We start from the raw sequence: 43,314 nt of genomic DNA, 5'->3' as shown, positions 1-43,314 counted from the left end.
GGTTACTCTTGATTTCTCTGCCTTCTTCTCGGTATGCTTTCCCATGGGTGGCGTCTCCTTTCTTTTTTGTTTTCTCAGCTAAAAAGATATAAAAGGATTCGCCGCCTGCAAATACTTTTACACACTTTTTGATATTATCCCAATAATTATTAAAAAGAGAATAAAAACAATTTTTCCATTAATCATTACCCAATCCTCTTTTTATAAATATATTATGCTTTGTCGCAAGCATCTGTAGCTGTAGATTAAAGAGAAGTATAACGAAAGTATTTTCCTTATTTCCTTCACATGGATGTTATAAGCTATAGCCATAAGCGATGCAATTCCCTTCTTATTTTTCTCTCCCCTCTTTATTATACATCCCTAAACTTTCTCTTTATCGCTGAAATCATTGTCTCACAAGCTATCTCTTACCATAAATCCCAGACACCATTTGGCCAGTGAAAACACTAAATAAGCTAAGATTCTATCTCAACTCCTGATACTTCTACCCTCTACGAATACGCAGAATAACCCTTAAGCTAAGTCCAACTCTCATATTCTCATTACCATCAAACCTCTGTCCATTACCTCTTTCTGATGATAGTGAAACTTCCTCTAAATCCCTAAAATATGTTCTTCATGCAGATCCTTAATAGTACACATGAGATCGGTTGAGAAGGGCTATAAATGTGCGGACTTTCCTTGTGTGAGCGCTTAGGAAGTATTTGTCTTGTCATAAAGTCAGCCACTTAAAAAAACTATATGTTATGTTGACAAGAGTCTGTGGTTTGTGAAACAATGGCATTATACAATAAATCACGTAAGAAGGAATGCAATATGGCCAGCATGCAGAAAAAAAGTCTAAGCTCTCCAGACACGTGCTTTTCCCAAAGGGAAACTTGAGCTGGTTACAGTTGGAGGTATTATATTTGGTCGAGCTACCCTTGAGCCGGGTCGGAAGTGGTCAGAATCGGTTAAACCTATGGTCAAAACCAAAAGCCGCGAGGCTCCGCACACACAGTATCACGTTTCAGGAAGATTGAGGGTACGAATGGATAACAGTACAGAAGAAGAGTTTGGTCCAGGTGATGTATCGATGCTCCCTCTGGTCATGATGCTTGGGTCGTTGGAAGCGAACCTATAGTGGTAATCGATGTATCGGGAATGGCTCACTACGCTGAAGGGCCTAAGAAGTAGAAAACAGTATATTATGCTTTATGCCAGATTTCCTTATTCATGCTTCTTCACACAGAAAAGCACAGCAATGAACATAGATTTATAAAATTATGGAATTCATCGTAATAAAGATAAAAATAAAAAAGGAAGAAAATGAAAATCACGATTAGCAGCACAGCATTCAAGGAAGGAGGCATGATACCGAAGCGGTATACATGCGATGGTCCGAATATCTCTCCTCCTCTATCGTGGGATTCCGTTCCCGTGGGAACAAAGAGCCTTGCACTTATTTGCGATGACCCGGATGCACCTAGGGGAACGTGGGTACATTGGGTTATCTTTAATTTACGCGCAAACACAAAGGAGTTAACTGAGAATATACCACCTCAACAGACACTCCCAAATGGGGCACAACAAGGAAGAAATGATTTTGGCAAAATTGGTTATGGCGGACCATGCCCGCCAGGTGGCACGCATAGATATTATTTTAAGCTCTATGCTCTGGATAATGAAATTAATCTTGAGGCTGGAGCCACTAAGGCCGAATTACTAAAGGCGATGGAGGGTCATATCCTGGCGAAAGGCCAATTGATGGGGAGGTACAAGAGGTAATCCAATTTCCTAATACTTCTCGCGCCGACGAAAGAAAGAGACCCTGGGGTTAAGGAGTATAACGTATCGGGTATAACGCCCTAGAAGTTGTATACTCCCAGTCTGCTTAAAGAAAAATAGAAACGTCATCTCCCCCAAGGATAGTTTGAGTCTAAGGACATAGTTGACACATCGGTCAATCATTACCCCTTCAACACAAAAAGAAGTTTCGTAGCGGATATTATGGGTAAAAATAAGCACCAGCACCGCCTCTTCACTTATAAGCCTTGGATAGAAGGGTTATACCTCCTTATACTCTGCCAATAATCTCAAGATTTCCTTAGCGTCTTGAATGGCGTATCCCTGGAAATCGTTATTAAAATAGGCATAAACATCAAGCCCTTTGCTCAACCAATTTTTAATTTTTTGAGCTAAAGTCTTCAATTCTTCATCTGTGTATTTGGAGCTAAAAAGGGATTTCGGACCGTGCATCCTTATATAAACAAAATCCGAAGTTACAGCTTCTGCTTTAGGATACCGAGAAGAATCCGAAATTACCCAGGCAATTTTGTGCTTCCTCAAAGTCTCATAAGCCTTTTCATCACACCAGCTTCTATGGCGAAATTCAAAAGCAATCCTCAGGCTTGGCCCGATTATGAATTCGAGAAAGTCTCCTAGTCTCTTCGTGTTTTCCGGCGTTACTTTAAGGCTCGGTGGGAATTGAAAGAGAATCGGGCCTAACTTCTCCCTGAGGTGGAGCGCATTACCCAAAAATCTTTTCCAAGCAGTTTTCACGCCCTTAAGCCGCTTGACATGGGTTATGTACCTGCTGGCCTTTACCGCAAAGACGAAATCTGCGGGGGTTTGGTTATACCAATTCTTGTATGTCTCAGGCTTAGGCAGATGATAAAAGGAATAATTTATCTCCGCTGTCTTAAAATGCTGGGAGAAGTATCTTAGTCTATCTTTTGAGGATAGATTTTCGGGATAGAATATCCCATTCCAATCACCGTAAACCCAACCCGAGGTTCCGACATATAGTTTCCCCATATAAGAAACCGGCTCCTTAAACCCCTTCTCCGTTATTTCCTGTAAAAAGACCGCCCATACCCTCTAGAACTTTTTTTCATAAAAAGCCAGGCACTCAGATTCGCGTCCTCGAATAACCCGCTTGCCGGCCAGTCGGCCCCGCCGTTCAGTAACCACGGTGCACTGGTCTTCCTGACCATCACGCTCGTAGTAGATTATTACCCAGTCCCGGGTCATTCCCAGTTCATGGGCCAAAGCACTGTTAGAGTACATAGCAGTAAAAGACCAGCCGTCGTGTTCAGAATGTAGTACAGGAAGCCATGCCTTTTTTTCTGGATTGAAGCGGCGCGGTGAAATCTTAGGAAGGTCACCTCTCTCCGCACGCCTTCTGTACTCCTCGTCTATCATCAGTATGTTCCCTATAGACGGACGCTCCCCCGGCATGTCTTGGGTTTCTTTCAAACGTAACCTTCGAGCCCGCCGGCGCACCGAACGGCCAAGCATACCGGCAAGAGTGTCTCTAATTCCCCGAACCCGTCGCTCACCAAAACCGGAAAGCGTCTCCAAACGCCCGTCGTGAGCGGCTTGCTCGAGTTCCTCCAGTGTATCGATGTTTAGCTCCCGATGAATTCGCCTGGCCAGTTCCTCACCTATTCCAGGCACCGTAGTGAAGAGGTCCTCCGGAGATACCTGCCCCTCCAGGCGTTCGAGTAGAGAGCTACGTCCAGTATGCACGTATTCTTCTATTACAGATGCTATGCTCTTACCGATTGTCGGGAGAAGCTCCAAACCCTCCGTTCCCTCTGACTCCAGGATATCAGCCACGGACCGGGGGTTTTCACGAACGGTCTTGGCGGAAGCGTTGTAGGCACGCACCCTGAACGGGCTTGCACCTTGCGCTTCGAGCAAGACCGAAATGCGCTCGAGTACATCGGCAATTTCATCGTTAGTTATTCGCAACCCTTAACCCCTCAAAATCGTAATCTTTCTCCTAGATTATTTGAACATATAACTCTAGAGTTTATAATATCTTACGTTAAGTAGTCGGGTTTTTTATTATTTATTTTACAAACTGTATCATAAAAAGGCGATGTTAAGTAAGGCTCACTTTAGAATAAACTCCTTAAGCTAGGGAGAAGAATCTCATGAAAACAAAATGGTATGTAGATGGTGATGTGGGGCGGTACAACACAAATTTCTTCTATAGCTGCCTAAAGGAAGCCTGTAGCGACTTCGGAATTCCCACCCTGCAGAAGACCGGACGGACGGAGGGCGATTCTTATTATCACAAGACGGAATTTTACTTTCCCCATGATGTAAATGAGGAGTTGTTTGATGAAAGACTACAAGAGCTATTAACATCTAGTGAGTATGGATACGAAGAAGATTAGGATGAGTCCCATTGAAGAGCTATTTCCCTAGTTTGGGCGTCATTTTTGCATGAAAAACTCCGGTGCAGATTCCCTTTCCTCTTGTTCGCTCTTAGGATAGGCTATCCCCTTAAGCTCTCTTAAATCGTTCTCAATCATATCCAGTCTCTGTGTTATTTCATCAAGCTTCTCAAAGATAACATCTAGGGTTAATTTCCTCTTCCTGGTACGTCCAGCGGCTGGCTTAGTCTTGACGACTTTTTTCATAACTATCTCCTTTTATTTTATTGACATACACCAGCATATGACTTTCTAAATCATGTTTAATCGAAGGGTCTATTATCAAATATTAGCAAGCCACATACCATTTTAGAAATCGGGCCTGATCCCCCCGAACTATTTGAGATTTGTACAAACCCATTGCCCATAGATAAAAATCTATCTGTCAGAATCTAAGACATCTTACAGTCCAGTACCTGAAATAACTATAGAAGTTATAGTTTTCCCGATGAATTAGGTTATTTAGTGCTGGCATGCCATTTGAAACATTTAAACCCAGGGAGAGCCAAATAATCTTGGGTATGTTCTCCAACCATGAAGAAAAAGCCGGAGCAAAGATATGGCCAGAGGAGAATCTCGAATCCCGATAGAAATACCAGCCGACTCCGTAACCCTCGAGGGGGAAATCAACCTTCCGAAGGAAGCAAAAGGGGTAGTGATATTTGCCCATGGAAGCGGTAGCTCGCGCCTGAGCCCTAGAAACGTATTCGTGGCCCGGGTATTACAATCTGCTGGGCTCGGCACTCTCCTCTTTGACCTCCTTACCAAAGAAGAGGACCTAATTTATGAAAACCGCTTCGATATTCCTCTTCTTGGTCGCCGCCTGAAAGCAGCCACTATATGGGTAAAGGATCAAGTTCGTACCAGCTCCCCTCAAGTCGGTTATTTCGGTGCAAGCACGGGAGCGGCTGCCGCAATCATGGCTGCCGCAGAATTAGGCGAGGAAGTTAAGGCCATAGTCTCGCGGGGAGGACGTCCCGACCTGGCAAAGAAGGCTCTGGGACAGGTTCTGGCACCTACCCTTTTTATCGTGGGAGGAAATGACCGCTTCGTACTCAAGCTAAACCGTGATGCGATGCTGCACATGAAGAATATAACAGAGCTAAAAGTAATCCCCGGGGCAAGTCATCTTTTTGAAGAACCAGGAACACTAGAAGAAGTAGCTCGCTTAGCAGCAGAATGGTTCACTAAATATCTAAATATCGACCTGGCTAGACGCTAAATAATTACATGGACTTAGCATATTATCCTGTGATCTTACAACAATCTTGAGGACTTGCAATTTGGGAAATCCCTATCTTAATTGTAATAGTGGGCTTGGCTTTGATATAATTTCACTATGGCCAACCGGGAACACAGAATAACGGATAATTTGGACTTGCTTATAGAGGTCTTACCGCCTCAGATCAAGGCGGTCATCATTGAACAAGGCAATTCTGAAAATCTCGTGGAGATCGTCCTCGATTTAGGGCGGCAACTAGAAGTGCGGTACGTAGACAAAGCCCTTTATTTTGACCGCATATCCATCAGTCGTGAGGATATTCAATACGTAATAAGCCAGATTGGTATGTTCACCCTGGATAACCGTGCCGGGATTGAACGCACACTACACCGCATATCGGCCATCCGGAACCGTCTGGGCGAGGTTATCGGGCTCACCTGCCGGGTCGGGCGTGCTGTTTTTGGGACGGTGGATATTATCAAGGACGTTATTAAATCGGGTAAGAATATATTACTCCTGGGCAGGCCCGGCGTGGGCAAGACAACCCTGCTAAGAGAGGCGGCTAGGGTTTTGTCTGACGAGTTAGAGAAACGGGTCATTGTGGTTGATACCTCGAATGAGATTGCCGGAGACGGCGATATTCCTCATCCGGCCATCGGCCGTGCCCGGCGAATGCAGGTTCTATCACCGGATAGGCAACATGCGGTGATGATCGAAGCCGTAGAAAACCACATGCCGGAGGTAATCATAATCGACGAAATCGGCACCGAAGCCGAGGCTATCGCTGCCCGAACCATCGCCGAAAGGGGAGTTCAACTTATTGCCACCGCCCATGGGCATTCTCTGGAAAATCTTATCCTCAACCCCACTCTGGTCGATCTAGTAGGTGGTATTCAGCCGGTGACGTTGAGTGATGAGGAGGCCAAGCGCCGGGGGACCCAAAAGACCATCCTTGAGCGCAAGGCACCCCCCACCTTCGATGTAGTAGTGGAGATCCAAAATAAGGACCGTTTTGCCATACATCATGATGTGGTGACCATAGTGGACCAATTCCTACGCGGCGTTTTACCCAGCCCGGAGGTTAGGTTGAGAAAGGAGGACGGGGAGATAGAAATTCTATCTCCCCCGTCAACTCAACCAACAACCGCCCTTACCCCTAGGCAAACCCCGACGGACGAGTATAAGAAAAAAATAATCCGAATCTATCCCTATGGCGTGACCAGGAAACGTCTGGAACGGGCAATCCGCGAATTGCGGGTTCCTGCTTACGTGACTGCCAACCTGGAGCAGGCCGATTTCATTCTGACACTCAGGGGCCGAGAAAAAAACCTCCCACAGAAGCTTCGTCGAGCTACCGACCATGGTACGGCAATCCATACCATTAAAGGCGATACATTAAAATTTATCCTGGATTTTTTGCGAAATGTTTTCGAAGAGACCGATTACATGGATGAGCAGGAAGCCGCTTTACACGAAGTCGAGGAAGCAATTAATAAAGTGATTTCCGAACAGCAGCCCGTAGAACTGCAACCTCATAATAATTATATTCGAGGCCTACAGCATCGACTAGTGGAAAGGTATGGACTCTTCTCCGAGAGTAAGGGGCATGAACCGATGCGCCGGGTGGTAATTTATCCAGTTGGACGGAGCTGACTGGGAAACCTGACCCGGATCGATAAACAGTACCTCAACTAACGCAGAGTGGCCATCAATGACGTCTCCTAGATAACATACCTTTGCTCTCTCAATCGTGTAGAGGCAAATCCTGTATTTGCTTCGGTTCTTTAAACGGAGAACACGAGATTCACCACTACAATAAACAGGCTTTTCCTCGCAGCGTCATTGCAATCTCTTCTAACCTCTCACTTCCTCAAACATATTTTAAAGCCAGAGGTGTTCGCCCTTCGGCTTCGCTCAGGACGAACGAGCTTTTTTCTCATTAGCAGCGGATGCACGCATCCGCTCATACTGAGTTTAATCGAAGTATGAATTTAAAGCATAAAGCCCATTAGTTCTCATTTGACCAAAGTGGGAGAAGGGATAATTACTTTTACTCTGTCATTGCAACCCACCGGCAATACCTCTCACCGGTCATTTCTGTGAATGAATGAAGCAATCTCTTATTTTGGGCAAATTTGGTTTATCCTATCTAATTACCAATAGAAAATCAGGAGTAAAGACGATGGTTTTATCTCAAAACGCACTAAGAGTCTTAGAAGCAAGATACCTGAGGAGAAACAATAAAAGGGAAATCATAGAAACCCCCGAAGAGCTTTTTAAAAGGGTGGCCAACTCTGTTGCCCAGGCCGAATTACAATTAGGAAAGCCAAAAGACGTTGGTTATTGGGAGGAGGAATTCTACAACATGATGACTTCCCTTGACTTTCTTCCTAACTCCCCGACTCTTATGAACGCCGGAACCCCGCTGGGACAGCTTAGCGCTTGTTTTGTTCTTCCTGTCGAAGACACCATTGAAGACATTTTCGAGGCGGTCAAACAGATGGCCTTGGTTCAAAGAACCGGAGGAGGTACAGGCTTTTCGTTCTCCAGACTGCGGCCAAAGGGCTCGGTAGTTGCTTCTACCGGAGGGGAGTCCTCCGGCCCGGTGTCATTCATGAAGGTGTTTGACTGCGCCACCGAAAACATAAAGCAGGGTGGAAAGAGAAGGGGAGCCAACATGGGGGTTTTAAGGGTGGACCATCCGGATATCATGGAGTTCATCCGGGCAAAGCTTGAGGAGGGCGTACTCAGAAACTTTAACATTTCGGTGGGAATAACCGACGCCTTCATGGAAGCGCTTAAAACGGATAAGGAGTATGAACTTGTTCATCCCGGGACAAGGGAGGTTACAGGGAAGCTAAGAGCTAAAGAAGTTTTTTATACTATTGCCGAGTCCGCATGGGCTTCGGGAGACCCGGGCCTATTATTTCTGGACACCATAAACAAAACTCATCCGATCACCGGTCTAGGAGAGATAGAAGCTACGAACCCCTGCGGTGAATTACCCCTGCTACCGCATGAAAGCTGCAATCTAGCCTCCATCAATCTATCCCGCATGGTCGAAGAAAAGAGCGGAAAGACAGAAATTAAATGGGAGAAACTGAGAGAAATAACCCACAACTCAATTCGATTCTTGGATAATGTTATCGAGGTCAATAAATTTCCCCTTCCGGAGACCGCGTCAATCACGAAAAAAAATAGAAAAATAGGTTTGGGCGTTATGGGTTTTGCGGAAATGCTTATCCTCCTGGGCATCCCTTATGACTCTGAGGAGGCCATGGACTGGGCTGAAAGAATCATGTCGTTCATATCTAAAGAAGCAACCATAGCCTCCACAAAACTAGCGGAAGAAAGGGGGGTCTTTCCCAATTGGGAAAAGAGCATTTACTCAAAAACAGGAAAAAGAATGCGGAACGCCACCGTTACATCCATCGCCCCGACCGGGACCATAAGCATAATTGCCGGTACTACATCTGGGATCGAACCGATCTTTTCCGTTGCCTACAGAAGAAGCCATATCCTCGAGGGTGAAAGCTTCATAGAAATAAACCCCATATTCCTCGAATGCAGCAAGAGATGCGGCTTTTACCGAGACGGGTTGGTCGAGGAACTAAAGGAAAAAGGTTCCCTTAAAAAAATCGACGGGATACCGGAAGAGGTGAAGAAGGTCTTTATTACGGCCCTGGAGATACCCTATGAGCAACATATAATGATACAAGCTGCATTCCAAAAGCACGTGGACAACTCCGTTTCAAAAACCATTAACATGCCCGAAGATGCAACGGTAGAGGATGTAAAAAAAGCCTACACGTTAGCTTATGAGTTGGGATGTAAGGGAATTACCATCTTTCGATACGGTTCGAGAAGGGAACAGGTTTTAGAGCTGGGGAGAGATGAAGAGGTCTTCGAGAAAGAGTACTTCTCCAAATGTGACCCGCATGCGTGCAAGTTATGAACCTCATGGATTCCTTTCCAAAAATGCTGGTGTAGCAAAGTTAATTGTAGAGTTTATCCAGTCATTCGTGCAAGTTACCCGATTATAACTTTCGGGTATAAGCCGTCGTTCCCACGAAGCTTGTCCTCGCCGTCCCTTCCAGGTAAACATCTAGTTGGATTTGATAACATTCAGGATAAGCGGAGAAATGTCCAAGACTTTTACCTTACCTTCCTCCATTTGGGGAAGGGAATTGGTAACGTATATTTGTTTGATAGGGCTCTTATCGAGCCTTTTCCTGGCATTACCGCTGAATATTCCGTGAGTAGCGTACACCTCGACTTCCCTAGCGCCTTCGGAAAGGAGTTTTTCAGTCGCTTCGATAATGGTGCCTCCTGTAGCAATCATGTCATCAACGATCAACACCCTCTTTCCTTTAACCTCGCCGCTCACTTCAAAAACCTCGACCTTCTCCTCGGTAATACGTTTTTTCTCTATATGAATAACCGGTAACCCACATTTGTCTCCCACCATTCTGGCAAATGGTATACCACCCTTGTCCGGAGCAACAACCACATCTGCCCGCCGAACAAGCGGATGGATCAAATCTAACGGAAAAAGGTCCTGGTAATCGAGATAGCTTTTAATCATCCTGCTGTGTATGTGCAAGACGAACACCTCCTTTAACCCGAAGTATTCGATAAAATCAGAAACAACCTGGGCACTCAAGCTCTCCCCTCTGTGGGTTATTCTATCCTGGCGGGCGTAAGCAAAATAGGTAATGATTAGACGTATATCAGTGGTCAGGCGTCTCAGCGCATCTAATAGGAAAAAAAGCTCAAGCAGATTGTCAGCCGGGGGGTTGGTACTGGCGATAACCCAGACCGGTCCGCTGACTTCATTCTCGACGCGGATATATTTCTCGCCGTCGCTGAAGGTTTTAGATACATAGGCTCTCTTTGCACCGTCTATGCTTGGTGCGATGTGACTCGCTGAAGGTGTTACGAATATCTCCATTCTCGGCCTGACCAAGTTATTTCCCGAAATGTTTCATAAGGTTGATCTGTCTCAGGCATTCCTTCTTGCAAATAGGGGCACAGCCGAAAATGGAGCAGTAAGCCACATCTACAAAAGGTGTATCATCCCTAGCCGCACTTCTGATAACCTCCACGGTGGCTTTGCTACCGGTGATCGGGCAGGTAATTTTGCCTCTCTGCATGATTTCATCAAAGTACCACTCCATATGTGGACGCGACTGTAGACGCTTCTTTAATTCTTTTTCCTTAACAAGACGTTTTGAAAGCCTTGGCTTAGGAACTTCGTCGAAATACCACTCCATGCGTGGAGCTGGCGTGGTGCGTTTCTCTGCTATATTCCCTCTCATTTTCCCCACCTCCTATTTTCACCCGGGTAAAATAGACAACTTCTACATGACCCAGGCAAAAGTTATTGAGGAAAAGCTTTCTATGTATTAAACAACGACAAGAAGTATGCCAGCAAGCCTACTCGACGTAACTTAGCTGGATTCTTAGGAATTGCATTAAATGATTTCTTTCGCTAGAGGGATGAAGATGTCTTATTCCAATACATAAGACAATCTAATTATTATTCAGCATATAACTTTTCTTAAAACTCAAGGTTTTAGCACCAGCACCGGGCAATGAGCTTCCTGAACGACCTTCTCGGTCACACTTCCCAGGATAAACTTCTTGATTCCTTTTCGTCCGTGGGTATTCATCACGATTAAATCGGTGTTGACCCTCAAAGCATAATCAACTATGGAGATAGCCGTGTTTAATCCTTGAATTACTTCTGTTTTGAACGCTATTTCTCCGGCCTTGTTCCCTAGCCTGAGTTTAATCTCCTCTACTTTCTTAGTAAGCTTTTCAGTAGATATTTTAATGAGGTCATCAAATACCCAATAGGGCACCTCATACTCATAAGCGTACAGGCTAAACACATAGACAACCATGATATTGGCTTTTAATCTTTCCCCGAGCTCCACAGCACAATTAAGGGAAGAATCTAAACCTTCCGAAATGTCCAGGGGAACAAGGATATTCTTGATTTCAATCGGTGTCTCCTCATCCCTCTTCTTGACTGTAAGGATAGGAATACTCGATTCCCTCAAAACACTTAAAGCGGTGCTTCCGGTGAGCATTCTGTCTATTAAGCCCTGTCCTCTCTTGCCCATAACTATGAGGTTGGCTTTTTCACGCTCGGCGAGTTCAAAAATTTCTTTGCTTGGTTCACCTCTTAATACCTGTGACCTGAATCTTAACCCCTGAGAGTCCAGTTGCTCCCCGATCGATACTAAACGAGACTTGATCCTCTCCTCGACCTTTACAGCCCAATTATGGAACTCGGTCTCATAAAGCAGTTTCTCCGGTAAGGGAATTACGTGGATTCCGATTATCTCAGAACCGAGTATTTGCCCCAGGTAAATAGCATAATTCAAGGCCTCTTCCGATTCCTTTGAACCATCAAACGCCCATAGTATCTTTTTTATTTCCATGAGCCCCTCCTTAGAAGCCTATGGTAATTAATCCAGATCCATTCTTAATTCCATATGACAGTCTGCGGTTTTAAGGTTTCATGGTTATTACCGGGCACGGCGATTCTTGAATCACCTTTTCAGCAACGCTACCGATGAAATTATCTTTAAATTTCCCGCCCCCATAAGTCATCATGACTATCAAATCTATATCTCTGTCCTCCACAAATTTAACAATCCCTTTCCATGCATTCTTTGATGTTTCCACGCAAGGCACGATATTTTCCCTTACTTTAGTCTTCCCTATGTTTTCTTCGAGTTCCTTGAGAGAAAATAGCTTCATCTGTTCGGCTATCTCCAGCGGGAAACCACGCTCCCCCACCTCGACAACATTAAGCAGATAAAGAACCGCGTCGAACTCCTCGCATAATCCAACCGCAAATTTAAAGTCTTTAGTTAGGCCGTGAGCCAGGTCTGTGGGGACTAATATCCTTTTTATTTCCAAGTTTTTCTTCGCTTCCCGGGCGGTTAAAACTGGAATCGATGACCCCCTCAAGACCTTGAGTGCAGTCCCCCCTAAAATGTATTTCTCAACAGGCCTCCCCTTCCCCATAACAATCAAATCTACCCTTTCCTCATTTGCCACCCGGAGAATCTCTTCATAAGGGATTCCATTCGTAATTTCTACTTTAAAACCAGTCCCCTTTTCTTTAAAAGTTTTGGCAATATTTTCCAGGGCCTTCCGTTCTTTTAGTTTTGTTTCCTCAATCCACTTTGAGAACTTATCCCTATCCTCGGAAGAAAATTGACTTAACACGCTCTTGGTATAATCGGGTATGACAAATAGACCGACTATCTCTGCTTTAAACTGCTTTGACCAGAGCTGCGCATACTTTAGAGCTTCGGTGGAGTCTTTAGACCCGTCTGAAGCCCACAATATCTTGTCGATCAACATTTAAACCTCCTGAACGGTGCTTAGAATAAGTTCCTAACGTAAACCCCGTGTATTGTTCATGACAGGGAATAGATTATATCATGCTACTGGGGTAATAGTCTTCTTCTTATTTCTTTTCTTTCCCATGATTATCGACTCCGCTTCCAGCCAGTCATCTAAATCTTTCCCGTGCTCCATTCCCCTCTTTTCATAAATCTCGTAAGCCTTTTTTGCGATCATTTCATGAATTGTTTCTTCATCCATCTTGGTTCTTTTTTTGGGGGTCTTAGATTTTAGCACTTCCACCATTTTTATACACCTCCTTGGTAATTTTAAAGCCTTGATCGTTTACTCATCCTTTAATACGCCTGGCCAGCCTCTCTAAAACCATATCGTGTAGCCTTTCTTTATCTTTTTTGGTTTTTAGGGGCGGTCCCGTTGAGCAGGTCTGGACTGCGGTATTATTTTCCAAGACTTCTATTTCCCGCCGGGCAAAAGGCCCATTTCCACACTTTTCAAACCCCATGGCAATAGCGAAACCTCTCTCCTCCTGAACGGATTGGCTTCTGTCGATTTGATCCAGAATTTCTAAAAGAGTATCCTGGTCTCCTTCGATAGTAGCTTCGGTTGGCGAGGCAAGTTGGCAATTAACTCCCCTTTCCTTGAATAGAAGTATTAGAGCAGAGATAAGACCCTTGGCAGTCCTTTTTTCTTTGTCCAAAGGATATATAGTCACCCTCATCCTGGACATAAAACACTCCTCATCAATCCTTTTGATTGTTCAACTGCTCTTAAGCCTTATTGCTTCTCAAGAAAGGGAAGCCTTCTCTCTAAGGCTCCCCTTTCTCTTAATCAGCGTTATTTGATGTCGATTTTTATCTCTTTGGGCTTTGCTTCTTCAGACTTGGGAAGGTGTATCTCCAGTATACCATCCTTAAAGTTCGCCTTGATCTTGTCCGCTTTCACTTTGGCCGGTAAGCTCAACACCCGGGCAAAGCTTCCGTATGACCTTTCCGCGTAGTAATAGTCTTCTTCTTTTACTTCCTCTTCCTTTTTAATCTCGCCTTTTATAGTTAGGGTGTTGTCGGACAAAGAGATTTTCACATTTTCTTTTGGAACTCCAGGAATCTCTGCCTTCACCACAATCTCATCCTTTTTGTCGTACATATCAACGGCAGGAGATATTCCCTCAAGCTCTTTTAATTTTTTTAGCGAAGGGAACCTCCTCCAAGCACGTGGGAGAAAGGGTTCTTCGAAGAACTCTTCAAACCACCTTTCAACTTCTTTTGGCGGCGACCACTTCATTAATGCCATGATCATCTCCTCCTTAACAAAGATTTAATCGTTCAATCGGCAAGCTGTATGCCATGAATACCCAGTTGGTAAAAGCAAGAAAATTAGGACGTTAGAGTCACCGAGTGGGATAAACATATGTCAGTTGTCAGAAATTTTGACAAAATAACGGGTTTAGAACATCGGCGAATGTATTAAGGTTTACACAGTTGTAATTGCTCGGGACCCTGATAATATTCACCCCGCTCCATTATGGGAAGTTATTCATATACTCAAAGATGAGAACTTTATCGGTATCTATCCAAGCTTATATCCGATCTTTCTTAAGAGTAATTTTCTATCCTCAATGTCCTTCTCGGTTTCTATACCCTTAGATTTTAATCCATCAATAACACCGAGGATTCCCCTTCCCTGCTCAGACTCCGCTATAATTACCTCTACGGGATTGGCCGTGGCACAGAATATCCGGCAAACTTCGGGAACGCTTTTAACTACATTCAATACATTAATCGGGTAAGCATTCTGGAGAAATATAATGAAGCTATGGCCTGCAGACAGGCTAAATGCATTCTTTTTTGCCAACTCGATAAGCTCCTGGTCAGTCCCGCTGTACCGTACCAGGCAAGGACCGGAAGACTCACAGAAAGCGAGCCCAAACTTTATGCCGGGGACCTTATTTACCAGAGCCTCGTGTATGTCCTCTACAGTCTTTATAAAATGGGATTGGCCGAGGATGAGGTTTATATTATCGGGTTTCTCTATTCTTGTGGTTTTTATTTCCATTCTATCCTCCTAACCGTATCTGCTTTCAATATACGCTATCATAAAAATATAATAGTCAAAATCCCTTGGTATTCCGAGGGCTGATTACTGTACGACCTTCTTACAATCTGACACTCCTTCCCCAGGTTATTAAAGGATATTAAGGCAGATACATTATATATCCAATCATGGCACAAACATTGCATTTCTTACATTAAGATGATTGTATATCCAAAGGAACTGATACTTAAGGATGCAACACCGATAATACTTAGACCCGCCCAGAAAGAGGATATGGAGGGTTTATTCAGGTTTTTCTCCAAAATACCAAAATCAGACCTTCTTATTTACAAGGACGATGTGACCAAGTGGGAAACCGTAGAGAGTTGGTTTACCAACCCTAAATACAATAAGATTCTTCAACTCGTCGCCCTGAAGGACGAGGATATAATAGCAAAAGGGACCCTTCACCAAGAGGGGTTATACTGGCATCATGCAGTAGAGATTAAGCTGGTCGTAGAACCTGAATACAGAAGCCGAGGACTCGGGTCTAAAATATTTAAGATTTTATTGGCCGAGGGGCTTCTGCGCAAGTTTGAGAAGATAATCGTTAGATTTACACCGGACAACCGAAACTTCATGAGAATTCTGGAGCATTACGGTTTTAAACCCGAGACTGCGCTAAGATGCTACATACACGACGAGGAGGGCAAGGAACCCAAGGACCTTATAATCGCCTCGTACAGCATCGAAGATTGGGAAGGCAGATTCGAATTTTACAATTCAGTTTACGGCAAAGGCAAAGCCGAATTCAATTTGTAGCCAAATAAATAAAGTGTTAAGCTCATAATGAATAAAAACTAACGCTGGGGAGAGTAGTCTCATACTCAGCGTAAGCTTGTCTTAATATTGTCAATACTTGCTCATTTCAAAAGCGATAGAGGGATGGACTCTTTAATTATAACCTTGTTAGATGACGCCAAAGTGATATGTGTTTGACTGGTTGATGAAAATGAGTAGAAACCGGGAGGAATACAAAAATAAAAGAAAAGGCCCTCGCCAGAATCAAGGGAAATTGTCAAAAAGGAAATCGGCAGGGAGGAGCCAGGGTATAACCACTTCACCGACCGAAAACTACAATTTAAATCGGGGGCCAAAGTACACCGGTGCCGATGTTGAGCGGTTGATACAAGACCTAAGTATACATCAAATTGAACTGGAGACCCAGAATGAAGAACTTCGCCGGATACAATTGGAGCTTGAGGAAGCCATGAATAAATACGCTGAATTATATAACTTTGCACCGGTCGGATATTTTACCTTGAACGAAAAGTGCACCATTCTTGAGGCCAATTTCACCGCCTGCCAAATGTTGGATATAGAAAAACAAAACCTAATAAAGCAGAATTTCTCGAGATATATACGGCAAGAAGACAGTGACATGTTTTACTCGTATCGTAAACGGCTGATTGATACCGGTACCCGCCAGGTTTGCGAGCTTAGAATACGTAAAAATAACGGCACCCAATTCTACGCTCAACTAGAAGGCACCGCTACATTTGATGACCAAGGGAAATTCAGCCACTTTAAGATAGCGATGGTGGATATTACTCAAAGAAGGCGAGCGGAAGAGTTATTGCTGAAAGCTCATGATAAGCTAGAAAGTGTCCTTCATGAACAGAGTTCGGAGCTCGTAAAAACAAAGGAAACATTACAGTCTGAAGCAGTCCAACGGGCTAAAACGGAGGAAGCGCTCAGGGAGAGAGAAGAAGAGTATAAAAAACTGTTTGACGATATTCCCATAGGGATCTACCGCACTACTCCGGACGGCCGCATCCTGAAGGCAAATCCGGCATTGGTTCATATGCTCGGGTATTCCTCATTCGATGAACTGGCTTCGCACAACCTGGAGGAGCCGGGCTTTCAACCCAATTATGACAGGAATAAGTTCAAAGAACTGCTCAAGAACCAAAATGAAGTTATGGGGTTTGAATCCGTATGGACGAAGAAAGACGGCACCTCTTTGTTCGTCAGGGAAAGTGCAAGGGCCGTCAAAGGAAAGGATGGAACTACCTTATATTACGATGGAACGGTTGAGGACATCACAGAACGGAAACAGGCAGAGGACAGATTTCGGCTGGCCGTAGAGTCAGCCCCAAATGCAATAGTGATGGTGAATCAGCAAGGGATAATCACATTCGTCAACTCTCAGACAGAGAGGTTATTCGGATACAGCAAAGATGAGCTAATCGGCCAATCGGTAGAGATACTGGTACCGGAGCGCTTCCGTAGCAATCATTCTAAATTCCGTTTGGAGTTCTATGGTGACCCTCGGGCCAGACCTATGGGAGCGGGCCGAGACTTGTTTGCGCGGCGCAAGGATGGCAGCGAGTTCCCGGTGGAGATTGGCCTCAATCCGGTCCATACAGCGGACGGAATCATCGTGCTTAGCTCTATAGTCGATATAACCGAGCGCAAACGGGCGGAGGAAGCTCTTCGCGAAAGCGAGCAAAAACTAAAGGCCATCATGAGTAACACCACAGATGCAATTCTGGTTTACGACGAAGATGGCAGGATAATTACAATTAACAAAAAAGGAGAAAGCTTATTTTCTGGTGATAGTAAAAAACGTCTAGAAAGCATATGGGACACCATACCGTCTGAAGAAAGGATTAAGTTTTCTGAGAAGCTTAAAAGCGTAAAAGAGGGAAACAAATTATTGGATTACGAGATGCAAAAGGTATTGGGCAATGGGGAGAGAATTCCGGTTAGCGTAGGACTGGTGTATGTCGCCGATGGCGTAAGCTGGTTTATCGAGACGGTGAGAGATGTCCGGGAAAGGGTGGTATTAAGAAATAAAATAATTGAGCTGGAGAAGGCCCAGATTGTGGGAAGAATGGCCGAAGGGATTGCCCATCACATGGGAACCCCACTCGCATCCATGCTTCTCCGGGTCCAGATGCTAAAAGAAGACGCCCCCAGCGCTTTCGGATACGAAAAATATTTAGAGAAGCTCGACTCTATCGAAAGGCAGATTTTCTATACTCAGAAGGTAATCCAAAGGCTTCTCAAGTTTGTAAGCAAGCCGGAGAATGAAAAATCCCTGGACAACGTTTCCAATATTCTCGACGACGCGGCCGAGATTACAAATCCTCTCTTTAAGAAGCGGGGGATTAAACTGGAACTGAAAGTGGATGAGGATTTATATGTGCTAGCAGATAGCAACTTACTCGGACTGGTTTTTGTGGACATAATGATGAATGCGCTGGACGCAATGCCTGAAGGCGGAAAACTTTCGGTAGTCGCTTCTGGCGGAAGCCGGGAGGGTGTAATAGAAATAATAATATCCGACACCGGGTCTGGAATACCAAGAGATGTACTTCCCTTTGTTTTCGAGCCGTTTTTTACGACGAAGCCAGCAGGGAAAGGGACCGGTCTGGGGCTTTCCGTTGCCAAGAGGATTATCCATGACCATGGAGGAGAAATCAGTATAGACAGCACAGAAGGCAAAGGGACGAGTGTTATCATAAAACTACCGGCGCAGGCGGAGGGAAAAGAAATTGAGCAAGCTTAAGGTTCTGGTCGTTGATGACGATGAAGAGTTGGTGGGGGCGATAAAGGAGCTTCTAGAAAGGAGAAAGTATGAGGTGATCACGGCGTTCTCCGGAAACGAGGCGCTGGAGAAGGTCTCCGCCGTGCATGATATTAACGTCGCTCTTCTCGACCTGGTAATGCCCATGATGGACGGTTTTACGCTGCTGGAGAAAATTAAAGCCATTCACCCGGAGATGAGCATAATTATGATCACCGGGCACGGCACCGTTCCCACGGCCGTGGAGGCGATAAAGCGGGGAGCCTCGGATTTCATCACCAAGCCCTTCGACAAGGACCTACTCCTAAAGAAGCTCGAAATAATCAGCAAGGCTCATGAGCTTGAAAGCAGGATAAGCGAGCTTAAGGAAATGGTCTCCGAGAAATACGGCTTTGAGCAGATTATCAGCGGATCTCAGGTTATGAGAAGGGTATTTGAAAAGGCTTCTGCCGCAGCACGGAGCGACGCTCCCGTTTTTATCGTAGGTGAGACTGGGACCGGAAAAGAACTCTTGGCCAAGGCTATACACATCAAGAGCGATAGGGGTAACCAGCCATTCGTTGCCGTGAATTGTGCCGCAATTCCCAAAGAGCTTATGGAGTCGGAGTTGTTCGGGCACAAGAAGGGGGCTTTTACCGGAGCGGTAAGAGACCATGACGGCCTTTTCGTAGCCGCTAACAGAGGGACGATTTTTCTAGACGAGATAGGGGAGATGCCCAAGGACCTGCAGGTAAAATTGCTCAGAGTACTTCAAGAAAGCAGGGTGAGGCCCGTAGGACACTCCACTGAAGTATCCGTCGATACACGGGTAATAGCTGCCAGCAATCGTACTATAGAAGAGCTCAAGAATACCTATTTAAGAGAAGACCTCTTCTTCCGGCTCGCCGTCGTGGTTATAGAGCTGCCACCGCTCAGAGAAAGAAGGGAGGACATTCCTCTTCTGACAGAGCATTTTATAAGGAAGCTCAACCAAAAGTACTCCCGAAATATAAAGGGGGTGTCGGAAGGCGTACTGACATCGATTTATCAGTACGATTTTCCGGGAAACATTAGGGAATTAGAGAACTTATTAGAGGGTATTATTGCCGTATCTCCGCCTGACAAGCAAACAATCGTAGAAAAAGACCTAAAAGCACATCTGCTGTGGCAGGAGAAAAAGGCTTCTGAACACATGCTCCTCTCTCTAGACAAACTGGAAAAGTTCGCCCTGGAGCAGGCGCTTCGGGAATCTCAAGGGAATAAGTCAAAAGCAGCCGAAATTTTGGGTATCTCTAGAGATACCCTTTATAGAAAGCTTAAGCAATTCGGCATCGAATGATTTACAAAAAGCTATAAAAAAACATTACCCCTTCTCACCGCTATCTAAAATAAGCAGAAATCAAAAATCCATCCTTGTATACAAGGCTCTTAGACAGATAAAAATGCTTTTTAAAATCAATTTGTCCTCTTTCATGTTAAATGCTGTCCAAATCATATCCGTTCAAATGACATACTAAAGTCTTGATAACACAAGCTTCTAGAAATGGGATTGCTCCGGTCGTGGAATTTATCGTTTCACTGAGCTCACGATGAAGTCCTGAGTACTTCGACCCGCTCGACTCCAGAATGTGCGGACAGCCATCTACTAAATTCTAATATGACTCCGCTCATTCCTCCGTCGCACTCAGGACAGGGTTCGGAATGGCAAGGATGGTGATGTTTCAACCACTTCTTCTGTCATTTCGAATACCAAAGTGAGAAATCTTAAAAATTGAGATAAGCTAAAATTCCTCGCATCCGCTCGGAATGACAATATTCCCTTCCTCACAGGAGTTTATTCCCGCACTAGTGTTTACAGTGACTGCAGCGAATGTGCTCGGGATAGACTCCGAGACGAAACAATCCGACACAGAGTGTTATGGTTCCCAGAACTACTTTCCTCTTTACCCCGTGAGATGGTAAAACTTACCTCACGTGGTAAAGATTCTATTTAATGATTTTCTCCCTATTTGAGTCAACGTAAGAAACCCATTCCACTATGGATTTCACTGTTTCTTCTGGGTTTTCCATACAATCATGCATGGCACGTGGTATATACCTTACCGTAATATCGTGATTTCCGGCCTTATGAACCAAATCTGCTAAGTCTTTGGCCTCCCCGGGGTCGAGTATATCGTCATTTTCACCCTGGAGGAATAGAATCGGGACCTTTATCTTTGATATTACCCTGAAGGTCATTGCATTATAAGCCTCCGGTCCCCTCATGAACCACCAGGTTTTATACGTAAAGATTTCTACATGAAAGGGATTAAACGTAGGCCCCCAGGCCCGGTACACTATAAAAATCTGGTCGTTTGCACTTTTATCGGGGTCTTTTCCCAAAACTTCCCGTGCTCTGACGTACACCTCGTCGTAAGTAGGTATGCTGTCCCATTTTTCCCAGCGTTTTCGTTGAGAATCGGGAAGGGAAAAGGCACACCCTTCCAGAATTAGTCCTTGAATACCCGCATTCGGTCTCTGACTGGCGTGATAAGCAACTATATTTGCCCCCAAGCTATAACCGAATATGAAAATCTTACGGAAACCTTCTTTCCGGAGTAAATCAACGGCTGCATCTATATCCTTTATGGCATAATCGAATATCCCTTCTCCCATTATCTGCCCCATAAAAGCCATACGGTTGTTGACCGAAAAGGAAGAAATACCGTGCTCTAGCAGTGCCGGCGGGAGTAGCCTTGGTGTGCCACGCGCCAGGAAATGGCCTAGTACACCGTGGACATGGATAATTATAGGCCTGTCCAGTAAATCAACTTCTTCATTATTAAAACTTTTCGTAAGCAGAAGGGCGTTAAGTAAGAATCCATCCTCTGCTCGAAAGCTTATCAGCCTTTTTTCCTCACGAGACATATCAAATGAGATTACTTATTTTGAAACCTTCTGCCGAGCCACTTGACCACAATGTCCCCGAGTTCCTCTTCCTTCCCCTCAAGCGTGTGTCCGGCATTGACATAGAAAGCGGAAACATCCTTGTTCCCGGCATTGAGGGCTACCTGCGCTAAGTCCTGCGTCTCTTGCGGGTTCACTATATCGTCATGCCAACCCTGGATTAGGAGTATGGGTATCTTAATCTGCTCTATCTGTTTGTAAGCCTTTGCTCCCTCCGCTTCTGGCCCAGCCAGAAACCACCATGTTTTATATGTGTAAATCTCCGTGTGCTCTGGACGGTATGTATTTCCACGCGCCTTGTAAATGAGAATACTTCGATCTTCTGATGAACTATAAGGGGTTGGCCTTAGTATCTCCTTAGCTTCTTCATAAACCCGGTCGTAAGAAGGTTCACTGCCCCATTTATTCCATCTCCGGCGTATAGAGTCGGGCATGGAGTAGGGGGTGGCCAAGGCTATAACACCTTTCAAGCTGGGGTAGGAAGACGGGTCATTCCTAAGTGCCGCATACCTGAGAACCACGCTGCCTCCAAGGCTATATCCCGACAGGATAATCTTCCTGTAGCCCAATCCCTTTAAAAACACTATGGTCGTATCTATCTGGGGCACGGTGTCTTCCAAAATCCCGTAACCAAAGAACAGGCCGAAATTAGCCATGCGGGTATTTATAGATAGAGAAGAATAGCCTGCCCTGGCCAAAATCGGGGGAAGAAAACGCTGGCTCCCGTCCAGGAAGTTTCCCAAAAAGCCGTGCACGTGAATTACTATCGGTTCCTTATCTGATCCTTCCCCAACTAAAGTACGGTAAAAGAGGGCATCAATCTTGCTGTTACCGAAGGGAATAGCAATAAGCTCTTGCTCCATAAATTCCATCTTATTGAGAATACCCTAATAGATTGCCGGGAAAAAGCCAGAACCGGTCTAAAACGCCAATTCTATGTCTTTTTCCTCATCTAGAATCTCCATTTCTTGAGCTGAGTTTTGCGTCTCCACGTGGACCACACCGGGCAGTTTTAACAGATGAGAATTTAATCTCATCTTTATCCATTTTATATTTTGAAGCTCGAGCTTTATTCTATTGTCCCGGTCTAAAGCAGCTTTGACCTTGATTTCATCTTGTATTTTAAAGGGCGAGAAATCTATCCAGTAAATTCTGCTCTTGAAAAAACCGTTAGGCGAAGTGTAACTGATATCCCGGGGAAATTTATTCCTCTTAAATCTTCGAACCCAACCAAAAACTCTGGGCAGGTCTTCATCTACCATATGCCAGGTATGCCCGTATTGAGGATAGGAAGTAAACTCAGATGGGGCGCCAAGTTTTCTTACTATCTCATGGAGCACCAGCCCTTCGTCCAGCGGGACGGCCTCGTCCCCACCGCCATGAGAGATATAGATGGGAAGATTCTTCAGGTTAGTCAGCATTCTTTGAGGGTAACCCAGAGTATCTATGAATTTCTCTAATTCAACTTTGTTCAAGTCCTCTATTTCATCTTTATAAAACCTGACTTTGAAAGGGCCAAAAACCACTGCCGATGCAGCAATAAGGTCCGGGTAATGCATCGAGACCAAGAGTGCTTCCAGGGCCCCATTAGACATTCCGGTAACGAATATACGGTCTTCGTCAATAGAGAAACTTTCCTTTATAACATCGAGGAGCTCCGGGAACACATCCAAGCGCCCCTGACGAATATACTGTCCGCCCAGGTCGACCGAAGGAATGATGGCCAGGAACCGATTTTCCCGGGCGAATAGATGGAGTTTCTGGGATTTAACATAGTTATTAAGACATATGATAACGGGAAGCTTATCGCCTTGCCGGTGCTCAAGAGAAACATAATGAAATTCAAACTTTCGGTTATATTTTCTAGATTGATAAGATTTAAGGTATATACCCCGCCCTTCCAATGAAAACTTGTGCCGCTCGGGGTGGCCTTGGGGAAGGATATCCCCATTCGCCCCTAGATAAATTACCGAATTGGCACCTCCGGCAACATCCGGATTTAGGTCCGGGTTATTAGGGTCATTCAACCAGTTACCATCGACGATGTATTTATAATCATAGTACCGGCCCGGTTTCAGTTCCAAGATTATGCGCCATACATCGTCCCTCCCCTTTATCAACGGGGTAGCCCGTTTTTTCCAACCGTTGAAATCACCGGCAAGAAAAACCTCCCTGGCTGACGGCGAATAGTAACTGAAAAGAACTCCCTCTTTCACCCGAACAGGTTTAGTTGCCCACCAACCCTGATATTGTCCGACAGTATCCGATTTCTGCAAGAAATAGCCTTTATCTTCCTATTTATACAATCATGAAGATTTTTATGACGACAAATCGATATAAAGCTCGGGCTCATTTCGGACTCTGTCCGCAAGAGATTTTGCCTCCTGCCAAGTAGAGGGCTGCCCAAGGTCAATGACCCTCTTTGACAGAGTGCCTTTAACATAAAGGATCCGGGTTTGAGAATCCCATAGGATTTGCCAGTTATCATCTTCGATTCCCCTGAGCCAGCCGAAAGGAAATGTGGCCATCTTTTTAAATCCTCTGATTTCTTTGTTCGTAATGTTGGCTGGAAAGATTATACCTAATAACCGCCTTGAGCATAAAAACATTCTACACTCTCGGCTTATACCAGAAAGATTAGCCAAATAAAGGTCAAGTGTAAGCTATAAGAAGATAGAAGGCAGAGCCTGTGGATACCGTATTTGCTTTGCTGGGCAAAAAGCGTAATTAACACGGTCGAGATTAAATCGAAGGAAAAACACCAGACAGTGGCTTGCCGGTGTAACTTGTACACTATCTCGGCATTTCCGAGTCGCTCAGAGCAAAAGTACTGATTTAGAAACTTTTATATAGTGTGAAGAATCACTCGGGTACTTGTCTTACTATCTCTTGTAACCCTCTCGCTCCCTTGAAAACAACCTGGGTATAACCGCATGCCTTTATCCTGTCCATGCCGGTCTTTCCCCGGTATTCGGAATTCAGAAACGGTTCGACAAAATTCTCCTCCAGGCTGCAATCAGGACAGGTAAATATAACGGTTTCATCGTAATTTCCCCTGGTGGAAACCCTTATTTCTACTTTTTCTTTCTGGTAATACCTGTCCCATAAATAGGCACATGCGCTTCTCAAGGCATTGGTCTTGGCTTGAAATACCTCTTGTTCCTGGTTGCCGGTAACCGTATCCGTTCCTGCCTCTGAAATAGACCCCGGAATAAAGTAACAAATAGAAATCATGACAAAAAATACCACTAAGCCGGCTGATTTTCCCATGCTTTTTCATCCTCCTGTTTTAGCCCTAATTTTACTACATTTTGAAATGGGAAGGAATGGCGGCAATAAAATTCGCAGTATAGGCCTGATTAAGCCTATTTATGCTAGAGAGGGTATAAACGTCTGGTCCCACGCGGTCAGCTAAACGCCAGAATACATGCTAAACTAATAAATAACCGCAAAGGAAAAGAAGACTGTTATAAAAAGGAGACTGAAATGATGAAGAAAAAAGAAACTTATCCGTTATTATTGGCATTCATGATTATAGCCCTGCTAGCCTTCGGTAAAGCGTCCATTGCCGAAACAAACACTCCTAAGGAGGAAACCCAGGTAATAAAAAACATATCTCCACAAGAAGCGCATGTACTCATAGAGAAAAATAAAAAGAACCCGGACTTCGTAATTCTCGATGTCAGAACTCCAGAGGAGTTTTCAGAGGGACATATAGAGAACGCCGTAAATCTCGATTTCTATTCCGATAACTTCAAAGAAGACCTGGAAAAACTGGATAAGAACAAAACCTACATAACCCATTGTCGTTCCGGAAGCCGCAGCGCAAAAACCTTAAACCTGATGAAGGAACTCGGTTTCAAGGAAGCATACAACATAACCGGTGGTATTGTGCAGTGGGAGAATGAAGGACTTCCCACTACAAAATAGTAAAGGGAGACAATGACACTACGGTTGTCATTTGCTCAGCCATAACCAAGCAGGATTCTGTCCTTAGTCATAAAGTTAAAGTCAATATAGTGCGGAATGGAAGTATCATCAAGAACCTTAAGCTCGTCTGGTAGGTCATGCAAACCAAGCTCTCGCACATCGCCCCACCGATTTAGTAATCGGTCTGCTTCGGCCGCACCGCCCAGGGCAAATATATCAACGACTTCTTTTGCCAGGTTTTCAATATCAGTCTCCAACCTGTCGTAATCCACATGGAACTTCTCGGTTAGCTCGTCGAAGCGAATGGAGCCACTGTCTCTGAGATAAGAGTAGGTGAGGAATGCAGAAGCGGTATCCGGGTAACTCCAAAACCGCCCCCGTCTTATGTATCTAAGCATTTCCGCAATCGATACGGTGTAAGCTTTAATCAGTAGATCGCCCTTTAGCAAATCATCAGCTAAGAACCTCATGTTATAGAGGGACAAGATATCAGACTTTAGCTCATGGAGGATCAAATAAGGCCTGTCCAGTTCGGACATGTTCGACCTTAGCAGGTCTTCCCCATAGAAATGACCAAGATCATGCCCTCTAAGCCAGAGAAGCAATAGTCTTCCTATATTTTCATCGTCCAGATCATCGATGATCGCATAACTCCCCAGGTATTTCTTAGCAATCTCTTTAGATATTAGCGCAAACCTCCGGGTATACAGGTTAATGAAAACGGTCATCCTGGAGAGGTTGGAGAGATTCTCCGGGCTTCCACCGGAAAAAAAGACGCAGATAGGCTTATGGCGTGTATTCAGTTCTCCGGCAAGGGAAAAAACATCGATACATCTTATCGCCGGTGCATTTCCATTGATTGAAAAATCCTCATTCTTACTAGAGCGTTGCTTTAATAAATTCATTTTTTTATCATAGGTTTCGATAAGACCGTCGAAGAAGTTATTAACACTACCAATCGCTCCAGCGTAGCATCTACGGTCATTCTTATCCAATGAAAAAATTTTCCCCAGGATTAAATCAATACATTCTTTATCCTCGTTAATTAGTGTCAACGAGTATAGGTCGTATATCCCGCCAGATATATCCTCTATTTGTCTCTCTAATTCGAATTTATCCCGGCCGGATAGATAAGACGCTCCTTTCCTTAAGCTACTCATCATCTTTTGAAAAATAGCATTCTCTAAAATTAGAGAAAAACCGTCCGTATTTTCCAAATGGTGTAAAGACTCAATATATTCGAGGGATTGAAGGAATGAACGTATAGTTCCATGCAGCTTATTATCGAGCGCCGGATTTATATCCACTATTACGCTTTTCCTTTCCTTATGCGTGGGGTTCATAGGCTGATCCGCGCCGTGACCAGCAAAACTTTGCCCTCCAATTAGAGTGCACTATGCATGTGTCACTTGTCTTAATTCCTAGAAAAAACGTATCAAGGATTTTTATACTTTATATTCCTTATAAGTGAAAAAAAGAGGCGAGTTTTTAATTCGAGCCTCTCTCTTTTTCTGCTCCAATCCCTCCAAGTAGCGGTCAAACGTATCTTTAAGCTCTTCGCCTTCCTTACCCTTGCCCAGTTTTCTCAGTTCTTCAATAATCTTATTCAATTCTTCTTTGAGCCTGGGAATCTCTTTATTGAGCTCCGCTATACCCTGTTCTGCGCTTCTTCTCGCTTGCTCCATCAGTTCCCGAACATCTTTCCTAAGCTTCTTTAGCCTTTCATCCTCTTCAAATTCTTCAAACCCAATTTTAAACTCTCTTACCCAATCAACGAATTCTTGATATGCACCCTCCAGAATTTTTTTACTTGTGCGCATAAAAAACTGCGCTGGTGAAGAATAACCCTCTGCTCTTGCCCCCTGGGTTAACGGAGGTGCATCTTCCTTGAGAACCTGCACTCTAATTCGTTTGTTAGAAGTTAAAGGGTCCCTATCGATTATGAATACGGAACTGGAGTTGATCTCATCTGCATAATTCTTGTCGATCCTTACATCGACCAGCGCTCTGCCGCTTTCCGTGGTCCTCAACCCGGTCACCTCTCCCACCGCGATATCTCCGAGGACGACTTCGTTACCCTCGCCAACTCCGTCCACCCGGTCGAATGCTATAGAGATATCTAAAGGCCCTTTGTATAAACCAAACCAATAGATAATCCCAGTCAAGGTCAATCCAACTAAAATTACGGCTATTACCATATACATTCTTCTTGGCACGCTACACCTCGACTGAACACATACCTCTATTATATAAACTCTATACCAGAAACCAAGGTCACTGTAAAAGCAAGTCCCCGTCCGCTTTCAAAAGAGAGTAAGCCTGCCACTCACTTTATAGATTTTCGATTTCCTACCTCCACACTTTATTTTTTCTTCGTTCCAGTTAGAATTAGAAAATTTTTTATTCTATTTTTGACATTTTTTGTCTTGAAATACACTTATAGATTTCTTATTGGGAAATAAATCATCAATGGTTAAAGCAAGTTAATCATAGATAACAAGCTATATAGAATGGCATAACTCTTGCACGAATAGTAGCTTTGAGGGTAACCGATGAAGTTCAAAAGGACAAAAAGAAATGTCAACGACATTTCTACCTTTAGCAAGTTGGTTCGCTACCACGTCAAATATTCCCGGGGAAAAAATTGGAAAGAGGTTTCGGAAAGAGACATTTTTCATTCCGTAGCTCTAGCCGTAAGAGAATGGATAATAGATGCAATGCTGAAAACCGAGGAGCGTTACCAGGAGAGAGACGTAAAAAGACTCTATTATCTCTCCATGGAGTACCTCATGGGAAGGTCTTTGGGTAATAATCTCCATAATCTAGGGATATTCGACCTCTGTAAAGAGGCGCTTTTCCGGATGAGGATCGACCTTGAAGAACTTATGGAGACCGAACCTGACGCCGCATTGGGCAACGGGGGACTGGGCCGTTTAGCCGCCTGCTTTCTAGATTCGCTGGCTACTCTGGACATGCCCGGATATGGTTACGGAATCAACTACGAATTTGGGCTTTTCAAGCAGGAGATACAAAAAGGATACCAGAAAGAAAAGCCTGACCACTGGTTGAGCGAGGGCTCACCCTGGCTAATAGAAAGACCGGACGAGATATGCGTTGTTCCGATATATGGCCATGTGGAGCACCACAAGAGGCATAAAGATGGTGATAGCCCAATATGGATGGACTGGAAGGTGCTGATCGGGGTGCCGCACGATATGCCGGTGGTGGGGTATGGGGGGAAGACTGTGAATTATCTCCGGCTATATTCTGCCAGGTCTTCTAACGAATTCGATATGCATATATTTAATAGAGGAGATTATCTCAAGGCGGTGGAACAGAAGATGCTTTCAGAGACTGTCTCCAAAGTGCTATATCCTTCCGACTCAGTTGATAACGGAAAAGAGCTGCGACTCATTCAGGAATATTTTCTTGTCGCTTGTGCGGTGAGGGATATTATCAGGAGATATCTTCATAGGGGAAACGTAATAGATAATTTCCCGTCAAAGGTTGCGATCCAGCTAAACGATACTCACCCCTCCCTGGCAGTGGCAGAACTCATGCGTATTTTAATCGACGAACACAACCTGGATTGGGATAAAGCCTGGGAAATCACCACATCGACTTTAGGATATACCAACCACACCTTGATGCCAGAAGCTTTGGAGAAATGGCCTGTTCCACTCATGGAAAATGTGCTTCCTAGACACCTTCAGATTATTTACAGCATCAACCATAGTTTCCTGGACAAGGTAAAATCAATTTGGCCGAATGATAGCGAGCGGCTTAGACGCATGTCCATCATAGAGGAGGGAAACCCAAAACAAGTGCGCATGGCCTATCTTTCCATAGTTGGCAGCCACTCGGTCAACGGAGTAGCCGCTTTACACACCGAACTGATTAAGACCTCTATGGTCCCGGATTTTTACCAGCTTTGGCCAGAAAAATTTAACAACAAGACAAACGGTATTACCCAACGCCGATGGTTGTTGAAGTCCAATCCCGCTTTGGCCAATTTTATCTCTAAAACAATCGGTAAGGGCTGGATCACCGACCTGGCAAAACTTAGCAAACTGGAGTCTTATGCCGAGGACGAAGGCTTTCAACAAAATTTTCTAAGCATAAAACAGGGCAATAAGGAAAGACTGGTTAAGGTCATCCTGGACACGACGGGCGTTATGATTAATCCTAATTCTCTATTCGACATACAGGCCAAGCGAATCCACGAATACAAACGCCAACTCCTCAACGTAATGCATATTATTCATCAGTATTTAAGCATTACTGAGGATGGTAGAGTACTTCCCATTCCTAAAACTTATATCTTCGCCGGTAAGGCCGCACCAGGCTACACGGCGGCCAAGCAGATTATAAAGCTGATAAATAACGTCGGAGACGTCATCAATAACGACCCAAGGGTGAATGATCAGATTAGGGTCGTCTTTATCCCGGATTACAAGGTCTCCATGGCTGAGAAGATCATCCCTGCCGCAGACCTGAGCGAGCAGATATCGACGGCAGGCAAGGAAGCTTCCGGAACCGGGAACATGAAATTTGCCCTGAATGGAGCTCTGACCATCGGCACGTTAGATGGGGCAAATATAGAAATCCTGGAAGAAGTCGGAACAGAAAATATTTTCATATTCGGCCTGAAAGCGGATGAGGTAATGGAGATGAAGATAAACGGTTCCTATAATCCTTGGGATTATTACCATCGTAATCCCTATCTACAGAGAGTGATGGAATCGTTCAACTCCAACCTCTTCTGCCCGGGTGAACCAGGCCTCTTTAAATGGATTTACCAGACTATATTGAACGACGGTGATGAGTACTTTCACCTAGCTGACCTGGAATCTTACATAGAAATGCATGAAAAGGCGGCTCACCTGTTCATAAGAAGACCGATATGGGCTAAAAAGGCTATTTTAAACGTCGCTCGTATCGGCAAATTCTCCAGCGACCGCACGGTATCAGAATACGCTAAAGAGGTGTGGGGTATCCAGAGCGTAAGGGGATAGGGCAGAAATAAATTAAAGACCAATCGAGTCGAATGCGGCCAAGTTCACAACTTTATGTTTACTCGCTTAGTGCTCCAAAAAACAGAGACCTCGATTTCTAGTCCTGGATTCTTAGCCCCGCTCGGTCATGAATTCTATGGGTTTCCCTTAGTAATCAAGAACTTAGTCATCGTGAGAATGTTTTTTCCCTGGTCGCTTCTGTAACTAACCTCATCCATGATGCTTTTCACGATGAAAAGCCCCATGCCTCTTACCGGGATGTTTATAAGATCATGAGGGTCAAATTCTAAAGACGTTTGAGACTCATACTCCATCATTCTGCCAAAATCACAAATATCCAGAGTGAGCTTATCCGGACGGAGTGTGAAAACAACTTCGATGATGCACCCGGGTTTATTGTCGTATGCATGCTCAATTGCATTATTAACTGCTTCAACAGCAGAAACTTCTACTTGATAGGACTCCACGTCAGATAGTGGAACAAAAGAGCAAAGCTTGTTTAACGCCCCGGCTAGAAAAGGAATATTGCTCGGGTTACTGTCTATTGTTAGCTTTATTTTTCTTTCCATAAGTTACTGCCCGGTAATCTGGTCCTCCGGCTTAGTAATAAATCCAGTCTCATTCCGCCTGGTGTTCTTCTCTCAAGAGGTCAAGCACCGTTTTTACGGGATTAAAGGTAATTAGCGGCACTTCCACGAATACAGTGTTCCAGTATGCCATTGAACCGTTCCAGAGACCGGGGAGTTCGAGCGCTTTAACTTCTTCGCCGTCTATCGATTTTATGGATATGAAACCGGTGTCAGGGTCGGCATATTGCTTCAGGTCAAAAGGCTTTCCGGTATAATCTCTCAAGCTACACACCAGGTCAACCGGGTTAAAATGAGTCGAAGACTGCCAGATGGCCCGCTGCTCCGGAGACTCCATATCTATCTGAGAAGACTCCACTATCTGCAAAGACAAGCTTCCTTCTTCGTTCCTAACCCAGAAGGGCCCTCCTCCAGGCTCGCCTTCATTCTTGACCATACCGCATACTCTAAGTGGCCTGTTTAATTTAGACTTAAGGAAGCTTATTTTTTCCCCTCTTGATCCCCGTTCTATAGCCTTAGGTGGAATAATAGAGAGTTCATTTCTGGCAAACTCAAATATCTGCTCCAGAAGTGATATGCCAAACTCCCTCCCGGATAATCTTTTCAAGTAACCGAATATTTTACTTTGCAATTCTATCAAATAGCCACCCAAAGCCCTTTTATATACATACGTTACATGCTTTAACCTATCCGGAACAACGTTATCTATATTCTTTATAAAAGCTATGTCCGCGTCCAGGTCGTTTAGATTTTCTAGGAGAGCTCCGTGCCCGGCAGGGCGAAAAACCAATCTCCCCTGTTTGTCTCTATAAGGTTTATTATCCATATCCACTGCGATGGTATCGGTTGAAGGATTCTGTGTGGAAAAGCTGATTTCAAATTTCACTCCGGATACTTCGTAACGGCCTTTAGTCGCCTCCACGTGTTCTTGAACAGTATTATGGTATTCCACCGGCACGGTGAAATGCACCCTGGACACCTTATTGACCTCCTGGGTGTAGGCAGCCGCCTCCACCAGATGCTCCTCAAAGGGCGTACGGCTGCCGCCGGGATAACGATGAAATTTTATGAGCCCTTTCGGCAAGTCGGCATAGTTAAGCCCCTTGGGTGTTAAGATATAGTCCAGAATCTCTTTATATTGACCTTTCGATATAAGTACCTCTATGTCCAATCCATTCTCGGCCATGACTGACTTTAGGTCATCATAAAATGCTAGTTGCCTAATCCCCTTGATGAATCGAATGAAAGCCTTATGCTCTGGGTCACCCTTATCCGCCTTGGCGGCTATATCCTTTTCCTCTATCTCTTGATATCGATTATTGAACGAGAGGAGGAGTTTAAACATCCGGCTGGCCGCTCCAGAAGCAGGTACGAATTTAGTAACTCTTAAAGATAGAGATTCCTTAGAGTAGAAGTCCCCTAGCCTTCGTAGGTCGGTTTCAGTAATGACCTTAATACCATCAGCTATGGTGCATGGACGGTCTAGCTCTACGGAAGGAAAACCTTTTTTGAATATATCTATCTGTGATTTTATTCTTTGTAGGCTTATCCCTTTAGCCGCAATCTGCTTTAGGTCTTCCTCATTGAAGAAGTATTCATCCATCTTTATTAAGTAAAGCCTTAATTGCTTCTTCTTCGGTGTCGAATATTCTAAAAACTTTATCCATCCTGGTCAGATTGAACATAGTCATTATAGTCTCTTTGACTCCGCAGATAAACAAGTCTCCCCTACCCCCCATTCGTTTCAGGCTGGATACTATCGCACCCAAGCCACTGCTGTCTATGAACTCGACTTGAGATAGATTTAATATGATAAACATATTTCCATCTATTATAAACTTGGCCATCCTTTCCTTAAAATCATTGGCTATTTTAAAATCCATTCTCCTTTCCAAGGGCTTGACTAGCAATAAGTTATCTACGTGTTTTTCTTCGATGTGCATATATATCTTTCCACCTTAGTGCGCTAACTATCACCCAAGCAATCACGATTCCTCCCTCTGCACTACCACCTCAACTACTGATAAATACTCGGCTAGTCGGTTATTTAGTTTCTCAATTTCCTCCATATTTCCGTCCTTTGCCGCCTCTTCCATGCCTCTTCCAATTTCGCTTATCTCATCGAAACCATACCCTCCTCCTGAGCCTTTCATGCTATGGCCTAATCTTCTGATCTCCCCCATGTTTCCCTCCCTCAGCAACCTTCTAATATCATCTACATCCTTGTGGCGATTCTTTAAAAACATCGGAATTAAATCCTCCAGGTCGGAATCTACATAAACTATAACTCTATCGCTACGCATTTATCTTGACCTCCCCGTTTTCAAATTTAGTCGCTTCCTCCGATGCGGTCTTTCCAAAGTTTGCCCACTTATCGACCGTTTGTAGTAGTATACTTTTCTTTAAAGGCTTTGTGATGTAATCGTCCATCTCATTCTCCAAGCACTTCTCCCTATACCCTACTAAAGCGTGTGCCGTAAGTGCTACTATCGGAGTTCTCGAAAAGTTCTTACTTTTCTCCAGCATTCTTATTTCTTTTGTTGCACTAAACCCATCCATGACCGGCATCTGAACGTCCATGAAAATTAAATCATATCGGCCATTCTTAACCGCCTCGATTGCCCTTTCCCCGTTCTCGGCCACTTCGACCGAATAACCCTCCTTTTCCAGTATTCTCTTGGCCAAATTCTGATTGTCTACGGTATCATCCACTACCAGGATTCTCAACTGCCGATTCAAGTTTGCCTCAGAAGTTTTCACAGTATCGGTAGCAACTTCTTCCCCAGAGGAATATAGGCTCTTCATAAAAATATCAAATAATTGTGATTGCTTCACCGGTTTTGTAATAACATCTGAAATATTCAATTCCTTCATCTCTTGTGATTTAATACTCGCTCTCGAAGAGAGTAATATTATCTTTATATCATTTAAATTCAGCTCTTTCCTTATCGTCCGAGCCACTTCCAAGCCATCTATATGTCCTATCTGATGGTCGAGTATAAGTAGATCATATTTGGTAGGAGCGCTACGGAGATGATATAAAGCCTGCTCTCCGTCCTCCGCTTCAGCTAGCTTAAATCCCCACGCACGCAGCATACTTGACATCATTACCCTATTAGCTTTATTATCATCGACCAGCAAAACGGATACGTTTCTAAAATCGGGATATGCAAATTCAATATCCTGTGCATTTTTCTCCGCACCCTCGTACCTTAATGTTAGACTAAAATGAAACACCGAGCCCTTTCCCTGCTCGCTCTCCAGCCACATCTTGCCTCCCATCAGTTCGACCAGGGACTTGGATATGCTTAGTCCCAGGCCAGTGCCCCCGAATCTCCTAGTGGTGGAGCTGTCAGCTTGTGAAAACTTGTCAAATATCCTCGATTGATTCTCCTTGGATATTCCGATGCCGGTATCTGACACCATAAAATGCAGTTCCATCTTTCCATCAAGGCTCGGCTTAATTCTCTCTACCTTGATACAAACCTCTCCACTCTCGGTAAATTTTATTGCATTACCCACAAGATTAACCAGTATCTGACTTATTCTGGTGGGGTCTCCAAACACCCAGTTGGGAATATTGGGTTCTATATAGCACAGTAGCTCAAGCCCCTTGTTATAAGCCCGGACGCTCAATATCTCTGCTACTCCCTCCACTAACTCTCTAAGCTTGAACCCAACTTCTTCCAACTGCATTTGCCCCGCTTCAATTTTCGAGAAATCGAGTATGTCGTTGATCAGTCGAAGCAACGTGTCGGAGGAGGACTGTACCACCTTGAGGAACTCTCTCTGGTCTGGCTTTAGTTCGGTGTCTAAGGTTAGCTCGGTCATGCCCAATATAGCATTGAGCGGAGTGCGAATCTCGTGACTCATGTTAGCCAAGAACTCGGATTTAGCACGGCTGGCCGCCTCGGCTGCCTCTTTTGCTTTTTGTAGTTCTACTTCCGCCTGCTTGCGCTCGGTTATATCGATCATGCTTGCCAGCACCGCCGGTCTCCCCCGGTATTGAATAGATGTCGCTGTCTCCATGATCCATCTAATTTCACCGGTCCTGTTTACTATCCTATATTCGTAGGGTGAAGAAAGCTCATCTTTAAGCTTGGTAAGATTTCCCCTAAGAACTTCTCTATCCTTAGGATAGATGATTTTCCATAAGCTTGTATCTATGAGGTCATCTTCATTATAGCCAGTGTACTTCTTGAACTGAGGGTTTATAAATTGAAACTTGCCGTCCTGCACGATGTATATGCCTATCGGTGAACTGCTAGACAGAGTCCTAAATAACTCCTCCGTCTGTTTGTGCTCAGTGATATCCATGAAACTCCCCAGTACCGCTCTTCGGCCTTGATACTGGATTGAAGTAACCCTTTCCATAACCCATCTAACTTCACCGTGTTTGTTCACGATGCGGTATTCGTGAGGAGAAATCTTCTCCCTTTTGAGCATTTTTATGGTACTTTCTCTAACTCCCTGACGGTCCTCGGCAAAAACGAGCCTCAAAGAATTCGCGCCGATAATCTCATCCTCGTTATATCCCGTGTATACTTGAAACTGGGGATTAACGAATTTAAACTGCCCATCCTGAACGATATATATACCTATGGTAGAACTATTAGACAGTGTCCTTAGTATCTCTTCAGTCCGCCTTCTCTCCGTGATATCAACGGTGCTCCCCAGAATTGCCTGCTTCCCCCGGTATTGAATGGGAGTAAGCGTTTCTAAAACCCATATGATTTCTCCAGATTTATTCACAATTCGGTACTCGTAGGATGAGGAGGCTTGCCCTTTTAGCACTTTTACTGCCTTCTCCTTGACCGCTTCCCTATCTTCAGAGAAGATAAGCCTCTGTGGACTCGTACCGAGCAATTCTGCCTCATCATAGCTGGTGTACTTCTGAAACTGGAGATTGACAAACTGGAACTGGTCGTCCTGCAGTATATAAAGACCTATCGGAGAATCATTAGATAAAGTTTTCAATATTTCCTCTGCCCGTCTCCTTTCCGTAATATCCACGACGCTCCCCATTAGCGCTTGATTACCCCTATAATGAATTGCGGTAACTATCTCCGATACCCATTTTATTTCTCCGGATTTATCCACTATCCTGTATTCATAAAAAGAGCTACCCTCGCCGTTCAAAACCTTTAAGGCATTTTCCTTGGCAACTTCTTTGTCTTCGGGAAATACCAGTTTGGATAAGTTAGTCCCCAACAGCTCATCTTGTTTATAACCCGTATATCTCTCAAACTGAGGGCTTATAAACTGAAATTTTCCATCCCTCACGATGTAAACGCCGACCAAGGTGTTATCGGATAGGGTTCTGAACAAATCCCCGTACTGCTTTCGTTCGGTCGTCTCGTGCTCCAGTCTCCGCCTAACCTGCTCCGCCTGTTTGGCCAGTATTTCTAAGTTGACCTTCTTATCCTCCAGCTCTCTCAATGTAAAAACCCTCTCCCGCTGAGTCTCCACATAGTCCATAATCAGCCCAATCAACGGTACAGAATAGGCCATGATCTTGAGGAGATGGGCAATGTTGAAATCATTATCAAAGAGAGCCTTAGAACCGAAAGCCATGTGTAATTGAACAATTACCTGTGGAATTAAGCTGATTATCAATGCCTGAGAAAGGTAAGTCTGTTCTCGCTGGTAAATTCTATAAAATAGATAAGACCAACCCAGAAGAAATAGGGTGAACGGCGCAAGATCCCAAGGTCTACTGACTATTTGCTCCGAAAACACGGATTGGGGCAAATGGTCAGGAATAGAGAAGAAATAAACAGCTCCGTAGGCCAGGAAGCAGAGCATCAAGCTCATAGCCACTAAAAAACCAACGCCCCTTCTTGCCGGTCTCTTCTTTGTTTTTCCCATTAACAATACCGATACCCCTACCAGCAAAATTAGAGCATTAAGAAGTCGGGATACCACCCAGGTTAGGGGGAGAAAATTTTGGCTATCGGCTACTTTCAAGACCAGGCGGTTGTAAGCTAACGTGCTTAGGGCATCTATAGAGCCCGCTCCGAGAATAGAAAGGCCCATTATCAGACTGGCATAGTCATGTCTAAGTTTAAAATGCACCAAGCAGAGGATGCCAACCAATACCGCTGTGGAGAAGGCGCTCCACTCTAAAATAGCGTGGAATAAAATTCCAAAGCCACGCCCTCCGAGATCAAAACCTAAAAGATTGAGAATAGACGGAATCAAACAGACCAGAGCTATGGCCAAAACCGGCTTTTTTGGAATAACCTCTTCTTTTTTGCCAGAATCATCCAAGGTTTTCATGATTCATCTCTCAAGATAAACACGTTTAAGATCCAGAAGTAAACCTATCATTCTTACAGAGCTAGCTTGACCGGATCGTTTTTACTAGTAAGGTCGGACATCTTTATTCGATTGCGTCCCTCTTGTTTTGCCAGGTATAGGGCCTGGTCTGCTGCTTCAACCAGAGCAGCATGCGAGGAATTCAGGGAAGGCATGATCGTAGCTACTCCCAGGCTGACAGTAACATGCTTGCTTACATCGGACTTAGAATGAATGATCTCCAGTGACTCTATTGCCGTCCGCAGCCTCTCTGCAACTAGAACAGCACCTTGAGAGTTTGTATTAGGCAATACCAGTACGAATTCTTCCCCGCCGTAACGGGCTACCATATCTGCCGGGCGGTGTAGTGCCTGTTTTAACGCATTGGCTACCTGCTTCAAGCAGTCGTCGCCTTTTTGGTGGCCGTAGGTGTCGTTATAGGATTTGAAATAATCGATATCTAATAGGATCAAGGATAGAGGAATTTCATAACGTATAGCTCGCTTCCATTCCTGTTCTAGAAAATCCTCAAAACCTCGACGATTGGTGATTTCCGTCACACCGTCTATGGAGGATAAACGCTTGAGCACGTAAATGCTCTCTTCGAGTTGCTGCATGATCTTGAGCAACTCCTGTTCATGGTTTTTACGGCGGTCTATCTCATATTTAAGCCTTAGAGCCGACCTCACTCTGGCTAATAACTCCATCTTATTGAGCGGCTTGGTTATGTAATCCACAGCGCCCGCTGCAAAGGCTCTTTGTAGATAATTTATCTCATCCTTTACCGTAACCACTATGATCGGAATATCCCGAAGATATTCCACCGATTTGATTAGACGACACGCTTCGACCCCGTCCATATCCGGCATCAAAATATCCATTAGAATTAAGTCTATATCGGTCGAAACCCTGGATTTATCATCCATACCTAAGTGTTTGAAGGCTTCCAAAGATGAATCCGCTATCAACAGGTCTGTATAGCCAGCAGCTCCCAGTACGGATTTCAATAAAATTTGACTGTCTGGTGAATCATCCACTATCAGTATCTTCATGCCTTCCTCCCAATATCTTTGATGTCCTCAATTCTTATCCTACATGCTTTTGTCATAATCCAGGCACCACATTGTCAGTTTCAGAAGTTTGACTTAATTCTTTAATTGTTTCTCAACTTGCTGCCTCAACTCAGCTATTTCCCTTTCCAGAGTCTTTCGACGATCCGACTCGTGTTTGAGCCTCATAGCCGAACGTACGCGAGCGAGTAGTTCCACCTTATTCACCGGCTTAATGACGAAGTCTAGAGCCCCCGCTTCTAACGCCATCTCCAAGTACCTTACTTCCTCCGTTCCTGTGACCAGGATTATCGGAACATCCTGAAGAAACTCAACAGTCCTTATCAACCGACACGTCTCGATACCATCCAAACCAGGCATTAATATGTCCATCAGAATTACATCCACCCCTTTCGCATCCGTCCCGCCATGGCTTTCCTCGATGCCCAGGAGTTTAAATGCTTCAACCGATGACCCGGCTATGAGTAAATCGGAGAATCCTGAAGCCTTGAGTATGGATTTTAATAAAAGTTGACTGTCAATCGAGTCATCAACTATTAGTATGCTCATATCTACCTCCTATACTGACTAACCTAAAACATAACCCGAGCATTTAAAATTAATCAGATTATTAACCACTCAGGTCCTTTCTATCGCTAAGAGCGTTATATCATCTTCAAACTCTTCACTACCTCTCCAAAGGCGAAGTTTCTGTTCAATCCCCTTCATTAATTCCTTCAGAGGAAGGCTTCTCCATCCCTCTACCAACCTCACCAGGCGCTCTACTGAGAACTGATCCGTACTCTTACCGTTGTGGCACTCCGTTATACCGTCGCAATAAAGAAATAGTCTGTCTCCAGGACCAAAATAAAACTCATGCTCCTCATGCTCTACATGTGGAATCATCCCTACTGGAAGCCCTCCCGTTCCTAGTAGCGTTACCTTTCCTTCCTTTTCTTGATAAAGTGGAGAAGGATGACCAGCTTGGACCAGTTTGGTCCGGCCATCCCTAACGTCAGTCACTCCATAAACCATGGTGAAATACTGCATGGCATCATCAGATTGAAAACGTCTATTTAGTTCTCGAATTACCATCGATGGTGAAGTTAAGTCAAAATTATTAGCATTACTCGCATTGCGATACCACATGTTATTTCTGGTGGCTATAGATGACAACAATTTATTCAAGGTAACGGACTGCATTGCTGCAGGAACACCATGACCGGCGACGTCGAGCAAATAGAAACCGACGTGATTTTCGTCAAGCTCGAAAAGCCCAAAAATATCTCCAGCCACAAAACTGCAGGGACAAAATATCCAGTCAAACCTTAAGCACGATATGGTCATGGCCGAGACCGGAAGTAGGCTTTTTTGCATATTAGCCGCGGCTTCTAGGTCAGTTCTAATCTTGTCGTATGCATAAATGAGTTTTTTGTTACGCTCTTCCAGTTCTCTTTCCAGCCTTAAGACACGTTCGCCCGCTCTTATTCGAACATCAAGTTCCCCCGCATTAAAAGGTTTTACTATGAAGTCGTCAGCACCGGCTTTCATACCTTCTATCAACTCATTCTTGTTATCCTTTGCTGTTAGCAGAATAAAATATATGTAATTTTCAAACTTGGCGGCCCTTACTCGCCTACACAATTCTAGACCATTCATTCTTGGCATCATCCAGTCACTTATAACAAAACTGATCCCCTCTCTCTCCAGAATATCCCATGCTTCTATTCCGCTGGCCGCCTCGACCACCTCATGGTCTAACCTTGTTAGTGTCTTACCAAGGAGCGTTCTTGCCTCTTTCTCGTCATCAACTACCAGAATACGCATTAGAAAATCACCTACCTACTAAGGTGCAATAACTATGCCAAAGAAATTTAGATTGTAACTTCTTACAATCGCTAGGCTTTTTAAATTTTTCAATGTGATTTCTAACAAATTTTGTCAGGTGAAGAATGAGGGATATGAATTAGTAGACAAAAAATGGAAACTTCAAAAACTATCTAATTTGTGGGCTTATAAGTACCTAATGCCATGCTTACGAGCCAGGGGGAATGCCGACTTCCGGCCACGAAAGTGAGATACCAAGAGTCATCAGGAGGCAAAAAAACAAATACTGCAATTTTCACCTTAATTTTTTATTCGGTGCGCAACTAACTATAACATGCATAACTGGCGGGGCCGACGGGACTTGAACCCGCGACCTCTGGCTTGACAGGCCAGCGTTCTAACCAGGCTGAACTACGGCCCCACGATTGGATTGCGGATTTGCGATTACAGAATGCAGTTTAATAAAGCTTTTAATTTCGAAATCTAAAATCCAAAATTAATGTGGTGGGCGGTACCGGGTTTGAACCAGTGACCTCTTGCTTGTAAGGCAAGCGCTCTCCCGCTGAGCTAACCGCCCGGGATTAAAAATCCTGATTTAAAAGATCATGCAATAAATTTAACAGGCTTAATTTATAACTGAAATTGATTACTTTGTCTATATATATTCAGGGGAGGAAAATCTTAATTAATAAAAAAGGGAAAGGTGTGTTCTGTTTTAAGCCCTTTCCCTTTCAAAACGTTTACTGAATCAGTTTTAAGAAAGATTTACGTTAGCTCCAATCTCCTCACCGATGGGAAGAGAGGACGGAGGAACCACTATATCCTGTTGTAGAATGGGTGTATCTGAAACAATAGCTTCCCTTAAGACCTCATCCATGTGCTCTACTAACTTTAAATCAATGTCTTTCAGTATATTCGTTGGGATGTCCTTTAGGTCTTTTTCGTTCTCCTTGGGAATAATTACCTTTTTAACCCTGCCACGATGGGCGGCGAGTATCTTTTCCTTCAGTCCACCAATTGGTAGTACCCTTCCACGGAGTGTAATTTCTCCGGTCATCGCTACGTCGTGTCCTATTGGTTTCTTGACCAAAGCAGAAACAATAGCTGTAGCAATGGCAATGCCTGCCGATGGCCCGTCTTTTGGAGTAGCCCCTTCTGGGACGTGTATGTGTATATCTACCTTTTGATAGAACGAACGCTCCAGCCCCAGCTTTTCTGCTCTTGACCTGACATAGCTCATTGCTGCCTGAGCGGACTCCTGCATCACCTCACCAAGCTTACCGGTGACGGTGAACGTTCCCTTACCCGGCACGATCGAAACCTCGATTGTTAGAAGCTCCCCCCCAACCTCTGTCCAAGCAAGGCCTGTAGAAATTCCAATTTGGTCTTTCTCCTCGATCTCCCCAAACCGGAACTTCGGGATCCCTAGATATTTGGGTACGGAACTCGAATTAATTTTCACTACATGATCAGGGCCGTGTTTCACGACCTCTTTAGCCACTTTCCGGCAAATCGTCGAAAGCTCCCGCTCCAGGGTTCTTACGCCGGATTCACGGGTATAACGTCTTATCACATCCAGAATACCGCTGTCTGAGAGCTTGAAGTTCTCATGCTTGAGCCCATGGGCTTCGAGCTGCTTGGGAACCAAGAATTTCTTGGCAATTTGGAGCTTTTCATCTTCGGTATAACCGGGAATACGAATAATTTCCATCCTATCTTGGAGGGCCCAAGGTATAGTGTGAAGGACATTGGCAGTGGTTATAAAAAGAACATTAGAAAGATCGTAATCGACCTCTATGTAGTGATCATTAAATGCTTTATTCTGTTCGGGGTCCAGGGCTTCGAGAAGAGCTGATGCTGGGTCTCCTCTAAAATCCATGCCCAGTTTATCAATTTCATCGAGCAGGAAAACCGGATTTACACTCCCTGCCTTTCTCATACCTTGTATGATCTTTCCGGGAAGGGCACCAATGTACGTGCGGCGATGTCCTCTTATCTCCGCTTCATCTCTTACTCCACCAAGCGAAACTCTCACAAACTTCCTGCCCATAGCCCGAGCTATAGATTTTGCCAGCGAAGTTTTTCCCACCCCGGGAGGTCCGACAAAGCAAAGTATCGGCCCCTTGATCTTCTTGGTGAGCGCCCGAACTGCTAGATACTCTATTATCCTTTCCTTTGGTTTCTCTAGACCATAGTGATCTTCATCCAGTATTTTGGTTGCTTCATCGATATCAAGCCGGTCATCAGTACTTTCACTAGACCAAGGTATAGAAAGAAGCCAATCTATGTAGTTCCTGACCACGGTCGCTTCGGCTGACATCGGGGACATCATTTTTAACTTTTTGAGTTCGCGCCTGACCTTTTGTTCGACTTCTTCGGGAAGGGACTTTTGTTTAAGCCGCTCCTCAAACTCCTGAATCTCAGATTTTAGGTCGTCTTTTTCTCCTAGTTCCTTTTGAATAGCCCTCATCTGTTCAGTGAGGTAATATTCTTTCTGGGCTTTTTCCATCTGCTTCTTGACCCTGGTTCTGATACGCTTTTCTATCTGGAGAATCTCGACTTCCGCTTGAATTTTCTCATATATTTTTTCCAATCGTTGAGCCGGATTAATCGTCTCCAGAATCTCTTGTTTATCCTGAAGTTTAAAACCAAGGTGTGAAGAAATTGTATCAGCAAGTCGGCTCGGTTCCTCGATTGAAGAAACAGTAACCAGTACCTCGGACGGGATTTTTTTGTTTAACTTAACGTAGTTCTCGAAAGCAGTTATTAGGGTGCGAATAAGTGCCTCGGTCTCAACCCCGATATTATCATCTTCCGCTATGCGTTCAGCCTCCACCAAGAAAAAACTGGGACTGGGAACATATCTAATGATGCGTGCCCTTCTCTTACCCTCTACCAACACCTTCACCGTACCGTCAGGAAGTCTGAGCATCTGAACTATCGTACCTATTGTCCCAATTTTATATATATCCTCCTCGTTTGGGTCGTTGGTTTTAGCATCTTTTTGCGCGGCTAACAGTATCTCCTTATCCTTCCTCATAGCCTCTTCGAGCGCACGAATTGACTTCTCCCGACCTACAAATAATGGTGCAACCATATAGGGGAAAATCACCACATCCCTTAATGGTAGAAGGGGTATGACTGTCATATCTTGTTTTCTTTCCTCATCAAATTTGAAAAACATTGGCATTGTCGTCTCCTTAAAACCGTTATCCAGAGCCCAATCGCCTTTCTTCCTCATAGAA

37 protein-coding genes and 2 tRNA genes (1 of these 39 cut by a window edge) are annotated in these 43,314 nt (G+C 44.4%); 10 read left to right on the top strand and 29 right to left on the bottom strand.

Annotation, left to right across the window (positions count from 1 at the left end; genetic code table 11):
- Positions 1–1,311: 1,311 nt before the first annotated feature.
- Positions 1,312–1,770 carry a YbhB/YbcL family Raf kinase inhibitor-like protein gene (locus VNN20_01795; GenBank protein ID HWP90916.1) on the top strand — a complete coding sequence of 153 codons (459 nt, stop codon included), beginning with the start codon at positions 1,312–1,314 and terminating at the stop codon, positions 1,768–1,770.
- A gap of 279 nt (positions 1,771–2,049) precedes the next feature.
- On the opposite strand, the gene VNN20_01790 is transcribed toward VNN20_01795, so the two are convergent.
- Both VNN20_01790 and VNN20_01785 read right to left on the bottom strand, forming a co-directional pair.
- Positions 2,050–2,799, bottom strand: coding sequence for a DUF72 domain-containing protein (locus VNN20_01790; GenBank protein ID HWP90915.1), 750 nt, complete (start codon positions 2,797–2,799; stop codon positions 2,050–2,052).
- 63 nt (positions 2,800–2,862) lie between these two features.
- On the bottom strand, positions 2,863–3,738 hold the full coding sequence (locus tag VNN20_01785; GenBank protein ID HWP90914.1) for a helix-hairpin-helix domain-containing protein: 876 nt from the start codon (positions 3,736–3,738) through the stop codon (positions 2,863–2,865).
- 185 nt (positions 3,739–3,923) lie between these two features.
- On the opposite strand from VNN20_01785, the gene VNN20_01780 reads away from it, so the two are divergent.
- On the top strand, positions 3,924–4,169 hold the full coding sequence (locus VNN20_01780; GenBank protein HWP90913.1) for a hypothetical protein: 246 nt from the start codon (positions 3,924–3,926) through the stop codon (positions 4,167–4,169).
- A gap of 39 nt (positions 4,170–4,208) precedes the next feature.
- Here VNN20_01780 and VNN20_01775 read toward each other — a convergent pair whose 3' ends face one another.
- A complete protein-coding gene (locus VNN20_01775) occupies positions 4,209–4,415 on the bottom strand; it encodes a hypothetical protein (GenBank protein ID HWP90912.1) in 207 nt (68 codons plus the stop codon).
- A gap of 352 nt (positions 4,416–4,767) precedes the next feature.
- Here VNN20_01775 and VNN20_01770 point away from each other — a divergent pair, with 352 nt between their 5' ends.
- From VNN20_01770 to VNN20_01760, 3 genes are all read left to right on the top strand, one after another.
- Positions 4,768–5,430, top strand: coding sequence for a dienelactone hydrolase family protein (locus VNN20_01770; protein HWP90911.1), 663 nt, complete (start codon positions 4,768–4,770; stop codon positions 5,428–5,430).
- 117 nt (positions 5,431–5,547) lie between these two features.
- Entirely contained in the window at positions 5,548–7,083 is a 1,536-nt protein-coding gene (locus VNN20_01765; GenBank protein HWP90910.1) for a R3H domain-containing nucleic acid-binding protein, read from the top strand.
- Between the two features lie 529 nt (positions 7,084–7,612).
- A complete protein-coding gene (locus VNN20_01760; GenBank protein ID HWP90909.1) occupies positions 7,613–9,385 on the top strand; it encodes an adenosylcobalamin-dependent ribonucleoside-diphosphate reductase in 1,773 nt (590 codons plus the stop codon).
- Positions 9,386–9,535: 150 nt separating this feature from the next.
- On the opposite strand, the gene prs is transcribed toward VNN20_01760, so the two are convergent.
- From prs to VNN20_01720, 8 genes are all read right to left on the bottom strand, one after another.
- A complete protein-coding gene (gene prs, locus VNN20_01755; protein HWP90908.1) occupies positions 9,536–10,381 on the bottom strand; it encodes a ribose-phosphate diphosphokinase in 846 nt (281 codons plus the stop codon).
- Between the two features lie 16 nt (positions 10,382–10,397).
- Positions 10,398–10,748, bottom strand: coding sequence for a hypothetical protein (locus VNN20_01750; GenBank protein HWP90907.1), 351 nt, complete (start codon positions 10,746–10,748; stop codon positions 10,398–10,400).
- 249 nt (positions 10,749–10,997) lie between these two features.
- On the bottom strand, positions 10,998–11,879 hold the full coding sequence (locus VNN20_01745) for a universal stress protein (protein HWP90906.1): 882 nt from the start codon (positions 11,877–11,879) through the stop codon (positions 10,998–11,000).
- A 70-nt stretch (positions 11,880–11,949) separates the two neighbouring features.
- Positions 11,950–12,813 carry a universal stress protein gene (locus VNN20_01740; GenBank protein ID HWP90905.1) on the bottom strand — a complete coding sequence of 288 codons (864 nt, stop codon included), beginning with the start codon at positions 12,811–12,813 and terminating at the stop codon, positions 11,950–11,952.
- A 78-nt stretch (positions 12,814–12,891) separates the two neighbouring features.
- Positions 12,892–13,101, bottom strand: coding sequence for a DUF2934 domain-containing protein (locus VNN20_01735; protein HWP90904.1), 210 nt, complete (start codon positions 13,099–13,101; stop codon positions 12,892–12,894).
- A 43-nt stretch (positions 13,102–13,144) separates the two neighbouring features.
- Positions 13,145–13,543, bottom strand: coding sequence for a thiamine-binding protein (locus VNN20_01730; GenBank protein HWP90903.1), 399 nt, complete (start codon positions 13,541–13,543; stop codon positions 13,145–13,147).
- Positions 13,544–13,650: 107 nt separating this feature from the next.
- Positions 13,651–14,106: an Hsp20/alpha crystallin family protein gene (locus VNN20_01725; GenBank protein HWP90902.1), complete on the bottom strand. Its 456-nt coding sequence runs from the start codon at positions 14,104–14,106 to the stop codon at positions 13,651–13,653.
- 276 nt (positions 14,107–14,382) lie between these two features.
- Entirely contained in the window at positions 14,383–14,868 is a 486-nt protein-coding gene (locus VNN20_01720; protein ID HWP90901.1) for an adenosine-specific kinase, read from the bottom strand.
- Positions 14,869–15,066: 198 nt separating this feature from the next.
- Between VNN20_01720 and VNN20_01715 the strand changes: the two genes are divergently transcribed.
- From VNN20_01715 to VNN20_01705, 3 genes are all read left to right on the top strand, one after another.
- Entirely contained in the window at positions 15,067–15,669 is a 603-nt protein-coding gene (locus VNN20_01715; protein ID HWP90900.1) for a GNAT family N-acetyltransferase, read from the top strand.
- Between the two features lie 190 nt (positions 15,670–15,859).
- Positions 15,860–18,421 carry a PAS domain S-box protein gene (locus VNN20_01710; protein ID HWP90899.1) on the top strand — a complete coding sequence of 854 codons (2,562 nt, stop codon included), beginning with the start codon at positions 15,860–15,862 and terminating at the stop codon, positions 18,419–18,421.
- Positions 18,408–19,757 carry a sigma-54 dependent transcriptional regulator gene (locus VNN20_01705; GenBank protein ID HWP90898.1) on the top strand — a complete coding sequence of 450 codons (1,350 nt, stop codon included), beginning with the start codon at positions 18,408–18,410 and terminating at the stop codon, positions 19,755–19,757. The genes VNN20_01710 and VNN20_01705 overlap by 14 nt, the downstream gene beginning before the upstream one ends.
- Before the next feature lie 647 nt (positions 19,758–20,404).
- On the opposite strand, the gene VNN20_01700 is transcribed toward VNN20_01705, so the two are convergent.
- From VNN20_01700 to VNN20_01685, 4 genes are all read right to left on the bottom strand, one after another.
- Positions 20,405–21,325: an alpha/beta fold hydrolase gene (locus tag VNN20_01700; GenBank protein HWP90897.1), complete on the bottom strand. Its 921-nt coding sequence runs from the start codon at positions 21,323–21,325 to the stop codon at positions 20,405–20,407.
- An 11-nt stretch (positions 21,326–21,336) separates the two neighbouring features.
- Positions 21,337–22,227, bottom strand: a complete 891-nt coding sequence (locus tag VNN20_01695) for an alpha/beta hydrolase (protein HWP90896.1) — start codon at positions 22,225–22,227, stop codon at positions 21,337–21,339.
- Positions 22,228–22,284: 57 nt separating this feature from the next.
- The gene (locus VNN20_01690; protein HWP90895.1) at positions 22,285–23,640 is read right to left on the bottom strand and encodes a prolyl oligopeptidase family serine peptidase; all 1,356 of its coding nucleotides are present in this window, start codon (positions 23,638–23,640) and stop codon (positions 22,285–22,287) included.
- A gap of 586 nt (positions 23,641–24,226) precedes the next feature.
- Positions 24,227–24,634: a hypothetical protein gene (locus tag VNN20_01685; GenBank protein ID HWP90894.1), complete on the bottom strand. Its 408-nt coding sequence runs from the start codon at positions 24,632–24,634 to the stop codon at positions 24,227–24,229.
- 216 nt (positions 24,635–24,850) lie between these two features.
- Here VNN20_01685 and VNN20_01680 point away from each other — a divergent pair, with 216 nt between their 5' ends.
- Positions 24,851–25,294, top strand: a complete 444-nt coding sequence (locus VNN20_01680) for a rhodanese-like domain-containing protein (protein ID HWP90893.1) — start codon at positions 24,851–24,853, stop codon at positions 25,292–25,294.
- A gap of 35 nt (positions 25,295–25,329) precedes the next feature.
- Here VNN20_01680 and VNN20_01675 read toward each other — a convergent pair whose 3' ends face one another.
- On the bottom strand, positions 25,330–26,637 hold the full coding sequence (locus tag VNN20_01675) for a hypothetical protein (protein ID HWP90892.1): 1,308 nt from the start codon (positions 26,635–26,637) through the stop codon (positions 25,330–25,332).
- A 102-nt stretch (positions 26,638–26,739) separates the two neighbouring features.
- A complete protein-coding gene (locus VNN20_01670) occupies positions 26,740–27,510 on the bottom strand; it encodes an MlaD family protein (GenBank protein HWP90891.1) in 771 nt (256 codons plus the stop codon).
- 336 nt (positions 27,511–27,846) lie between these two features.
- Between VNN20_01670 and VNN20_01665 the strand changes: the two genes are divergently transcribed.
- Positions 27,847–30,309: a glycogen/starch/alpha-glucan phosphorylase gene (locus tag VNN20_01665; GenBank protein HWP90890.1), complete on the top strand. Its 2,463-nt coding sequence runs from the start codon at positions 27,847–27,849 to the stop codon at positions 30,307–30,309.
- 134 nt (positions 30,310–30,443) lie between these two features.
- On the opposite strand, the gene VNN20_01660 is transcribed toward VNN20_01665, so the two are convergent.
- From VNN20_01660 to clpX, 12 genes are all read right to left on the bottom strand, one after another.
- Complete coding sequence (locus tag VNN20_01660; protein HWP90889.1) at positions 30,444–30,878, bottom strand: ATP-binding protein; 435 nt, start codon at positions 30,876–30,878, stop codon at positions 30,444–30,446.
- A 49-nt stretch (positions 30,879–30,927) separates the two neighbouring features.
- A complete protein-coding gene (locus VNN20_01655; GenBank protein HWP90888.1) occupies positions 30,928–32,499 on the bottom strand; it encodes a DUF4301 family protein in 1,572 nt (523 codons plus the stop codon).
- Entirely contained in the window at positions 32,492–32,839 is a 348-nt protein-coding gene (locus tag VNN20_01650; GenBank protein HWP90887.1) for an STAS domain-containing protein, read from the bottom strand. Before VNN20_01650 ends, VNN20_01655 begins: the two co-directional genes overlap by 8 nt.
- A 42-nt stretch (positions 32,840–32,881) precedes the next feature.
- A complete protein-coding gene (locus VNN20_01645; protein HWP90886.1) occupies positions 32,882–33,199 on the bottom strand; it encodes an Hpt domain-containing protein in 318 nt (105 codons plus the stop codon).
- Positions 33,192–37,175: a PAS domain S-box protein gene (locus tag VNN20_01640; protein HWP90885.1), complete on the bottom strand. Its 3,984-nt coding sequence runs from the start codon at positions 37,173–37,175 to the stop codon at positions 33,192–33,194. The genes VNN20_01645 and VNN20_01640 overlap by 8 nt, the downstream gene beginning before the upstream one ends.
- Positions 37,176–37,228: 53 nt before the next feature.
- Entirely contained in the window at positions 37,229–38,245 is a 1,017-nt protein-coding gene (locus VNN20_01635; protein ID HWP90884.1) for a diguanylate cyclase, read from the bottom strand.
- Between the two features lie 93 nt (positions 38,246–38,338).
- The gene (locus tag VNN20_01630) at positions 38,339–38,812 is read right to left on the bottom strand and encodes a response regulator (protein HWP90883.1); all 474 of its coding nucleotides are present in this window, start codon (positions 38,810–38,812) and stop codon (positions 38,339–38,341) included.
- Between the two features lie 69 nt (positions 38,813–38,881).
- A complete protein-coding gene (locus VNN20_01625) occupies positions 38,882–40,069 on the bottom strand; it encodes a SpoIIE family protein phosphatase (protein ID HWP90882.1) in 1,188 nt (395 codons plus the stop codon).
- Positions 40,070–40,412: 343 nt separating this feature from the next.
- Positions 40,413–40,490, bottom strand: a tRNA-Asp gene (locus tag VNN20_01620).
- Positions 40,491–40,571: 81 nt separating this feature from the next.
- Positions 40,572–40,646: transfer RNA gene (locus VNN20_01615), tRNA-Val, on the bottom strand.
- A 177-nt stretch (positions 40,647–40,823) separates the two neighbouring features.
- Positions 40,824–43,253, bottom strand: coding sequence for an endopeptidase La (gene lon / locus VNN20_01610; protein ID HWP90881.1), 2,430 nt, complete (start codon positions 43,251–43,253; stop codon positions 40,824–40,826).
- A gap of 25 nt (positions 43,254–43,278) precedes the next feature.
- Positions 43,279–43,314: the final stretch of an ATP-dependent Clp protease ATP-binding subunit ClpX gene (clpX, locus tag VNN20_01605; protein HWP90880.1), read on the bottom strand. Its footprint extends 1,245 nt past the window's final position; the window shows 36 of its 1,281 coding nt (coding positions 1,246–1,281); its start codon lies off the right edge, out of view; its stop codon occupies positions 43,279–43,281.

Source organism: Thermodesulfobacteriota bacterium, from assembly GCA_035559815.1.
GTDB lineage: Bacteria > Desulfobacterota_D > UBA1144 > Nemesobacterales > CSP1-2 > DATMAT01.
The sequence above is the reverse complement of the archived record's forward strand: the minus strand, read 5'-3'. Positions and strand labels throughout refer to the sequence as shown.

Coding starts and splice junctions, on each gene's coding strand:
- VNN20_01735 (HWP90904.1), bottom strand. CDS start 13,101: ATGGTGGAAGTGCTAAAATCTAAGACCCCCAAAAAAAGAACCAAGATG.
- VNN20_01790 (HWP90915.1), bottom strand. CDS start 2,799: ATGGGGAAACTATATGTCGGAACCTCGGGTTGGGTTTACGGTGATTGG.
- VNN20_01630 (HWP90883.1), bottom strand. CDS start 38,812: ATGAGCATACTAATAGTTGATGACTCGATTGACAGTCAACTTTTATTA.
- VNN20_01740 (HWP90905.1), bottom strand. CDS start 12,813: ATGTTGATCGACAAGATATTGTGGGCTTCAGACGGGTCTAAAGACTCC.
- VNN20_01635 (HWP90884.1), bottom strand. CDS start 38,245: ATGAAGATACTGATAGTGGATGATTCACCAGACAGTCAAATTTTATTG.
- VNN20_01700 (HWP90897.1), bottom strand. CDS start 21,325: ATGTCTCGTGAGGAAAAAAGGCTGATAAGCTTTCGAGCAGAGGATGGA.
- VNN20_01770 (HWP90911.1), top strand. CDS start 4,768: ATGGCCAGAGGAGAATCTCGAATCCCGATAGAAATACCAGCCGACTCC.
- VNN20_01795 (HWP90916.1), top strand. CDS start 1,312: ATGAAAATCACGATTAGCAGCACAGCATTCAAGGAAGGAGGCATGATA.
- VNN20_01665 (HWP90890.1), top strand. CDS start 27,847: ATGAAGTTCAAAAGGACAAAAAGAAATGTCAACGACATTTCTACCTTT.
- VNN20_01675 (HWP90892.1), bottom strand. CDS start 26,637: ATGAACCCCACGCATAAGGAAAGGAAAAGCGTAATAGTGGATATAAAT.
- VNN20_01655 (HWP90888.1), bottom strand. CDS start 32,499: ATGGATGAATACTTCTTCAATGAGGAAGACCTAAAGCAGATTGCGGCT.
- VNN20_01625 (HWP90882.1), bottom strand. CDS start 40,069: ATGCGTATTCTGGTAGTTGATGACGAGAAAGAGGCAAGAACGCTCCTT.
- VNN20_01680 (HWP90893.1), top strand. CDS start 24,851: ATGATGAAGAAAAAAGAAACTTATCCGTTATTATTGGCATTCATGATT.
- VNN20_01650 (HWP90887.1), bottom strand. CDS start 32,839: ATGCACATCGAAGAAAAACACGTAGATAACTTATTGCTAGTCAAGCCC.
- lon (HWP90881.1), bottom strand. CDS start 43,253: ATGTTTTTCAAATTTGATGAGGAAAGAAAACAAGATATGACAGTCATA.
- VNN20_01775 (HWP90912.1), bottom strand. CDS start 4,415: ATGAAAAAAGTCGTCAAGACTAAGCCAGCCGCTGGACGTACCAGGAAG.
- VNN20_01685 (HWP90894.1), bottom strand. CDS start 24,634: ATGGGAAAATCAGCCGGCTTAGTGGTATTTTTTGTCATGATTTCTATT.
- VNN20_01750 (HWP90907.1), bottom strand. CDS start 10,748: ATGAGAGGGAATATAGCAGAGAAACGCACCACGCCAGCTCCACGCATG.
- VNN20_01745 (HWP90906.1), bottom strand. CDS start 11,879: ATGGAAATAAAAAAGATACTATGGGCGTTTGATGGTTCAAAGGAATCG.
- VNN20_01660 (HWP90889.1), bottom strand. CDS start 30,878: ATGGAAAGAAAAATAAAGCTAACAATAGACAGTAACCCGAGCAATATT.
- VNN20_01720 (HWP90901.1), bottom strand. CDS start 14,868: ATGGAAATAAAAACCACAAGAATAGAGAAACCCGATAATATAAACCTC.
- VNN20_01645 (HWP90886.1), bottom strand. CDS start 33,199: ATGCGTAGCGATAGAGTTATAGTTTATGTAGATTCCGACCTGGAGGAT.
- VNN20_01760 (HWP90909.1), top strand. CDS start 7,613: ATGGTTTTATCTCAAAACGCACTAAGAGTCTTAGAAGCAAGATACCTG.
- VNN20_01765 (HWP90910.1), top strand. CDS start 5,548: ATGGCCAACCGGGAACACAGAATAACGGATAATTTGGACTTGCTTATA.
- prs (HWP90908.1), bottom strand. CDS start 10,381: ATGGAGATATTCGTAACACCTTCAGCGAGTCACATCGCACCAAGCATA.
- VNN20_01725 (HWP90902.1), bottom strand. CDS start 14,106: ATGGCATTAATGAAGTGGTCGCCGCCAAAAGAAGTTGAAAGGTGGTTT.
- VNN20_01640 (HWP90885.1), bottom strand. CDS start 37,175: ATGAAAACCTTGGATGATTCTGGCAAAAAAGAAGAGGTTATTCCAAAA.
- VNN20_01710 (HWP90899.1), top strand. CDS start 15,860: ATGAGTAGAAACCGGGAGGAATACAAAAATAAAAGAAAAGGCCCTCGC.
- VNN20_01715 (HWP90900.1), top strand. CDS start 15,067: ATGATTGTATATCCAAAGGAACTGATACTTAAGGATGCAACACCGATA.
- VNN20_01780 (HWP90913.1), top strand. CDS start 3,924: ATGAAAACAAAATGGTATGTAGATGGTGATGTGGGGCGGTACAACACA.
- VNN20_01730 (HWP90903.1), bottom strand. CDS start 13,543: ATGTCCAGGATGAGGGTGACTATATATCCTTTGGACAAAGAAAAAAGG.
- VNN20_01695 (HWP90896.1), bottom strand. CDS start 22,227: ATGGAGCAAGAGCTTATTGCTATTCCCTTCGGTAACAGCAAGATTGAT.